Consider the following 53,559-nt stretch of genomic DNA (forward strand, 5'->3'; position numbering starts at 1 on the left):
GGCCCGCGCATTCTGCCTGCCTTCCCCGAGGCGGTCTCGGCGGCGGCGGTCAAGCAGCTTGAAGCGATTGGCGTGAGCGTGCGTGCAGGCGCGATGGTCAGTGGTGCGGATGAAAACGGCTTCCTGCTCAAGGATGGCACGCGCGTGCCCGCCACGCTGCGGGTGTGGGCCGCAGGTGTCAAGGCGCCGGATGTAACCAGCAAATTCGGCGGCCTCAAGCTGTCGCGCTCGGGCCAGCTTGAGGTGCGGCCCTCATTGCAGGTGCTCGATGATGACAACATCTTCGCCATGGGCGACTGCGCCTTCATTGCTGAAAAGCCCGTTGCCCCTACCGCCCAGGCCGCCCGCCAGCAGGCCCATCACCTGGCCCGCCACCTGCCGGGGTGGATGATGAGTGGCCAGCCCATGCCTGCCTTCACCTTCCACAACAAGGGGGCGGTCGTGGCGCTGGGCGATTACAATGGCTGGGGTACCTTCCCCGGTGGCACGGTGTTCGGTGGCGGCTGGCTGCATGGCCTGTCGGCGCGGATGGTGCATCTCATGCTCTACCGCCAGCATCAGTTCGAACTGTATGGGCCGGTGCGCGGCACGATCTCGTGCCTTGTCGACTGGCTTGACGTGTTCGTGCGCCCCTCCGTCCGGCTGGACTGAGGGCCACGGGGCGCAGGCTCCCTCTCAGTCGTGGCGCAGGTGGTTCGACAGGGCGTTGCCCGCCGCCTGGATGATGGCCACGAACACGATCAGCACCACCACGACAAGCGACATGACCTGTGTGTTGAAGCGCTGGTAGCCGTAACGGATGGCAAGGTCGCCCAGGCCCCCGGCACCTACGGCGCCCGCCATGGCCGAGGCCCCGGTCAGGGTAATGAGGGTGACCGTGAACCCCGCCACTAGGCCGGGCAGGGCCTCGGGTATGAGCACATGGCGCACGATCATCCACCGCGTGCCGCCCATGGTGCGCACGGCATCGACCAGATTGGGGTCGACCGCGCGGAGCGAGACCTCGGCAATACGGGCGAAATAGGGAATGGCCGCCAGCGAAAGTGGTACGATCGCTGCCGCCGTGCCCAGTGAGGTGCCCACGATCATCCGGGTTACGGGAATGAGAATGACCAGCAGGATGATGAAGGGGATGGCGCGCAGGATGTCCACCACCAGCCCCAGCAGGCGGGCGGCGGGCGGGCAGGGCATCAGCCCGCCGCGCCGCATCGCTACCATGAGCAGCGCCAGCGGCAGGCCGCCAAGCACGGCAAGCAGCCCCGAACAGGCGACCATGATGGTCGTCTCCCACGTTGCGCGTGCGATCAGGTCAATGATCAGCCGGGACATGGCCAAGAACCTTCAGTGAGGGGTCGAACTGCGTCAGGAAATCATGGATCTCGGCACAATAACCGGTCACCGACACGATCTGGTCGGCAAAGGGCTGGCCCGCGATCTCGGTGGTGCCACCCTGCAGCACGGTGGCCTCCACGCCATATTGCTGGCCGAGCAGCGACAGCAGGGGCTGCCATGCGGCCTCGCCCGCAAGCTGGATGCGGATGATCGCCCACCCATCAGGCGCAGGCTCGGCCACCAGCCGCGCGCGCAGGGCGGGGGGCACCTGCGGCTGTGTTTCCGACAGCAGGGCCTGGGTAACGGCGGATTGCGTAGCGGCCCCCATAATGGCCAGCGTGGGGGCATTTTCAACAATGCGGCCCTGGTCCAGCACCACCAGATGCGTGGCAATGCGGCGGATCACATCCATCTCATGCGTGATGAGGATGATGGTCAGCCCCAGTTCGCGGTTGATTTCGGCCAGCAGGTCGAGAATGGCGGTCGTGGTTTCGGGGTCGAGGGCGGAGGTGGCTTCATCGCACAGCAGCAGCGCCGGGTCATTGGCCAGCGCGCGCGCAATGCCCACGCGCTGCTTCTGCCCGCCAGAAAGCTGGCTGGGCCATTTATCACCATGCGCCGAGAGGCCCACCAGCGCCAGCAGTTCCGCAATGCGCTGCGGGCGGTCCGCGCGTGGCACGCCCGCGATTTCAAGCGGCAGGCTGATATTGCCCGCCACCGTGCGCGAACTGAGCAGGTTGAAATGCTGGAACACGAAGCCGATACGCCGCCGCAACGCCACCAGCCCCGCCTGCGGCAGGGTGGTGATGTCCTGGCCTTCGATCAGGATCTGCCCCGCATCAGGCCGGTCAAGCGCGCCAAGGCAGCGCAGCAGCGAACTCTTGCCCGCCCCCGATCGCCCGATCACGCCAAGGATTTCACCCCTTGCTACCGAGAAGGACACATCATCAAGCGCTACATGCCCGCCAAAGCGGCGGCTGACATGGCGTACGTCAACGACATTCACGTCCATGCCGGTTCAACCGCGCCGTGGAAGATGCTGGCAATCGCCTCGCGCGTGGCGGGCTGGTGCACGGCGCGGACCAGCGCCTCAACCCACGGGGCATGCGCATCAGCGGCATTGACCGCCACGAAGTTGACGTAAGGGTTGTTTTGCAGCGATTCCACCCCGATCCGCTGCTTCTGTATGTCCACGCCCGCCTTCAGCGCCCAGTTGGTGTTGATTACGGCGGCATCCACGTCAGGCAGGGTGCGGCCGACAATGCCCGCATCAAGCTCGCGGAAGGAGAAGTGATGGGGGTTTTCGGTCACGTCGAGCGGGGTGGGTAGCAGGCCGGCTGCGGAATCAAGTCTGATCAGCCCCAGCGCTTCGAGCAGGCGCAGGGCGCGGCCTTCATTGCTCGGGTCGTTCGGCACGCCGATCACCGCCTTGTCCGGCAGGTCGGAAAGCGCCTTCCACCGCGCCGAATACAGCCCGATGGGTGAGAAATAGGTCGGGCAGACGCTGACGATGTCGTAACCACGGGCCGCTTTCTGGGCATCGAGGAACGGGGCGTGCTGAAAGGCGTTGGCATCAATCTCGTGCTCGGCCAGCGCCTCGTTGGGCGTGTTGTAATCGGAGAATGTCACGATGCCGAGATTGAGCCCTTCTTTTGCGGCATTGGCCGTAATGACCCGCCACAGATCCTCGTCCTCGCCTGCCATGATGCCGATGCGGACCAGCTTGCCATCCGCGGCCCGCGCCCGTGTTGCCAGGGGCAGGCAGGCGAGGCCGCCAGCAAGGCTGAGCAGGGCGCGACGGGTGAGGGGGGCAATCTGTTTCATGGCATTCCTGATCGGTACATCGCAAGAAGAGCAACGATGCAGCACCACTATGGCGTGATGGTCTTTTTGACAACGCCCCTGATGGGCTGCATGGCATGCAGGCAGCGGAAAGGCATAAAGAGACAAGAGGCTGCGTGCGTCAACATTAAATACGATATATAATGTTCATTAATGCCCTGCGGCACGGGCATGCGGCGCTGGCAGTCTGCGCGGGAGGGGATGCGGTGGGCAGGAATGCGTTCTTTTTTCAAGGTTGTTCCTGCATCATACGATCGGTTTCGTGCAATGGTGTTGTACCTGTTTTTTACGGTTTAACAAAGATTCTTCAATGGGGTGGTTGCATTGTGGCTTTCTATTGCCCGACTGTTTCATACGGCCCCGAGGGGGAGGGGATTATAAAATACGATATTGACCGGATTATTTCATCATAATACGATAATTGACAGTATTTAACCCGCTGCCGCCGCTTCCCGGCATGCCATGTGGTGCATGAACATGATGTCCACCCTCCATTCAGCCACACGACTGGGGTACCGGTATATGCGTGGGGGTGCCCTGTGCGTATCCATGCTGGGGGTGTATGCAGCCCAGGCGGCGCCTGATCCGGTCGTGTCCGGCAGCAACGCGCCGGGGCAGCCGGAACAGATGGTGGTGCACATGACCCAGCGCCCCCCCATTCTCACCTTTCCGCATGCCAACCCGGTGGGGCAGCCCATCCGCATAGGCGGGCAGGAAAACCGCCGCAGCGGCCATCAGTATGACTGGGGCGTGTTCAACCGTGGCAATGGCGAGGCCGCGGGCTTCGGGCCGGTGGGGCGCTATGGCGTCAGCCCCTGGGCCGAGGACTGGAGCAACCTGCGCGACCCCAAAAAGCATGACGACCTGTTCGATGCGCTGAAATACATTCCGCTCACCCGCAGCGGGACTGTGTGGATCAGCTTTTCAGGCGAGACGCGGCTGCGCAACTGGTTTGAAACCCGTCCTGCCCTGGGCACGCAGAAACCCAATGATTCCGGCCGCTTTGGCGTGCGTAACCTGTATGGCGCGGACCTGCATATTGGCGAGCACCTGCGGTTTTTTGGCCAACTGGTCAATGCCGATGCAGGGGGGTGGGGCGGTTATGGCTATGGCTCGACCTACCGCAAGCGGCTCGACGCACAGCAGGCCTTTGTCGAGGTGAAGTGGAACATGCTGGGCGCCAAAAGCGGCTTCATGTTTGGCCGCCAGCAGTTTCTCGATGCGCCATCCTACATGCTCTATGCACGCGAGACGCCCAACGTGCCGCTGTCATGGGATGGGTTCCGGGCCTATATGGTGTGGCAGCGCATCCGCATCGATGCATGGGATTTCGTGCAGACCGATGATAGTGACCGGCGCATGTTCCACGATGTCGAGAACTATGCCAGCCGCCTGTATGGCTTCAATGCCACCTGGGCGCCGCCGGATTTCACCTTCATGGGGCAGAAGGGATATTCCTTCGTCGATGCGTTCTATATCGGCTACAAGCTTAATGGCGCGGCTGGTGCCATTGTGGGGCCGAAGGGCGCGGTCAACGGGTCGGACACGCGCAACAATTTCGGCATGCGCTGGCATGGTATTGCAGGCCCGATCGAATTCTCGGTGGGCGGCATATGGCAGGGTGGCGTATTCCGTAACGCCAGCAACAACGCCCCGCGCGGGGTCAGCGCCTATGCCATCAACAGTACGGTAGGCTATCGCCTGCCCGATGAGGCGCTACACACCTTCGCCGGTATCCAGACGGATGTGTATTCCGGCGGTAATGCCTCGAAAAGCCAGGGGACGGTGGGCACCTATCTCTCGCCCTTCAACCCGCAGACCAACTATCTCGACACCACAACCTACATGACCGGCTCGAACCTGATCAGTTTTGCGCCGCTCGTGCGCATAACGCCGTTCAAGTCCGTTAGCATCCAGTTCAAATACCCGCTGTTCTGGCGTGATAGCGTGAATGACCCGGTTTACAAATCATCGGGTTATTACAAATTCGCGGGCAATTTCCGGGGGCGGTTCGTGGGTATGGCGCCACAGGTGTCGGTTGCGTGGCAGATCAATACCCATCTGTCATGGACGCAGTATGTCTCGCGCTTCATGACATCGCGCGCGCTCAATGAGGCGGGTGGCGCGAGCGGCACCTACTACCAGTCTAATTTCGTCTTCCGTTTCTGAACACGGGCCGCCCCGCCGGGCAGCCCGTGCCCACGGGGTTCATTCAGCCGATTTGCGGCCAAAGATGAAGCTGGCCAGCGAGGCCGCAAGCAGGAACATCATCCCGTAAACCTTGCACGAGGTCGGGATCTTGTTCTCATGCAGCGTGACCTCGCCCTTCAGGCTGGCCAGGTGTTCGGCAATCTGCTTGTGCAGGTCGGCCTTGTGCTGGTGCAGCGTGCCCTCAAGGTGCTTGGCAATTTCCTGCACATCTTCGGGGCTGAGTTTGCGGAGGGTTTCAGCAGCGCTCATGGTCTGTTCCAGTCCTGTTTTTATTAAAAACATCGCTCCGATCATCTTCGTCGGGCGTAACGGTTTACATGTCGGTCCGGGTATGGGGGTTTTCAAGGCCGATGCCTGGCAGGGCAGGGCTGCGTGGGCACGGAATTATGACCACGCGGTCCTGGCGCGCAGGTTATGCTTGCAGTCCTGATGCATGGATGAGGGAGCGGACCAGCGTGCTGCTTGATGTGATTGAACGTGGACCGGAGGATGGCACGAACACCCTGCCGCCCGTGGTCTTCCTGCATGGGCTGTTCGGGCGGGCGCGCAATTTCGGGTTTTTCCAGCGCCGCCTTGCGGCCACCCGCCGCATCCTTGCCCTTGACCTGCGCAACCACGGCAGCAGCCCACATGGGCCAATGGATTACCCCACCATGGCAGCCGACGTGTACGAAACGCTGGCCGCGCATGACGCGCTGCCCGCAACGGTTATCGGGCATTCCATGGGGGGCAAGGTGGCGATGATGCTGGCGTTGCAATCTCCTGCCTGCGTGCATGCCCTGCTCGTGGCCGATATTGCGCCGGGGCCGGGTGGTCATGCGCATTCCGGCGCAATCGCTTCAGGGCTGGCCGGGCTGCATTTTCCGCCCACGCTCACCTTGGGCGAGGCCGATAGCTGGCTTGCCCCCGTCATTGCCGAAAAGCCGGTGCGCGACATGATGAAGCAGAATATCGTGCCCGGCGCCAACCCGCACTGGCAGATCGGGATCGAGCAGATCGTGACGGGCATGGCGCAGGTGGTGGGCTGGCCCGCCCTGCCACCGGGCACGCAGTATGGCGGCCCGGTGCTGTTTGTGGCGGGCGGGGCTTCACCCTATGTCCAGCCCCGTGATTACCCGCTCATGCGCCAGCTTTTTCCCCATTACCGGCTGGTGCGGCTGAAAGGGGCCGGGCACTGGCTGCATGCCGAGCAGCCTTGGGAATTCCTGCGCGTGGTCGAGGAATTCCTGCGCGTGACAGGGTAGGGAGAACCTTACTGCGGCACCGGCGTGCATTGCGGCGTAACCGGCTGGCCTGCCATGACCGCCTGCGTAAAGGCTGCGGAATCCGGTAGCGAGGCGTTGACGGTCTGTGAATGGTCCAGCCCCTTGTACAGATGCGCCTGAACCGTGCTGCCCGCCGCACAGGCCGCCTTTACCAGCGAGAGTTGCAGCATGGGCGGCACGTCATGGTCATCGGTGCCCGTGCCCACAAACAGGGGCTGGGCCAGCTTCAGGGTGGGATAGGCCATCGCTGCAAAAGCCGGGGCCAGCGCCTTGGGGAAGTCGGGTTGCAGGGCGTTGGGCAGGGTCAGCCCTTCATCCTTTATCTTCTGCTCCATGTCGCCCACGCAGGTGGTCGATGCGGCGTGGTAGGCGGCCATGGCGCGGGGCGTGAAGGCTTCCTCAGGGTGGAAAGCCGGGTCACGCCCGGCAAGCGAGGCACCGAGATAGAGCATGTAGACAACAAGCGGGTCATATTTTGCAGGCCCTGCCGCGTGGGCGGCGGCGGTCAGTTGCGCGCCGAGTTCGGGCGTGAAATAGGGCACGCCGGTGGCCACCGTGCCGCGGATATTCACATCCGGCGCATAGGTGGCGGCAAATGCCGCTGCCGCAAACGCGGCCCCGCCGCCCTGCGACTGGCCCACGATCATGACCGTGTTGCGCAGCCCCGGCACGGCGGCGACAGCGGCACGCACGCCATCAAGCACGTTATACGCCTCGGCGCGCGCATTGAGGTAAGGATGCACCCCCGGCGTGCCCAGCCCCTGATAATCGGTGGCGACAATGGCGAAGCCCCGCTTCATCCAGGCGGCCAGATATGTGCTGTTGCGCACGGTATAGGGGTGGAGCGAGGGCGTGCAGCCCTGCCCGATGCCCACGGTGCCATGCGCCCAGGCCACGATGGGCCACCCGCCCGCAGGGGCCTTGCCCGGCGGCACGATCACTTCCGCCGTGACGGGCACCGTGCCCTTGCCGGTTACCCCATCGGTTGAAAGATAGGTCATGCGCAGGGCACGACCCGCATCGGGCAGGCTCAGGGCCGGGGCCAGCGGAGCCGTGCCGACAGGCGTGCCGGGACTTGCGGGAGTTTTTGCAGGGGTTTCAGCCGCGCGGGCGTGCAGGGCGGGGCTGGCCAGGCACAGGCTGGCCATGAGCGTGCCAAGGATTCGGGCAGGCAGGGTCATGTCGGGATCAGTCCTTCATTGGGGGCTGCTGTTGCGGCATTTGCCCTATCGGGTTCATATTTCCAGCCCATCACGGCGCTGTAAAGCGGCAGGCGGCAATAAAGCCGGCCTGCCCGGCGCAGGGCATGGCTGCCCCTGCGGTAAAAGCATGCAGTTGCCTGAAAGAATGCCGGTAAAAACATGGCACTGATGCAAAAAGGGTGGCGACCAGCCGTAGGAGAAGAAAACAGTGCTGTTCAATCAGAATAAATTTCATTCCGATGGCACGCCCCGATACTTTCCCGGCAATACGGTCATCTGCCACCTGCCCCGCGACGGCGCGTTTTTCCATGCCATGCTTGATCTGCACGACCAGATGAGCCAGTTCGATTTTGCCGCCAAAATCGCGTTTCTGCCGCCTTCAAGCTATCACATGACGGTTTTTGACGGGCTGAACAATACCCGCCGGAGCAAGCGCACATGGCCGTGCGACCTGGCCCGTGATACCCCCATGCCGCAATGCGATGCGTGGGCGGGCGAAAGGCTCCGCGCCTTTCCCGGCAAGCTGCCCGATCCCCTGCGCATGCGCCCCGCGCGGCCGGACCCGCTGCGTGACAGGCAGGGCTGCCGCATCCGGCTTGAAGCGGTGGACCGTGAGGGTGCGACCGCGCTGCGCCACTTTCGCGCCAGCCTTGCCGCCCATCTGGGCATGCATGATGCCTGGCTGGACCGGTATGTTTTTCACACCACGATCGGCTACAAAATCCAAGGCTTTACCGCGCGCGAAGCGCGTGACTATACGGATGTCATGGTGCGGTTTCAGGGGCGGATGGCCGCGCGCCTGCCCGAAATTGATCTTGGCCCGCCGGAATTCTGCCTGTTTGATGACATGCATGCCTATCATCGCCAGTTCCTTGTGGCGTAACCGCAAACCGTTTTGCCCTTCCTCGCATCTTGAATATGCGTAATACCCTGCGGCATGATGGGAATGCCCACAAGGAGATTGCATGAAGCCCGACGCCCCTGACGATCAGCCAAAGCCCGGCCTGCGCGAACGCAAGCAGGCGCGTGCGCGCAATACGCTGATTGCCGAGGCAATGCGGCTGTTCTCCGCCAAGGGATATGACGAGACGACGGTGGATGAGATTGCCGATGCGGCGGAAGTCTCGCGCCGCACCCTGTTCCGCATGTTCGAAACCAAGGGCGACATCGTGCTGGCCTGGACGCGCGGCATGACCCAGACCCTGACCGAGGCCCTCGCGGCCTGCCCGGCCGACATGCCGCCTGCCGATGCGATGATGCATGCCTTCACCTCGCTCGTGCCACGCATCGCGGCCAACCGGCAGGATACCTATGCCTTTGTGTTCCTGATTGAAAAAACCCCCTCGCTCCAGACCGTAAGCCTGCAGAAATACGGCAAGTGGGAAGACTGCCTGGCAGACGGGCTGGCCAAACGCATTGCCGAGCGCAAGAACCGCAAGACCGCCGCCCGCCTCATGGCGCGCTGTGGCATTGCCATTTTTCGCACGGCACTTGATGAGTGGATCAGGCTGAAAGGCCGCCCGGCGCTGGTGCCGCTGCTACAGAACACCTACGCGCTGCAATCCTCGCTCTGGGTCGCACCGGCTCCGGCCGCCCCATAAATAAAAGGGCGGGACCCAATGGCGCCCGCCCTGCTGGCATAGCAATCATAAAAAAGCTTCAGGAAAGGCCGCCTTTGAGAAAAGGACGGCCCCCCGAAACCTGTATGCTTCAGTCAAGCCGCACGGAAGGCCGCACGAACACGTCCAGCCAGTCCACAAGGCACGACATGGTGCCGCGGAACACGCCATAGAGTTCAAACTGGTGCTGGCGATACAGCATGAGGTGAACCATGCGCGCGGTAATGCCACGCAGCCAGCCGCCGCCAAACACGCGCCCGCCGGGGAAGGTGCCCCAGCCGTTATAATCGCCAAGCGCAACAACCGCGCCCTTGTTGTGGAAGGCGAAAGGCGGCAGCGCCTTGCCGCCAATCCAGGCAGGCATGTAGCGGGCCAGGTGATGGGCCTGCTGGCGGGCGGCCTGCGCGGTGGGGGCGACGGGTTTTTCAGCAATGAAGGCGCAGTCACCCATGGCGAAGATGCTGTCATCTTCCACAAGTTGCAGCGTGGGCCGCACTTCAAGCTGGCCCGAGCGCGACAGCTTGAGTTCACCAAACTTGCGTGTCACGTCAGGCGCCTTCACGCCAGCCGCCCACACGCGCAGGGTGGCGGGAATGCGGGTGCCGTCCTTGAGCATGAAGCCCTTTTCATCAGCGCCGCTGACCATGGCCGAGGTCTGGACCTTGACGCCGATCGCCTCAAGCTCCTTCTGCGCTGCAGCCGATACCGCCTCAGGGAAGGCGGGCAGGATGCGCGGGCCTGCCTCAAGCAGGGTAATGTTCAGCTTGGGCGGCTTCTTGCCAAAGCTGTAGAGCGAGGCGAGATCAAGCGCCTTGTGCAGTTCGGCGGCAAGCTGCGTGCCGGTGGCGCCCCCGCCCACAATGGCGATGTCAAGCTGCTCGTTATTGCCGAACGCCTTGAGCAGTTCCATGCGGAAGCGGTCGTTGAAGCCGTTGGCATCGACGAGGTTGTCAATGAACAGGCAGTGCTCGGCCACGCCGGGCGTGCCGAAATCATTGGCGCGGCTGCCAATCGACAGCACCAGCGCGTCATATTCCAGCTTGCGTTCATCAAGGATCACCTCGCCCGTAGGCTCGACAACCGGGGCAAGCGTAATGGTCTTGGCCTTGCGGTCCATGCCCGAAATCTCACCGGGCCAGAATTCAAAATGATGGCGGCTTGCCTGCGACAGGAAGCTGATGCGGTCATTCTCGTTGGCAGCGGTGCCTGCGGCAAAGCAGTGCAGCATGGGCTTCCACACATGTGCGAAGCTTTTATCAACCAGCGTGATTTCAGCCTGGCCAGATTTGCCAATCTTGTCACCCAGCCGGGTTGCCAGCGCCAGGCCAGCCACGCCACCACCTACGATTACGACCCGAAACTTTTGTGCCATCCTATGCCTCTTTTTTACTTCTGCCGCACAGTGTCCCGGTCCCGTGGGAAAAACCCTGTCGCATATCCTGAAATATCGAAAACTGTCCTGCCGCGGGCCCGACGCGAATGGCCCGGACAATGGAACACGGCGGCCGACCCGGTAAACCAGCCCGACCGCCGCGCCCTGCCTTGGGGGCTATTGGGTTTTCACCCCCTCAGCGGATCAAAAGAAGCCGCGCTTCTTTTCGCTGTAGCTGACCAGCATGTTCTTGGTCTGCTGGTAGTGTTCGAGCACCATCTTGTGGGTCTCGCGCCCGATGCCGGACTTCTTGTAGCCACCAAAGGCCGCATGCGCCGGATAGACGTGGTAGCAGTTGACCCACACGCGACCGGCCTCAAGGCCACGGCCCATGCGGTAGCAGGTGTTGGCATCACGGCTCCACACGCCCGAGCCGAGGCCGAAGGGGGTGTCGTTGGCGATGGCCAGCGCTTCTTCTTCCGTCTTGAAGGTGGTCACGGCCAGAACCGGGCCAAAGATCTCTTCCTGGAAGATGCGCATCTTGTTGTTGCCCTTGAACACGGTCGGCTGCACGTAGCACCCGTTGTTCAGGTCGCCACCAAGGTCGGGGCGGCCGCCACCGGTCAGCAACTCGGCGCCTTCGCCCTTGCCGATGTCGATGTAGGACAGGATCTTTTCCTGGTGGCCGTGCGAGTTCTGCGCGCCCATCATGGTGTTGGGGTCAAGCGGGTTGCCCTGGCGGATCGCCTTGATGCGGGGCAGGGCAAGTGCCATGAACTTCTCATAGATCGATTCATGCACCAGCGCGCGGCTGGGGCAGGAGCAGATCTGGCCCTGGTTGAGGGCGAACATGGTGAAGCCTTCGACCGCCTTGTCGAGGTAGTCGTCGTCCTTGTCCATGATGTCGGCGAAGAAGATGTTCGGCGACTTGCCGCCCAGCTCCAGCGTTGCCGGGATCAGGTGCTCGGCAGCAGCATGCGCGATCATCTTGCCGGTGGGAGTCGAACCGGTGAAGGCGATCTTGGCAATGCGGTCGCTGTTGGACAGGGCAGCGCCCACATCCTTGCCCAGGCCGTTGACAATGTTCAGCGTGCCGGGCGGGAACAGGTCACCGATCAGTTCCATCAGCACCAGCATGGAAGCAGGCGTGCTCTCGGCAGGCTTCATGACCACGCAGTTACCGGCGACCAGCGCAGGCGCCAGCTTCCACGAACCCATGAGCAGCGGGAAGTTCCACGGAATGATCTGTGCCACGACGCCAAGCGGCTCATGGAAGTGGTAGGCGATGGTGGTCGCGTCGATCTCGCTCAGCGTGCCTTCCTGGGCGCGGATGCAGCCGGCGAAGTAGCGGAAATGATCGATCGCCAGCGGGATGTCGGCGGTCAGGGTCTCGCGGATGGGCTTGCCGTTGTCCCATGTCTCGGCCCGGGCGAGCAGGTCGAGGTTCTTTTCCATGATGTCGGCTGCCTTGAGCAGGATCAGCGCGCGGTCGGCAGGCGCCATCTCGCCCCAGGCTTTCTTTGCCTTGTGGGCTGCATCAAGTGCCAGCTCCACGTCGGCTGCGGTGGAAGCGGGCACTTCGCACAGCACGCGGCCATCAACGGGGGAGGTGTTGGTCAGGTAATGACCATCGACGGGGGCAACCCATTTGCCACCAATATAGTTACCATAACGGGACTTGAACGGCGGGGCTGCCGTGATGCTGTCTGCTGACACGGTGATTTTCCTTCAGGGTAATGGTCTATTTATCGAACCGGGGGCGCAAAAGCGCATTACGCACAGTGCAGCAAGCCCGGCGTGAAGAAAATAAAGTAAAAATATTTCGTTTTTTTTTGGTTTTTACTTTTTATGATGTTCCAGAATGCCAGATATTCGGAAATTCATTCTCATGGTCATGTAAAGCATAAGTCTATGCCTTTCCTGCAAACCGGACAGTTCTGGATATGCCCCGGTGGAAAGCCGGAGAATCATCTGTATTCATTGATATATAGACGCCCCCCCTCACGCAAGGGAGAGGCCGGTAACGTAACCGTGATATATGCATCAAGTGCCATTAGAACCGGAGTGTAATTGTATATAAATCAATAGGTTATACAATTATCAAAAAGAAAATATTTTATGGTTTCAGGCTGTCTTCCCGTATCGGGGGCGTAAGGCTGCATACGCGAACAGCCACGGCGGGCGTGGCTGTCGGTGGCAGGCGGGCATGCAGGAAAGCGCGTGGGCGGACCTTTGTGTTTACTTGTCCGCCATTGTGGAGGGCGCGAGATCGATCAGCCCATTGAGGGCGACTTCACCTCCCACGCCTGACAGGTGCTGGGAGTCTACATAAAGCGAGGCGGCCCCGCGGCTGAACCGGCACCCCTGGGGCGTGCAGAAACGCTCATGTAACGAGGCATAGGTGAGGCCGCCAACCGCGGTTGCGGCCGCATGCACGGCATTTTCAATGGAAGGCGCGGGCGTTACGACCAGGGGCGGGGGCGCGATCCCCCCGGCGAGTGCCAGGGCAGGGTCAAGCTGGTGTTCAATCCATGAGCGCACGGGCATGAACGTCGTAACAGCCTCACGCGCGGGGTCGAGGCGGAAATGCGGCACATCACCCAGCACGATCACTTTCTTGCCTGCGTGCGTCAGGATGGTTTCGGTGCGGATCAGGGCGGCGCGCATGCGCGCGATGCCAGCCACCACGCCATCATTCACCGGATGTTGCGGGTCAACATAGGCATCATCGCCCGCATCGGCCTCAAAGGGGGCGGACCAGTAGCCGGTCAGGACCACGAGTTGCACTTCCGGGTTGTTGGCCACCAGTGTTATGGCGCGTTCGTTATAGAGCGCGCAGGCGGCCGCGTGTCCCGGATGCTGCGGCATGAGGCGCGTGGCGCCCATCAGCGGCGGACAGGATGACTTGGTGAACTGCACGAAATCATACCCGCCTTCGCGCGCAATGCGGGCAAGGGCAGGTGCAAGCGCGGCGGCGTGGCTGTCACCGAGCAGGGCGATCTGCAGGCGTCCGGTGTCGTGCATGCAGGCGAAACTGGTATTGGGCCGGGCATCGCCATAATTGGCCAGGCATGACCCGCCGCGCCCTTCTGCCAGGCTGGCTTCCGTCACCATAAGGGCGGGATTGAAACGGGTGGGAAAGCCGTGGCTCATGTAAATGGCTGACAGCACGACCCCGCATAATGCAGCCGCACTGCCATAACGCAGCAGGACCACGCGGCTGGGCAGGCGGGCATGGCGGAAGGGTTGTTCGATATAACGCCATGACAGCACGGCCAGCCCGAGTGACACGAAGGCCACCACGACGAGCTGCGCGGGCCGGGGGGCTTGCGCCATGCACAGCCATGTCAACGCCATGAGCGGCCAGTGCCACAGATACCATGAATAGGAAACAAGCCCCACCCCCACGAATGGGCGCGCGGACAGGACAAGGCGGTTGAAAACACTGCCTTCCGCCAGCACGAGCGCCAGCGTGCCCCCCACCGGCAGCAGCGCGGCAAGGCCGGGGAAGGGGGTATGTTCGTTAAAAAGACAGACTGACAGCACCACAAGCCCGATACCGGTAAAGCCCAGTATGTTGGCGGGCAGGGCAGGCAGGGGTCTTGTCGCCCCTGAGCGGGCGATGGCCAGGAAGGTTCCGGCCCCGAGTTCCCATGCCCGCGTGGGCAGGAGGTAGAAGACCGCCGTGGGCCAGCGGCTCATGCCAATGACGGCAAGTGTAAGGGCACCCAGGCAGAGCACGCCAATGACCCCAAGAACGAAAGGGCGCGTCATGCGGCGCAGCGCAAGCAGCAGGAAGGGAAACAGCAGGTAGAACTGTTCTTCCACGCCGAGCGACCATGTCATGAGAAACGGATCAAGATGGGCATCGGGCGAGAAATAGTTGACCTGCCGCCAGAACAGGATGTTGGACCACCCGCTCAGGGCCGCCATCGCCCCGATTGCAATCTGCCTGTAGTCCTGCGGGCTGGCCAGCACGACGCCAAGGATCGTGACAAAGGCGATGACGGCCATGAGCGCGGGCAGGATGCGGGCGGCGCGTCGGGCATAGAAGGCATCGAAGCGAAAGCGCCCCGCCCCGACATCACGGTACACAATGCCGCCTATGAGAAAGCCGGAAATGACAAAAAAAATGTCCACGCCGGTGAAACCCGATTTCAGCGGCGAAAGGCCAGCATGGAACAGGACTACGGCGGTAACCGCAATGGCGCGCAGGCCATCAATATCGCGGCGGTAGCGGCGGGAGGGATCAGGGGCCATTGGTCGGCTCTTTTCGTGCGGCAGTGAACGGTGCGCAGGCACGGTTCAGGGGAGGGGAATAGCTGCACGCAAACGCCAGTATTGTTTCAGAGTTTTTCTTCCCTGTTGCTTCACGTAAATTTTATTTTATTATTTTTTATTGATTAATAAACGCACGCCTCGCATGCCTGTAAAAAGACTGGCTACCGCCGGCCTGGATGCTGCGCGGCAATGCATGCGGTGAGATAGAAAACCAAAGCCGCTTTTGAAAAATTCACATGTATGGATTTGTATAATCAGATGATGTGTTTTGATATGAAATAAAGTAATTATTTGTCATTTAATAATAAATATATTTAATTTAATGTATTTATTGAAAATAGGTGGGGCCTATTTAGAACGACTGGCTGTATAAGTGCATGATAATTAGGGAAAATTTTTTAAAGTATTCATTTTTAAATCATTGATTTGAGTATATTTTTATTTTCTTACAAAACGAGAAACATCATCCTGAATATCCGGGATGCCATTGCCATATCCCCGCAGGTCTGCTCAGGATTGTTTTTGGCAGCGCTTCCGTCACGCGTGGTGGGGGCGTGCGTAGGATAAGGCCGTTTCATTCCATGCTTTCGACCATTATTGCCGCGATGCTGCCCCTCATCGTGGTGTTTGTGTTGGGCTACCGTGCCGGGTGGCACCATGATTTTGATGGCACGCATGTGACTGTGCTGAACCGGCTGGTCATGCTCTATGCGTTTCCGCTCAACCTGTTCGTAGGCATCGCCCACATGCCGCGTAACATCCTTGCAGGCCAGATGCCGCTGGCGGCTTCGGTCTTCGGGCTTATGTGCATAAGTTTTGCGGTGGCGTATGGGGTGTCGCGGTATGTGGCGCGTCGTGGCGGGGCGGCGGCGGCGTTGCAGGGACTGGCCATTGGCGCGCCCTCGGTGCCCTTTATCGGTTCCGCCATGCTGCCGGTCCTGATCGGGCATGACAGCACGGCGGTTGCCATATCGGCCGCGGTCTTCGCCATGGTGCTGGTCCAGACGCCGGTCTGCATGATGATGCTGGGCCACGATGCAACGGTTACGGATGGCGGATCGGTCAGTTTCGTGGGGCAGGTGGGGGCCGCGCTGAAAGAGCCGATCGTGTGGGCGCCGCTTCTGGCAACAGGGCTGGTGGTGCTGAACGTCCGTCTGCCCCCTGCGCTGCTTGGCGCCATGGGGCTGCTGGGCAATACCGCCACGGGTGTGGCGCTGTTTGCGTCTGGTGTGGTGCTGTTCCTGCAGCGCGTGCATATTACGCTGCCGGTGGTCATGACGGTGCTCGCGCGCAACATTGTCGTGCCTGCGGTGGCATGGCTGGTGCTGGCCGTGCTGGGCCTGCCGCATGATGTCATTCGCGCCACCGTGCTGACGCTGTCCATCCCCGTGGGCACGGTCGTGGTCATTCTCGCGGTCCGCTTCAGAACGGATGAACAGGAGGCAGCTTCAACCCTGTTTCTCAGCGCGGTGGCCTCCGTGCTGACCATGGTGCTGTTCATTCTGCTCACCACGCAGCATTAGGCCGCCCGTATGGGGCGGGTCGCCTTCAGCCCCGATCGGGTTCATAGGTCTCGGCCCGCCGCCGGGCCGCGCGGCGTTCCTTCAGCACCAGTTCGCCGTAAAGGATATGCTGGCGGATCCAGTTGATCATGCCCGATAGCGTGACCACGATAATGCCCGCGAACGTCCAGCCATCAAGCGGCTGATGAAACAGGAAGTAGCTGAACGCCACTGCCCACAGCATCTGGCTGTACTGGGGCAGGGCCACGCGGTTGGCGGGCGCGCGGGCGGTGGCCATCATCATGAACAGTTGGCCAAGGGCGGCAAGAAAGCCGTAGCCAAACAGGAACATCCATGTTTTCAGCCCGTGCGGCCAGTGCGCGTGGGCCAGCATCAGCGCGCCATCGCCAATTAACGGGCCGAACAGGCTTGAGCCGAACAGCGAGAGCCGGGGCGTGTCATTGCCTGCCAGCCGGTAGGCAATCACGCCCACGGCATTGGCGATGGCGGCAACCAGCGCGCACAGATGCCCCAGATGCAGCGCCCGCACGCCTGGCCGCAGCACGATCAGCACGCCCACAAAACCCAGTATGACTGAAAGCCACGCCCAGCCCGATACTTTCTCATGCAGCAGCGTCACGGACAGGATGGTGACGAAAAGCGGCATGAGGAACATGAGCGAGAGTGCCTCAGGCATTGGCAGCAGCATGAAGGCCTCCACGCTGGCAGCCGTTGCGACAAAGGTGGCCACGGCGCGCACCACCCACATCAGCGGGTGGGTGGGCGCAAAAATATCCCTGTAGGATTCGTTCTTGCCACGGATGAACGGAATGATGAGAAAACCGAACACGCCACCGGAAAAGGCGACCTCGAACGGGTCAAGCTGGCCTGCAAGCAGCTTGGAATAGGCATCACTGATCGAGAACGAGGAAAATGCGGCAAAGGCCAGCATCATGCCCGAGGTAAGAAAGGCCATGTTCATCTGTTTCCCCCCGTTTTGCGGCGTGCATTTGCGCATCACAGGCGGGCGGGCGCAAGGGGTGGTTGCCTGCATGTGCCTGAAAAAACAGACATGCCCGACCCGCCAGCCGCCCCGTCTGGCCGTGTGCCGCCATATGCTGTTACACTAGGGCCACCTGTTTGATTTTTCTACCTGGACACCTTGCATGACTGACACGCCCGCCTCGCCCGCAGCCCGTCTTCAGGCCGCCCTGACCGCCATCCGCGCAGGCGGGCTGGGCGGGCAGGTCAGCACCTCGCCCTCGGTGCTCGAGGCCCACAGCCATGGCGAGGCCATGGAAGCCGCCTGCCTGCCCGGCGCCGTGGTCTTTGCCCGCAAGACCGAGGATGTGGCTACCGTGCTGCGCGCCTGCCATGCCAATGCGGTACCGCTGGTGGCGTTTGGGGCGGGCACGTCGGTTGAAGGGCACGTAACACCTGCCGAACACGCCATCAGCCTTGACCTGTCCGAAATGACCGCCATTGTCGAGATGAATGCCGAGGACCTGGACTGCCGCGTGCAGGCTGGGCTGACCCGGCAGGCGCTCAATGCCCAGATTCGTGACACGGGGCTGTTCTTTCCGGTTGATCCGGGTGGCGAGGCCACATTGGGCGGCATGTGCGCAACGCGCGCCTCGGGCACGGCCGCCGTGCGCTATGGCACCATGAAGGAGAACGTGCTGGGCCTGACCGTGGTGCTGGCCACGGGCGAGGTAATTCGCACGGGCGGGCGCGTGCGCAAGTCATCCACGGGTTATGACCTGACATCGCTGTTCATCGGCTCGGAAGGGACGCTGGGCATCATTACCGAGGTGCAGTTGCGCCTGCATGGCCGCCCAGAGACGCTTTCCGCCGCCGTGTGCCAGTTTGCCGACCTCAATGACGCGGTGCAGACCGCCATCGAGATCATCCAGTGCGGCATTCCCATCAGCCGGGTGGAACTGCTTGATGACGTGCAGATGGCGGCCTCGATCCGGTATTCGAAGCTCGATGGCTATCAGGATCTCACCACGCTGTTCTTCGAGTTTGGCGGTGCGCCTGCCAGCGTGCAGGAGCAGGTGGCGGCGGTCGAGGCCATTGCGCTTTCCAATAACGGGCTGGCCTTTGCCTGGGTCGATACGGCAGAGGAACGCACCCGGCTATGGAAGGCCCGGCACGATGCCTTCTGGGCCGCCAAGGCCATCGAGCCGACAGCGCGCGTCATTTCAACCGACTGCATCGTGCCGATCTCGAAACTGGGCGAACTGATCGCGGGCGTGCGGGAAGATATTGCGGCCTCCGGCCTCCGCGTGCCGCTTTTGGGGCATGTGGGTGATGGTAATTTTCACTCCCTCATCATCACCGAGGATACGCCCGCAGGCCATGCCCGCGCATTGGATCTTGACCGCAGGATCGTGCACCGGGCGCTTGCTTTGGGTGGTTCATGCAGTGGCGAGCATGGCGTGGGCATGGGCAAGCTGGAATTTCTCGAGACCGAGCACGGCGCGGGCACGCTTGCGGTCATGCGCGCGCTCAAGCACACCATGGACCCGCTCAACATCCTCAACCCCGGCAAGCTGCTGCCGCCGGGGCCGGTCTATCAGGGCTAGGCGCTTTTCAGATGGCTGGCAGCAGGCGTGATGGCGGCAGGTCGCGCTTGGCCAGCATGCTGCACAGGCGGCGCACCACATCATCCCACTGCCCGGCGCGGATCTGGCGGATGATGCGTAGGGTGGGGTACCACGGGCTGTCGGTGCGGCCCGAGAGCCAGCGCCAGCAATTGTCAAACCGGTCGAGCAGCAGCACCGGGCAGCCCAGTGCGCCAGCGAGGTGGGCGACCGACGTATCGACCGACACCACCACATCGAGGCCCGCGATGAGGGCTGCCGTGTCATCCATGTCGCGCACGCTTTCCATGGGGTCATGCAGGCGCATGCCGGCTGGCATATCCATCATCTGCCGGGCGTAGGTGCCCATCTGCAGGCTGACCATCGAAATGCCGGGCACGCCCGCCAGCGGGGCCAGGCTGCGTAGCGGAATGGAGCGCCTGCGGTCCATGGCGTGGGCTGCTGGCACGTCGGGCCTGCTGGCCCCGCCCCATACCAGCCCTACCCGGAGTGTCGGGCGCTGCGGCAGGAAGGGCGCCCAGGCCTGCACGCGCCCTGCATCGGCATGTAGGTAGGGCACGGCAACACCTGCATGGCCCGGCATGCGGTGCAGTACATGCGGCAGGCTGAGGAAAGGGCAGTGCCAGTCATAAAACGGCACGGGCTGGCGGTCATTGAACACGCGGCGCACGCCATCCATGCGGCGGATCAGGCCGTGCAGCGTGTCGGGAGCCTGCACGATCACGCGCGCGCCCAGGGCTGCCAGCACCGGCACGAAGCGCAGCATCATCAGCATGTCGCCCAGCCCCCCTTCGCGCGTGATGAGGATGGTCTTGCCCCGCAGGTCGGCATCTGGCGCCAGCACGGGCAGGGTTCGTGCTTCAGGCAGGCGGGCGCGACCGGGGAGTTTGCGCCGCCATTCATATTCGGCCCAGCCCCGGGCCATCTGCCCGTTCTTGAGCAGGGTCAGGGCATGGTTCAGGCGCAGGTTGGCATCATCGGGGCGGAGTGCTAGGGCGCGGGCATGGATTGTGAGCGATTCATCGGTGCGGTTCCAGCCCGCGAGCAGGTGCGCAAGGTTGGCATGCGTCATGGCGCTGCGGGGGTGATGCTCGAGGATATAAAGCAGCAGGTCGCGCCCGGCGGCGTATTCGCCCTGTTCCATCAGGCATACGGCCATGAGGTTGCCGGTGGTGAGCTGGGCGGGTGACAGGCTCAGCCCGTCGGTCAGCACGGCATGCGCCTCCGCCGTGCGGCCGCGTTGCAGCAGCAGTTCGCCAAGCATGTCATGCGTGCGGATATCCTGCCCCGCGCGCTGGCGCACGGCGCGGAGCACGGCTTCGGCCTCATCCACGCGCTCATGGGGCAGCAGCAGGTCGAGCATGTCGCGCGCCGGGTGGCGGGCGCCGGGATTGGCCACGGCCTGCCGGCACAGCAGGCGGGCCGCCTCCTGCACCCGGTTGCATCCTGCATGGGCATGCGCGAGCAGAATCTCGACCTCAGGCGAGGACGTACAGCTTTCAAGCACGGCACGAGCCTGGGCAAACTGGCCCTGGCGCAGCAGGCCGAGCGCATCGGCAAGCATGGCGTTGGTGGCGGTGACCGTGCGGGGGGCTTTTTTGTTCATGTCACGCCATGACCACGGCATGCGACGTGACAGGCGCAGCCCCCGGGCTGGCCAAGCTGTGCGGCACGGAAAAAAAAGAGGAGCATGGCGGCGGATTTCTTTGGATTCAGGAGCGTGGGGCGTCCAGTCTAGCGCCCTTGCCGCCTGCGTCTAGGGCGTGGCCAGGCCCAGATGTGCTTCAAGGAGCGCCACGTTGCGCAGGTCGGCCTTGAAGGCGGTATCAAAAATATCGCCCAGCACGGGCACGAGGTCTGCCGCCGCCTCGATCAGCACATTGGCCAGCATGCGGGCCAGCACCTTCTGGCTGGCACCGAGCGTCGCGCTTTTCCAGATAATGTAGAGGGAAGGGATGAGCATGATCGCCGTGCCGCCCACCGGCAGCAGGCCGATCACCGTATCAAGCCCCCAGCGCGCCTTCGTGCCGGGAATACGGAAGGCGGCATCGAGCAGGGTCGCCAGTTTCCGCAGCCGTGCAACTTCAGCACGGATATCGGCAGGCCGCGCGCCGGCGACCGAAGAAGCAAAAGCGTTCATGCTGTTATTATGGGGTGTGCCCTGAGGCGTTACAATGCGGCAGGCTTCATGGCGCGCGCTTTAAAAGCGGCTAAAAGATTTCATCGAGGCCCGATATCGCCCTTAGCCGGACGCGCCCCCATCGCGATCAATATGACCCATGTCACGCCCCGGCGCGATCACGTCGCGCACGCGCTGCTTGAGGTCCTTGGGGCCGGGAAAGCCGCCATCGCGCTTGCGCTCCCACACAAGCTGGCTGTTGACCGTGATCTCGAACCGTCCGCCGCTTGCCGGGATGAGGCTGACGCTGCCCAGTTCCTCGCCAAAGGTGGAGAGCAGTTCCTGCGCCATCCATGCCGCGCGCAGCAGCCAGTTGCAGCGCGTGCAGTAAAGGATGGAGATATCGGGGCGGCCTGTGATGGGGATCGGGGCAGTCATGGGCGTTCCTCCTGTCTCATCCAGCCGGACGGGGCCGCCCGGCTGCCCTGATGGGTATCATGCACCATGAATGGATATAGCGCCTTTCAGGCCATGAAGCACCGGAAACCTTGCGGGCCATGTGCCCCCACATATCAATGCAGTGACGGAGATATGGAAATGAAAACAGGGATTCAGTCGAGACGATAAAGAAGATATTCCGAGGAAAGTGTTGTCACAGACGATCTTCGGCAAATCAGGAAGGAAGACGTCCATGCATGATAGACAGTTCACTCCATTATGCCGGAGATTTGGGGCCGGACCATCTGCAGCTTCCCTGTCGTCACGGGAATTCCGCAGGGCAGTTCACAACGTGTGGGAGCGGGTTACAAATATTGTGGAATCAGCGACCCGGGTGGAAACTTTCAGGTTCCGGCAAGGGCATCCTGCCTATCGCGTTTTCTGGGATTTTACCCTTGTTTTTTACAGGCAATACATTTGTTACGAGCCTGATCGGGTCGAGTTTGGACTGACCCGCCCCCGGAGACTGTCTGAAAATTTTACCCGGAAAACCTCCACAAATCATAAGGACGTTTCTGGTGAAGCTTTTTTCAAAAAGCTTCGAAGAATGCCGCCTTTTTGAAAAAAGGCGGCACCCCGAAACCTTCATCATTTTTTATCGATAGTTTTTTCAACCCGTTTCTCAGGCAGCCGGAAGGGCGGGTGCCGCGTGGTCAGACCGCGTGGACCTGGCTTTCACGCGACCACAGGCGCAGCGCCGCACAGGCCTGGATGAAAGCCGTGGCGTCATCCGCGCGTTCGAGCGCAATCACGCCCGCATCGCGCGCACGCGGGTGCAGGCCCGCTGCCGCGAGCAGGATCTCGGCGGCATCATTATGCGCGATGAACTTGGCGTGGGCGAAGGCATCGGCAATGAAGTCGCGCATGGTGGCCTCATGGCGCAGCAGGTTCGCCCCTTCCACCGTGGGCAGCAGGGCCACGGCATCATACAGCACGGACGGGCCGCCATTGATCTTCTGTTGCGCTACAACCTCGTTGCCCGCGCTGTCCGTAATGCCCGCCACGGTGGGGGCGATCAGTTCAACCGTGCCATCCACCGCCTCGGTCGCGGCAATCAGGGCGGAGAGCAGGTCCGCATTGACGCCATTGCTCACCACAATGCCCAGCTTGCGGCCTGCAAAGCTGTCCGGCCCGTTTTTGAGGATGCTCAGCGCGGGCGACGGCTCCAGCCCTTCCACCACCGGGCGGGCGGCAGGCGCAGGTGTGGGCAGGGGCGAGAGGCCAAGCCCGCTGGCAACGCCCTGGGCCAGTTCGGCATCGACATGCAGTAGGTGGCTGACCATGCGTGCGCGGATGGCGGGGGTTTCAACCTTGCTCAGCTCGAACACGAAGGCATCGCGCATGTGGGTCTGTTCCACCGGCGTCTGGCTGATATAGAACTGCCGCGCCTGGCTGTAATGGTCGGCAAAGGTTTCCGAACGCTGGCGCAGCTTGGGGCCGGATTCTTCCTCGGGGTAGGAGGTGTAGCCTGCGGGGGTCTCACGCGGGCCACCGGCGGGCTGCGACCACGAATTGGGCTCGTAATTGGCCCGTCCCTTCGGGTTGTGCATGGCCATATGCCCATCTTGCTGGAAGTTGGCGAACGGGCATTTGGGCGCGTTTATGGGGATGTGCGTGAAGTTGGGGCCGCCAAGGCGCTTGGTCTGGGTATCGAGATAGGAGAAATTGCGCCCCTGCAGCAGCGGGTCGTTGGTGAAGTCGATGCCGGGGATGACGTTCTGGGTGCAGAACGCCACCTGCTCGGTTTCGGCAAAGAAATTGTCCGGCATGCGGTCGAGCACGAGGCGGCCCACGCGGCGCACGGGCACCAGCTCCTCGGGGATCAGCTTGGTGGGGTCGAGGATGTCGAAGTCGAAGCTGTCGGCAAATGCATCATCAAACAGTTGCACGCCCAGTTCCCATTCGGGGAAGTTGCCTGTCTTGATGGCCTGCCACAGGTCGCGGCGGTGGAAATCGGGGTCGGCGCCGTTGATCTTGAGCGCCTCGTTCCACACCACCGATTGCAGGCCCAGCTTTGGCTTCCAGTGGAATTTGACGTAGGTGGACTTTCCCTCCGCATTGATGAGGCGGAAGGTATGCACCCCGAACCCCTCCATGAAGCGGAAGGAGCGGGGAATGGCGCGGTCCGACATGGCCCAGCACACCATATGCGTGGCCTCGGGCGAGAGCGAGACGAAATCCCAGAAATTGTCGTGTGCTGTCTGCGCCTGCGGAAAGTCGCGGTCCGGCTCCTGCTTGGCGGCATGCACGAAATCGGGGAATTTGATGGCGTCCTGAATGAAGAAGACGGGGATGTTGTTGCCCACCAGGTCCCAGTTGCCCTGGCTGGTATAGAGCTTGACGGCAAAGCCGCGCACGTCGCGTACCACATCGGCCGAGCCCTTGTTGCCCGCCACGGTGGAAAACCGCACGAAGGCGGGCGTGCGCACGCCTACCTCGCCAAAGAGATCGGCCTTGCACACATCGGCAAGGCTGTCGGTCAGTTCAAAATAACCATGCGCGCCGTAGCCACGGGCATGGACCACGCGCTCGGGGATGCGCTCATGGTCGAAATGGAAGATCTTTTCACGGAAATGGAAGTCCTCCATCAGGGCCGGACCACGTGCCCCCGCACGCAGGGTATTCTGGTCATCTGATACCGCAAGGCCCTGCTGGGTGGTCATGACGGGCGTATCATTGCCGGCGGTCTGGTGGGTTTCGCCACCAGCGCCGACGTGGGTCGCCACGGCTTTCGGGGCTTTGGGTGTTTTTGTCATGATGGGGGTGTGTCCAGGCTGGAGATGAAGGGATGTGCTTTCCCAACGGGGCGGAATGGGGTGAGTTGCATGGTGATGTCGGGGCCGTTGCTGATGGCGGTTGCCAATTGCGCGGCGACAGGGCACACGGGCGCATGAACCGCCAGCAGCCAGAGAGCCCTGCCATCCATGCGTAACCGTTCAGCCCTTCTGGCCGCAGGCAGCCTGCTTGCCGCCCTTTGGTGCGCCCCGGCCGTGGCCAGCCCCAGCCCCAGCCCCAGCCCCAGCCCCGGCACGGTCGATTTCACGGACCTGACCTGGACCGAAATCCGCAACGCGGTGCAGGGGGGCGATACCACCATCATCGTGCCGGTGGGCGGCACGGAACAGAGCGGGCCTTACATTGCGGTGGGCAAGCATGACGTGCGCGCCCTGCTGCTTGCCCGCCGCATTGCGCGCGCGGCGGGCCATGCGCTCGTGGCCCCGGTGGTGGCCTACGTGCCTGAAGGTGGCACGTCGCCGCGCACGTCGCACATGCGCTTTCCCGGCACCATCAGCATAACCCCGGCCACCTTCCGCGCATTGCTCAGCGATGCCGCCGAGAGCTTTCGCGTGCAGGGGTTTACGCGCGTGGTGCTGATTGGCGATCATGGCGGCTACCAGAAGGATCTGCGCACCGTGGCCGATACGCTCAACCACCGCTGGCAGGGCACGGGGGCGCATGTGCTGTACGTGCCCGCCTATTACGACGTGGTGCCGGGCGCCTATGCCACCTGGCTGCGCCAGCATGGCCATGCGGCGGAGGTCGGCATGCATGCCGACCTGTCTGACACTTCACTGATGCTGGCCCTTGACCCCGCCCTTGTGCGCACGCAGGCGCTGCAGGCCGCCCCCCTGCCTGGCGCAGCGCAGGGCGTCTATGGCGGCGACCCGCGCCGCGCCGATGCAGCCCTTGGGCAGGTGGGGGCGGACATGCAGGTCAACGCCACGGTTGCGGCCATGCAACACGACCTAACAGGACGGAATTCGCCCTGATTGCGCTGCTGCCATGGCGTGCTATAGGGGCCGCGACGAACAGGATCACACTATGACACACAAGAAAAAACTACCGGTTCTGGGGCTGGGCATGCTGCTGCTGCAAGGTGGGGTGGCCCTCGCACAGGCTGTTGACACCATTCCCGGCATGCCGCCCGTGCTCGACCCCCACAATATTTACAGCGAGACCCAGGCCAACAACCTCAACCCCGAGGTTGCCAAGGATCCGCCACGCATTTACGTGCCCAACCTGCGCTCGAACAATGTGTATGTGATCGATCCGCAGACCTATACGGTCATCTCGCGCTTCAAGGTGGGCCAGAGCCCGCAGCACGTCGTGCCCTCGTGGGATCTGCGCACCCTGTGGGTGACCAACAATGCCGAAGGCACGACCAACGGCACGCTCACCCCCATCGACCCGCGCACCACCCAGCCACTGGCCGAGGTGGCGGTGGATGATCCGTACAACATGTATTTCACCCCCGATGGCAAATCCGCCATCACGGTGGCCGAGGCACGCCAGAGGCTCGATTTCCGCGATCCGCATACCATGGCATTGCAGGGCTCGGTCTCGGTGCCGCAGTGCAAGGGCGTCAACCACGCCGATTTCTCCATCGACGGGCGTTACGCCATCTTTACCTGTGAGTTCGGCGGCTATCTGGCCAAGATCGATACGGTCAACCGCACGGTCATCGGCTACCTCAAGCTCTCGGCCGGGGGCATGCCGCAGGATATCCTGACCGCGCCCGATGGCCACAAATTCTACGTGGCCGACATGCATGCCGATGGCGTGTTCGTGATTGATGGCGACAGCTTCCGCGAGACGGGCTTCATCCCCACCGGCATTGGCACCCATGGCCTGTATCCCAGCCGTGACGGCACGAAGATGTACGTGGCCAACCGTGGCTCGCACAAGATTCATGGGCCGCCACATGGCAAGGCGGGTGGCGTGAGCGTGATCGATTTCGCGACTGACAAGGTCGTGGCCAACTGGCCCATTCCCGGTGGCGGCAGCCCTGACATGGGCAATGTCAGCAATGACGGCAGGACGCTCTGGCTTTCGGGCCGGTTTGATGATGTCGTCTATGCCATCGACACCACCACGGGCACCATGCGCAAGATCCCCGTGGGGCTGGAGCCTCATGGCCTGACCGTATGGCCGCAGCCGGGCCGCTATTCGATCGGGCATACCGGAATTCTGCGTTAAGGAACTGTTTTAAAAAATAAAAACTTTTTGGGCGCTGTCTTTTTCAAAAAGGCGGCGTCTTTTTTTGTGCCTCCAACAAAAACTTTTGCATGATTCCCCGCTCTTTGCTGCAATATCCGCTACGCACAAAGGGGCTGGCCGGTCATGACACTATCAAAACAGGATGCCGACATCCGTTTCATCACCGGGCCTTCAGGTCTTGGCATGGTCATGGTGGCACTTGGGCCGGAAGGGATTGCGGCCATTATGCTCGATGCGGATGAGCGCGCGCTGCGACGGGCCGCCGTGGCGTCTTTTCCCACGGCACGGGCCGGGGGCGCGGATGATGTGGCGCTGGCCCATTGGCTGGAGGTCGTGACTGCCGGCATCGAGGCCCCGTGGACCATGCCCGACCTGCCACTTGCGCTGCAAGGCACGCCTTTCCAGCATCAGGTCTGGCAGGCCCTGCGCGCAGTACCCTGTGGCCACACCGTGACATATACCGAACTGGCCGCCCGCATTGGCCGCCCGACTGCCGTGCGGGCGGTGGCCGGAGCCTGTGCCGCCAACCGGCTGGCCGTGGTGGTGCCCTGCCATCGCGTCATCCGCCACGATGGCAGCCTCTCGGGCTATCGCTGGGGTGTGGCCCGCAAGCAGGCCCTTCTGGCGCGGGAGCGGGCCTGGCACCTGGGGGGAAAATGATAACGGGTTTTTGGTAAGGTCTTTTTTTCCAACCAGTGTTCTCTGAATCTTTTTGAAAAAAGCTTCACCAAAAACTTTCAGGCTGTTGAAAATTTAAAAAACCGCAGGTTACGGCCCAAGGCTGTTCCCTGCGGTTCCAGTTTACGGATTACGGCCTGATTCAGGCGTGGGGTAATCCGCCGTAATAGGTATCGACCTGCTGGCCATAGGTGCTGTTGCTCCAGTCAGGCGACATGTCCTGCGCATAGGCCGGTGCGCCTTCAAGCTGCTCGCGCGTGAGCGACACGATATAGCCGCCCTGGCGGGGGTCGTAATGCAGGGCTTTCCAGGGCAGGGGGTGGTAGCTGTTCCCCATGCCCATGAAGCCGCCAAAGCTCATGACAACATAGGCGACATCGCCTGAAATCTTGTCGACCATGAAATACTTGACCGTGCCCAGTTTTTCGCCCGCCGGTGAATACACGGCCGTGCCTTCAACCTGGTCGGACGAAATGAGGTCATGCTTGTTGGTCATTGTGTTGCTTGCCGTAGCAGACATGTAACTTCTCCTTGCCGGTTCTTCGTGCCGCGCCACGCAGGGGCATGCCTGCCTTCTCGTGTGGCTGTGGCGCGGGGCCTGTTGCAAAGGGAGAGGAGCCACGGCACCGCCATGGCCTCCTCCTGCCCTGAGCCGGTGGGTTCAGGTTTTGGTGTGACTGTGCTGGCCGCCCTTGCGCCCGGCCTGCGCCGCCCGCTCGGGGTCATCGGCAAAATTGCCGGACCGGTGTTCCGTGCCCTTGTGACTGGCCTGGTTGGTTTTTTCCGCCTCATGGCCCGTGCCGCCGTGGCTGTGCTGGCCACCCTTGCGGCCCGCCTCGGCGGCGCGTTCGGGGTCGCGGGCAAAGTTGCCAGAACTGTTTTGGCCCCCCTTGTGCCCGGCCTCGGCCGCCTTTGCGCGGTCATTGGCAAAGTTGCCGGGGTTGTGCGCGGCACCGCCGCCGCCGCGACTATCGGCAGGGGACAGGACAATACGGTTATGCAGGGAGATATGAGAATTCATGATCTTCACCTTTCGCTGGCAGCGGCTACAGGGGATCCTTGTTTTTCCTCGCTCCATCATAGGGTTTTACTGAGGAAGCAATCCCGGGGACATCCGCTGTGAGGAGATCAACGATGCATTCCTTTCCCGGTTGCAGCCGGGCCGTATAAAATAAAAAAGTAGCCATTACAATAAGAGTCGATATCGGAATGAGTCCGGTCATAATAAAATTAAGACCATGGACCTTATAATTCAGACTAGAACGGGACGGGGAGGGGCAGTAGGAGAAAAAGTATTGCGCAAGGCGCGGGTTCAGGGCGTCAATATACCCGGCTCCCTGTGCTGCCGATCTGTCGCGACGGGCATCGGCCCTGCCGTGACCCGGTTCATGTTGGTGCGGATTTTGCCCGGATCGGGGCGACAAACCGGGAATGTGGGTGGCAAGCGCAGCTTTATCCGCGTCTGTGCGGCCTATTCGGCTGCCATCTGGGCCAGCGTGTCGCCATACTGCGCCAGCATGGCCACGACTTCCATCAGCACGGCTTGCAGCCGCGTGAAGCCTTCATGGGGTTGCAGGCTGTCCTGATCCATATACAGCGCCCGGCTCATTTCCAGTTGCAGGGCCTGCACGCCGCGCCGTGGCCGCCCGTAATGGCGGGTTACATACCCCCCTGCAAAAGGCACGTTACGCGCAACGCTGTAGCCGTGGGCCGTCAGCACATGCTCGACGAGCGCCGTCATCTGCTGGGTGCAGGCCGTGCCCCAGGCATTACCCAGAACAAAATCCGGCTGGTCCCCGCGTCCCTTCACCACGGGCATGGAATGGGCATCAAGCAGCAGGCAGAAGCCATGTCGCGCCACGCTGTCCTGCACCAGATGGGCAAGGGCATCATGATAGGGTTGCCAGCAGGTGCGGACCCGTTTCTCGGCCTCCGCGAAGGGGAGCGGGCGGGCATAGATCGGCCCATCACGCGACACGATGCGGGCAATGGTGCCAAACCCGGCCCTGACCTTGCGGCTGGTGGTATTGCACCACGCAGGCAGGGCCTCGCGGAACATGGTGGGATCGAGTTCCCATGCCTCACGGTTCACATCGCAATAGGCCCGTGGAAAGGTGGCGTGCAGCAAGGTAGCGCCCTGCTTTGGTGCGCCTTCAAACAACTGCTCCACGTAACAGTCCTCGCTGCGCCGCAGCGCAAGTGCGCCCAGCCGGGACAGGCGCAGGAATTCGGACATGTAGTTACGCCCCGAATGGGGAGACGCCACGATAACCGGCCGATGGATGCCTTGGGGTTCAATGATATGAAAGGGCGGCACGGCGCGTTCCGTCATGCGGGTTTTCCTATAGGGAACAGCCACATGGGAACAGGTAGCGGGAAGGAAAAGGCAGGCCAGCGCATGGCCGCCATAGGGGCAGGCGGCACGCCGGGGGTCAATGCGTTTTTTTTAAAAAAGGGGGGTTGCATCCGCCTGAAAGGGCCAGTAAAAGCCTCTTCATCGACGGACGATGGGCGCATAGCTCAGCGGTAGAGCACTATCTTGACATGGTAGGGGTCACAGGTTCAATCCCTGTTGCGCCCACCATCGGTTCCGGAGAAAACCTTAGAAAACCGCCATTTATTGGCGGTTTTTCTATTTTCATCCCTTTTTCATAAAGTCCGCTATAGTCCGTATCAGTTCACCTGAAATCGCCCCTATCCGTGCAAAATCCGTGCAGTCATTTTCTGCGAGATGGCAGGTCTGGCCCGTGGTCCCACCATCGGATTATCTCCTCACGGTAGGCATCCGGCATGAGCTTTGTGTATCCGGCAACCGTATTCGTATTGCTCCAATCACCATCCGCCTTGAGCCTCAATAGGTCTCGGTAAACGCAATAGTGCCATGTCGCCCACGTATGCCTCAGAGTGTGAGGGGTGAAATCAGGCACATAGACCTGTTTTGGTATCTTGCTGCCCTTGGGAACCCATTCCCTAATGCGACCCGGCAGACCGGCCCGATTGCACGCCCCAGCCCATCCGGTTTTGATCTGGCCGCCATACTGGCGCTCAGAATTGTGATACCGATCCCCAAACTCCTGACCGTATCGGGTTTTGATGATGGGGCGAAACACAAATCCGTCCCGATACGGGATGCCCTTTAATCGCTCCAGAGCGGCTGGCGGCAGATCAACGTGGCGCTCGCGCCCCTGCTTTTGCCAAACCACCGCCCGCCTGCCGTGTAGATCAACATCCTTCCATTCCAGATCCAGCGCTTCCGAAAGTCGGCACCCTGTTGATGCCAAAAACACAATCAGGGGTCGCAGGTGAGGGGCAGCACAGACAACAAGTTGCGAAACCTGATCGGGCCGCATGAATTTTTTTGGCCTGCTCTGAACAGAGATGGGAGCAAATGATGGCCGGTCACACCAGCCATTTATCGCGCCAAACTCAAGAACCGCCTGCAATGGCGTGCGAATTGATCGCTTTTTGGTGGATGCTGCCGCCTGTTCGCCATCACGCAGTATGGCGCGGTAAGCAGGACGCAGGGATGATTGGTTGATGTCTCCCAGTTTTGTTGTTCCGAAATGTTCCAGCAGGCGCAGAAGATAGCGTTGCGTGGCCTGCGACCTGGGACTGTCATCCAGATATGCCGTTACGGCCTCTGCGAATGTGATGACGGCCCGCTTGCCATAGATCGTCTCATTCCAGAGTTCGGCCTCGCGTTTGCGCCGGATTTCTTCTGCAAGCCGTTTGTCAGCCGTGCCCGTGCTTTCATATATGCTTTGTCCGGAGACAGTGCCGCGAATGTAGAAGTTTTTGGATCTCGGCTTGGTGACGAGCTTGAGGGGCATTCGATGCTTTCAATAAGTCTTATGTAATCATCCGGGGAAAAGAGATATTTTTTTCCCCACCGGCGACAGATAGGGGCGCCGTTATGCTCCGGATATGAGCGCAGATGAGACAGCAGTCGCGTTCGGCCGATACGGCCCTTTAGCCGATCTAGAACATCGCGCAGGGTCATGAGGTCTGCTTCACCCATTCCCCACCTCCACCACACGCCCGCTATCAACGAGCCGCTGCCAGACGACAGCCTCCATCGCCACGATTTCCTTCCGATGGCGCACCAGAACGCGATGCGGGCCCTGCATGATCAGTTCCAGCGGCTCGGGATCGCCACCAGGGTTGTTCAAGGTATGGGTCATGCCAATTTCTCCCCGGCAATCACGCGCTCCACGTCCCGCTCAATGGCCGTGCGAGAGATAGCCCGAGACTGTCCGACCAGCTTGTCGCGCAGAAAAATCCGCGCGACGTTGCTTGTGCATTCCACTCGGTAGCCTTTGCAGAAAAAGCCAAAATGGCTATCGACGCGGAGCCTCATGCCGCCTCCCGATTGCTGGAAGGCCGGTCATCCTTCCCAACGCCGCGCAGCGTGTAAGCCACCATCGCCATCGCATTCCACAGCACGCAAACTAGATGGAGGCTACCGCTTTCCTTATCACGATCTTCTCCCTGAGCCCAGGCAAACAGGTGTCGCAACAGCGATGCGTAACACGTCATGAGCGGCATGCCTTTCTCCCAGTTACGCTCAGGATATTTCTTTCCCGGCCCCATGCTTTTTGTCATGTGCTCAGCAAGGGCGGTCATCACGTCAGGGGGCAGGTAATCCAGTCGTGCTTTCCCATGGTTGTGGCGTTCCGCCCGATCTTCAGTGGGTGGATTGGCTGGAACGCTATCCCAGCCGCGATACCAGTCATCTTCTCCGGTCTCGGCCTTGTGGATGTCATCAGGCACCACTCGCGGCGCTCCACGCTCAGCAGCCCGGCGGCCGCGCTGGTATGGGGTGTGGGTTTGTTCGGTCACAGGCTTTTCTCCATCAGGGATCGGTTCTGGACCCAGCCCCGGAAATTGCGTTGGTCGGTTTCATCGTGGAAGCTGGGCACGTAGGGCGTGGACTGGTGCTCGAACGGGCTGGCGTGGAATGGCCTTGATTTGGTCAGACGTTCACCAAGCGCCACATCCTCAGCCAGCGATGACTGGCGGCCATCATGTGTCAGGTAGGACGTGCGGGCACAACGGGCCGACGACACGGCACGAAGGTTGCGTGTCGGGTCCATGAGGCCCTGGTATTCGCGGATTTCCTCTGGCGTCACGAACGGCAGGTGCCATTGCCCTGTATAGAGGTGCTGCGTATCCGCCGTTGAAATAGCCGATTTCATTGTCTGTGCCAGCGCACGGATTTCCGGCTGTGCATCCTCATGGTCACGCAAGTCCATGAAATTGTCCCATTCTGTGGCAGTCACCACCACGTTGATGTGGGCAAACGGTTCAAGGATGCGGTTGACGATCTGTTTATGAGCGCCGTGTCCAGCCATAAGGCGTGCAGTTTCGACGGCATATTTAGCACTGTCATGCCAAAGCATTTCTGTGGCCGACCTATCGTCGATTGACATTTCCTCACGCGCCTGCATCCCTGTCTGGTTCATCCCCCAGAACACAGGCACGGCTTGATCGCGATCAACGTCCACAATCAATCGCTCGACCGGTATAGCCCTGCTGCTGCTGGCGTTCCGGCTGAACTGCCGGTGCGTCATGAATTCGGCATGGATGAAGCGAGGATACCGCAAGAGAAGCGTGTCGATACGTTTTCCAGCATTGCTAATGCTGGCGAGGATTGAGGTGGCTGTGATGGTCACTGGCAGTTCTCCGCGTTCATGGCGGCGTCAATGGCATCACGCGCCGTATCCATGCCGCTTGATCGACAAACCTGATCCGTGGCTACGAGAAAGCCATCATCGAAAGCGCGTAGTTCGGGGAAACGCTGCTTTTCCAGCCAATCCAACCGCTCTGTATCCCGCTTCGTGCAGTTGCAGGGGCCATTCGGAAACGCCGGTTCGTTATGTGTAGCGCAGTCGCTATCGTGGCCGTCACCAACGCCACCAAGGGCACGACGAACGATTTCGGTCAGTTCCTCTGCTGTGACCAGCATCATATCCGGATTTCCATCCGGCGATGTCCGGTCCGGAAGTTCCGCAACATCCCGGGCAACGCGGACCGCCACATCGAACATCTCCGCACGCTCCAGTTCACGCCCGCGCTGGATGGCAGCATCAATCGTCTCTTGAGCGAATGCATAGGAGGCTTCTTTTTTGCCTCCTTCATCCATCATTACCACGGCAAGGTCGTTGATCTGTTCTTCCCGACTTCTCACGACTGCAATCCCTCAAAATACGGGCAATCCTCTCGATCACCGTCTATCCAATCCAAAATCTGTCCCAAGGCGTCTTCGGTTTCTTCTGTCTGTTCTTCGACAGGCAATTCCATCAACCGACGATATTCGGCATATTCTCGGCTGGTCACGACTTCTTCCCTTTATCGTCGGTTAGGGCGCGGATGGCGACGGCACATTCATCTGCGGCAAACATACGTTCCTCAAATGCCACGACATCCACATCATTTTCCGCCGCGTCACCCAGTGCGTAATAATGAACGCTGATTTCCTGAGCGACTTTGGCAGCCCGCTCCCGCTCATCCTTCCGCATCTGCGCGAGTTCGGATGGGTCTGGGCATGGGCAGATGTATTGCCACTCCTCATAAATAACTGTTTCAAGAACTTTGGGTCCAGCAGCAGTAATGTATGCCTTTACATTAGCCTTCCAAAGGACTGGCAACTCATAACCGTCCCAATTCACCCAATGCCACCCACTCCGCTCCGGCTGGTCTGGCAGGCCGTTCCAGTCGCTCATTCCACTGGCCTTCCGTTGATGGCTGCATCTGACCAGCGCAAAACCTTCAGGGCAGAGGAGACCAAATTATCCGTAGGGGCTTCGCTCTCTGTGGCTTGCAGAAGCGTGCACCAAATGTCTGACAGGGCCATTTTCAGTCGCTTAATATCCGCATCCTTCTCAGCCGCTACACGGGCCTGCTGATTGCATGCGTCACGTTTCCCCGCAGCCCATCCCTTTTCGTATGCGAGGGCAACCTGCGCCTCCATGTCGGTGCGGCGGACGAGGGGCACGCCACCTTCAAATTCATTGTGGATTGAAACTGCGCAGCACCCGGGGTTCTTGAGGGCGGCGAAAACGTAATCCCGTGCCCATCCAACCGTCTCCACATCCGCGCACGGCGGGATGGGGGCGGCAACGTTACGAATACCAGCTTCTGCCACCTTACGGTCATCGCGAGAAACCACCATCTCCCTTTCCGCACCATCACAGAATTTATCGACCTGCTCGTCCGACAGCGGAAACCGCACCACCACAAACTGTTCTTCGTTTTTCATAATCACATCTTCCAAATCAACCTGCCGAGCATCAGCTATCAGTTCGTTTTCAGAACCACACATTGTCAGCCCCCACGATCTGGTCGAATGCGGCCCACGGCTCGACCCCGTTGGCGCGGGCAATCTGGAGCCTCTCGTGCTGCTGGGCGGTTAGGGGCGCAGAATTATGCGCCCGCATGTGGAGTTTGACCTGCTCCAGCCACGATGTGGTTCGGGTCAGGTGTTCGGGTTCGGCGGCGTCGGAGATCTGGCTCATGCGAACTCTGCCTCGCTGATACGCTGAGCATTATCGGTTGCGCATTTGGTCAGAGCAGAAAACGTTGCCTTGTCGTGCTTTTCGACAAATTCGATCAACTCCTTGTAGCGATTAGACATGTTGATTCTTTCAAGGGCCTTCATGTCGGAAGCAGCATTCATGGCATTAATTGCCCTTTCTGCCGCTTCTTGAGCAGAGCGTACCTGTTCCGCCAAGCCATCTACCACTTGCTTGGTTTCATTTTCTGCCGGTGCTGCCTTAGATTGAGACTTTTCCGTCTGGGTAGCTTGCAACGGTTTGACCGTATAAAGCTTTTTGCTTCCGCGTGTGACCTGCAGAGCTATGGGCATATCTTTTTGCAAGCCACTCATATGGCTTATGCGTATGCCGCCCACCATGATGCCACCAAACTTCACGTTGGGCTCGCGGAACAAGGTCATAGCCTTCCCGGCGTAGCTGTGACCATCCGATCCCCAGACATGAACCATAACCCTGCGCATAGATTTGCACGGATAGTATGGCTTCCCATTACAACCCTTGTAGAGCACTGCCACAGGCTGATCCGCATTGCCTTCGGTTACGCGCTCAATCTCAACTGTGCGCGGGCCACCAAGTAGATCATCAGCATTAAGCTGATCAGACTTGGCGATAATCGTCTTGCTCATGTCCATCAGATTACGATGTCCTCTTCCATCGCCCTTCGCTCAACGTAAATAAAACTGAGCGCAGGGTCAGCCAATGCTTCAGAATATTCGGTATGCTTCTCGGCCAGACGGGCTTCAAACTGTGTGGCTGCGTCTATCAGAAGCGCCTGGTATTGCGGATCAGGCAGAACTCGCTTTATCATCATCTTTCCGCCGCCTCGGGCAGGAAAACTGATGAAGTCAAGCCATTCTCGGCCTGAGATCATAAGGCCAGTCTGTATCTGAGCCATATATTCAGTTGGCACTGACCTGCTACAGATCACTTCAAGCTGCAAACCATGGGCTCGGGACTTGCATTCGAGCAGCCCCTTGCTGCCAACCAGTCCATCTGGGGAATAGCCGATCTTAAAACCCCATTTGTCCTCGACCATGAAGCCAACATCACTGACTGGTGCGACGTGACCAGCATAGTAAATCTTGGCTTCAATCTCGTCCTCATGACCACGCTGCATGGCGTAGGTTTGGGGCGTTTCCTCAACAATCCCGGTGATGCGCTGGGACAGAAGATCGGCGACCAGACGGCGCACGGTCTCGTTATTGGCGATCTTTCCGGTAGGCGTGACCAATTTACCGATTACGCTGGCCGTCAGCACACCACAGCGCGCCTGAAGCCACTCATCCGTTCCTTGCTCAAGATCATCATAAACCGTGAGGGCCATCACATGCACCCCTCAACAAACGCCGCCCGCTGACCACCAGGAAGCCACAGTGCGCTATAATCAGGGAACGGACATGCCGGGATGGTCAGATCATCTGATGGCCGCCGGATCTTGCTATCCCATTCGCCGCCATACTGCTCTTGCATGCCCCGGATAAAGGATTGCCTCTGTGCGTTCGTCACAGCCCCTTCCTCCCTACATGGTTCTGCATCACGCGCCGGTTGATCCGCACGCGCTGGTGTTCGGTCAGGGGGAAGGTCATGGCAGCATCTCCGCAAGAAATGAGTGGCTTTTACGGGCCTCGCACAGGCGCGCCAGAACATCCTCAAGATCGGCTTTGATCTCGGGCCGCGTTTCCTTCTCTACGTCGCGGCGCAGAACGATTTCAGCGCGCGATAGACCCTCGTAAATGTTGTCGAGGGGCTGTTCATACTGGCTGGTCATGCCGCGAACTCCATACGCTCGGCCCGGCGAATATCGGCGCGGTCAAAAGCGAGGCTCTCCCGCTCGCCTGCCTCAATGCGCTCAACCGTTTCCGGGAAGTCCTTGATGGACTTGTTCACCATGACGATTTCATCATCCAGCGCGCCACCATGCACACCGCCCGTCATGTCGCTCACGTCATGAAAGCGGGCATCAACACCCTTCGCCTGTTCGCGCAGAGCGATCAAAGATGACTGATACTCACGCAGCCGCTGATATTCGTCCTCGGCCCATGCGGGCCAGTAGCCGCCCAGAGCGTTATCAATATCACCCTGCGAACAACCGTCAGGAAGATTACTGCACATAATCAATTCCTCTCATTACTTGGAAAATAATCGGCCAACTCGGCCATTTCACCGGCTCCCGTAAGAGCCGATGCGTATGGGCGTGTCAGTAGGACAGGATGACGTTCGGGACTTTCCCCTGCACGATTGCTGTGATTACGGCCTTCCCCTGATCATCAGATAATCCCAGAGTGATCAGGGCGCGCAGAGCATCACCATTGACCTTAGCTTTGTGGGCGCGGTCGTTTGCCCTGCGCTCGGCTTCCTGTTGTTCGCGCCGCTTTTCGTCTTCAGCGCGCTTTCTCTCGGCGGCAATAGCCGCCTGCTTGTCTTCTTCTGCCTTCTTTTCCGCAGCCTTGCGCTGCTCTTCCGCCTGCTTAGCCGCCTCAATTTTCTGCTGCACGGCACGCCGTGCCTGCTCAATCGCTGCCTGCCGTTCGCGCTCAACCCGATCCTGCTCAATCTTCGCCCGGCGCTCGGCTTCTATACGGGCGGTTTCCGCGGCCTGCCGTGCGATCTCTTCCTCACGGGCCTTACGTTCTTCTTCCTGTCTGACGCGCTGCTTCTCAGCCTCTATCGCTGCAATGCGATCGGCATCTTCCTTCGCCTCACGTCGCTCCTTGGCAGCAATGGAATGCGCGTTCAGGTTTCTTTCTGCGTCTTCATAGGCTTGTGCGCCGCGCGCCGCGAATTCCTGCCAGTCCCGACCACTGAACGATGCCAAAGCATCCAGACGCTGACGGACAAGTTCCTCATTTGGTTCGGCATCAAAGCGCGCCAGGTATTCAATCTCACGAATGGCAGACTGATGCGCTTCAACGCGGTCCTTTTCCCGTGCCTCATATTCATCGACGGGTGCGCGCACTTCATCGCGCAAGGCATCCAAACGATCACGGATAACCCGGCGATCTTCGTTTACGCGATCAACAATGGCCTTCGCCTCGGCCTGAACCTCTTTACCCATGCCATCTAAAGCCGTCTTTGACCGCGCGACTTTATGGGCAATAGACTTGATCTCTTTCCGGCCCTTTTCAGTCGTCGGATCAACTCGCATTGCACGAACATCGCGCTCTAACTTACTAATTACATCTTCAACGCCGCCCTTCTGGAAAACAACCTGAGGGGTTAAGGTCTGGATTACTTCAATAGCATTTATAGTTTCGCTCATCATGGTCTCCATATCGTGCCAACTCGGCCAGACTGCCGGGACCGCAATCCCGGTGGCCTGGGCGTGTCAGGGCATTGCAACAGTGGCGAATGCGTAGAACAGCGTTCCCAGAAGCATGGCGCCGAGCAGCGCCATGCCTATGAAGCGGGTTAGGTGGTTGTCGGGTATGGGAGGCATTACTGCCTCACCATTTTGCCATTCTTGATGGCATAGAGAACGCCAGCCTCAATGCCATCTTCGCCTTCGTAGATGTTGATGAAGCGATTGCGGATGCCGTCATGCCAGACCAAAGAGGCGGCGCCGCCTTTGCCCAGTCTTACCGATCCGCGACGACCTGCAAATGCTATGGTGGCATTCTCCCCAGAGCATACAATCCGCGTGCCGTCGCCCGAGGAACCGATCTGCGCGCCGTTGCCAGAGGAACCGATCCGCGTGCCGTCGCCCGAGGAACCGATCCGCGCGCCGTTGCCCGAGGAACCGATCCGCGCGCCGTAGCCCGAGGAACCGATCTGCGCGCCGTTGCCAGAGGAACCGATCCGCGCGCCGTAGCCCGAGGAACCGATCCGCGCGCCGTAGCCCGAGGAACCGATCTGCGCGCCGTTGCCAGAGGAACCGATCTGCGCGTCGTAGCCCGAGGAACCGATCCGCGCGCCGTAGCCCGAGGAACCGATCCGCGCGTCGTTGCCCGAGGAACCGATCCGCGTGCCGTCGCCCGAGGAACCGATCCGCGCGTCGTTGCCCGAGGAACCGATCCGCGTGCCGTCGCCCGAGGAACCGATCCGCGCGCCGTCGTTCTCGTCAATATCAACACCTTCGGTTACGGCAATGATCGAACGAACGTCGCTTTTGATGAAATCAGCACTGATGTTCTTTACATCGAACGCCATATTGGCCAGCCAATGCGCATCATCGTAACGCTTGTCAGCATAAAGGCCATTCATGACCTCGCCATACGAGCCGCCCTGGGGGAACTTCTCGCGGAACCAGTAGCGACCGTCGGAGCACGCGCCCCATTTTCGGATCTTGAGGAGGGTAATCTGTGCGGGGTTGTTTTCGGGAGCAGTCTGCTGCTCGGGCTGTGTGTGGGTCATCAGTGCGCCTCCCCGATACGGCCCGTCTCAAGCTGCGGGACCATGCCATCTGTCGGCACATAGACCACGGTCTTGTTGGTCTGATTGTCGAGCTTGCTGATCCAGAGCCAGCGCAGGTAGTCTGCGTTCTCTTTCAGGCTATCGCCGATGATCTTGTTGGCCTGCGCAGTTCCTTCGGCACGAAGAACCTCCGCATCCCGCTCCGCCTGTGCAGTCTGAACCAGCACCTGCCGGTTCTGCGTCGCCTGCGCCAGTTCGGCCTCTCCGCTCATTTTGGCCGAATAGACAGAATACTGAGGGCAACCATACAGCCCTGCGCCAGCGCACAGCGCCACGACCATTCCCAAGCCGAATACGGCACCAAAGCCAATATCGTCTGACACTTCCCATCTCCGTGTTGGTGATGGGGTAATCATGCGGCCAAATGACCGCGACAGTCAACGGTCAAATGACCGCTCAGTGAATTTTTTTGGTCAATTGTCCGGGCGTGCAAAAACCGCCTTCGCGAATCATGCGGAACACAATAAGAACATAGAGGAAAGGATTCGCCATGCCCGCACCCGAGACCGAAGCCTACGTGTTCCAATCCTACAGGCTGAAAGGGGAGCCAGGCGCGCAATATCCATGGCCAACAGGTCTCGTGCACTGTCAGTCGCGCCAAGAGGCCATGATGCGGTTCTATCAGGTCAGATCAGGGCTGACCGATGATGTGGGAGCCAGCGTGTTTCGGTTCTCTGTGGGGGATGATGGCGCACCACTGACCGAGACGCTGGAGGAAGTGGGGCAGGTGGCTGTCGTCCAGGCATGAAAAACCCCGCCGGAGCGGGGTGCATATTAGTGATTGGGCATTGTCATTAAAATTCGAAGAGCTATCCCTCCAACTGCTACAGTGGCCGTCACTCCTAATCCCAGTAGCCACTTAACGGCAGAAAGACCATCTTTCCTAAGATCTTTTATATCTGACCGAAGGTCGCGCAAATCTGTCCGCAGATCCTTGAGCGAATCCTTGGTGTTTTCTGCAATCGCTTCTAATTTTGCAACACGTGCATCCATGTCTGGATCATATGGCCCATTTCCGAGTGAATGCAAGGAATCTTGGTCGGCGGCGCCAGGGAAGTTTTTTGCCGAATAAACCTTAAATTTCTCCTGAAGTTCAGCCAGATTATTTTTCATCATTAATTACCGCCTCAGGGTATTCCTTACGAATTAATGCTATCAAATTCCTTTGCTCCGAAGACTGCTCCCGCAGAGATTCAAGAGATTCGCTTATCCCTTTCATAAGATCATCTGTTGATAAAATATCATGGCTGACTTCAATTCCGTTCTTTTTTAAAGAAACTATTATTTCTACTACTTTCATTGATAGTTCTACTAGTTTCTTTTGAATATCATCGGCCCTGGAATGAAGTTCCAAGATATACAGTAATATTTTTACATCGCTTTTGTTCATGTAAAATTTCCGATACTATAATGAATAGACCATATCCAAATTACGTATATAAACCACCCGACATGTTCTGCTATCGTTCCATGAGAACGAAAGGGAAACAATGAACGGAAACGCGGCGAAAGACCTACGGGTGCTTGAAGATGGGTCAGGCCGCATTGGTGTCGATTCTGGCCTTGAGAAGCGCCATCAGACCGAAACGCTCTTCCTCGCTCATAGCGCGCCAGATCTTGAGGAGAAGAACCTCGAATCTATCATGAGCCACATCACCACCCGACTGATCCGGCGCAGGACTGAAGAGCATGTTAGGGGTCAGCCCCAGCGGCTTCAGGAACTCAAATGGCAGCACGTTCAAGGTGTGAGCTATTTTTACCACTGCGAGAAGATCAGGCGCAGTGGTGCGGCGCCGAGCGTTTCGCATGGTGTCGATCCCCACACCAGCCGCACGCATGACTGACGACTCCGACGGTGAACCGGCGGCTTTCAGGGCTGCGTCATAGACGCTGAAGAACTCCTCTACGCTCATGCGGTCTTTTTGCCGTTTTTTGAGGAAAATTGCATGCGGTAATACGACCGCACTTTCTTGTTGACGAAGCGGTCAAATGACCGCATTGTTCCGTCATGGAACTCACAGAGAAACTCTCGAAACTGACTGATGCCTACTGCGAGGCGCGTGGTGTATCGGTCGCGACAGTTTCGGGGATTATTTTCAAAAATAGTCGAACCCTTCCACGAGTGAAATCCGGTGGGGATCTTAAGACGCGGAGTTATCAGCGCGCCGTCGCATGGCTAAGCGATAATTGGCCCCATGACGCTGCGTGGCCCGATGGCATTGCTCGCCCCGACCTGTTCCGAGGCGTGACGGTCGTGCGGCCTGAAGGGGAGGGGGTGCGGTGATGAGAAAGATCCAGAACCTGACAGGAAAAAAATTCGGCAGCCTGACAGTTATTGATTTGGCCGAACCATCCAAACACCGCGTCCAACGCTGGCTGTGCAAATGCGACTGTGGTGCCGATCACATTTCACCCGCAGGCAATTTGATCAAAGGAACATCATTGCGATGCCGTGGATGCGCAAATGTTCTCCGCATCAAGACGATGCGTGCATTTCCGCCGGATCAGCATAAAAAAAATGCTCCGCGCGCACGGACGGTGAGGCCAGCCCCCATCCCCGCATCTAAGAAGCCAACATCTATTGAGCGCCAATACCGAACAATGCTGGCGAATGGTGACAAAATCCATCCCGACAACTGCATCCGTTTCTCCAATTTCACCGAAGTCCGGCTTTATGACCGGCTGATACAGCGCGACGTGGACAAAATGACGCAGGGAGCGATGGGATAATGGCTGGTCATTTCTCACAGACAATCATCCTCGGAAACGTGGGTAAAGATCCGGAAATCCGGACCAATCAGGGCGGCCAGAAGGTTGCCAGCTTCACAGTGGCTACGTCCGAAACATGGAAGGACAAGCAGTCTGGCGAGCGGCGCGAAAAGACCGAATGGCATCGCGTTGTGTGCTGGAATGAGGGCCTGACCAGCGTGATTGAGCGGTTCGTCCGCAAGGGGGCAAAGGTGCAGGTTGTGGGCCAGAACCAAACCCGCAAGTGGACCGACCAGAGTGGGCAGGATCGCTACACGACCGAGGTTGTGATCCAGAAGTTTGGCGGCAATTTGGTGCTGTGTGGCGAACGTGGTGGGGATGGCAATTCACCCCCTGAGCAGTCCCAGCCACGCCAGCAGGGCGGTCAGCAGCGTTCGGGCGGATGGGATGCGCCGTCCGGTGACAATCTGGATGATGAAATTCCTTTCTGATGCCTCACCCGCGCCCTGCCAATTCAGTGGCCACCATGCCTGCCAGGTGCTGCCGGACCTCAATGGTCGCGAAGGGATGGGTGACCGCCCATACCCGCGCCATGAGGACCAGCGTCTGTGGAATTGACAGGGTGCGGTCGGCTTCTTTCATGCCGTCCGCTGTTTCTATGGGCGGTTTTTCCAACAAGGGTTTCTCCAGTTCCGTCCGTCGCTGTTCGGAAGATGGAGAAACAGTTGTCCAAGCAGAGAGAAATTTTTTCCGTGAGAGCAGAAAGGGTGGAAATGAGCACGCCTGAAGCAATCGCGAGCAACGTTCAGGCGAACCTTCACGTGATCGCCGGAACCTTCGGCGCCCGCGCTGGCCTGAAAGAAGTTTTCAGCCGCCTGTCCCTGCATACCGGCCTGACCGCCGGGCAGGTCAAGCGGCTCTGGTACGGGGAATGGAGCGTCATCCCGGCGCATGTGTTCCTGGCTGTCCAGAAATCATACCGCAAACACATGGAGCGCGCAGAGCGGCAGGCCGAGCACCAGGCCGCCATCTACCGCGCCCTGAGCACTGAATGGGACGAACAGTGGAGCGATACATCCTCCTACGACGCGCAGCCATCACCCGATGGCGCGCCAGCCGCGCACTCCGCCGCGCCATCTCCCTGCGGCGATGGGCTGAATACCTGAGCGAACGGGCTGACCGGCTTGAGCGCCGGGCCAATGAACTGAAGAGGGAGGCTGGAGAGTGACGCACCAAATAACCGGCCGCCCGATTGCAGAAATGAAATCAGTTCTGGCCGACGCGGTGGAACTGGCAGGCGGCCAGCACGCGTGGAGCCGGAAAACCGGCATTCCGCAGTCGGTCGTGTCGCTCACGCTGAGCGGACGCCGCGACGTGTCGGAGAACATCGTCAATGCGCTGGGATACGTGACCCGGACCGTTTGCCTGCCGATGAAAGGGCAGAACGCATGAAGGTGCTTGTTGGCTGTGAATACAGCGGCATCGTGCGCGATGCGTTCATTTCCCGCGGTCATGATGCCATGTCGTGTGACCTGCTGCCTTCTGAGCGTCCTGGCCCTCATTACGCGGGAGATGTGAGGGACGTGCTGGATTATCCGTGGGATCTGGCCATCTTCCATCCGCCGTGCACGGACCTGTCCGTCAGTGGCGCGCGCCATTTCAAGGAGAAGCGCCTGGACGGCCGGCAGCAGGCATCCGTCGCGTTTTTCATGAGCCTGACGAAAACCGGCATACCGCGGGTCGCGATCGAAAACCCGGTCTGCATCATGTCCTCGCTATGGCGTCGGCCGGACCAGATCGTCCAGCCCTGGCAGTTCGGGCATGGAGAGACCAAGGCAACGTGCCTGTGGCTGAACAACCTGCCGCTTCTTGAGCCGACCCGGATTGTCGATGGGCGCGAGGCGCGCATCCACCGGATGCCGCCTTCGGCTGACCGCGGAAAACTGAGAAGCGCAACCTATCAGGGGATTGCCGATGCAATGGCAGACCAGTGGGGGCGCTCAGATGCCTGACCGCACATGGACCCGCGTGTCCGGCGTTGACCGGGACGGCACGTATTTCGTGGGGATCTACAACGTGCGCACGAATATCGAGGCGCGCGCGTGGCTCCTTTTTGAGAACGTGGAATTCATTCGGGGTCGCGTAACCGGGCTGCGCTATGAGGCGCTAGGGCCGGGCGACCGCGCCTGTCCGTTTCCGCCAAGGGAGATGGCGGCATGAGCACCATTTCCTTTCCCCTCGCACGATCGACGCCCGTATCTAGCGCAAAATCTAGGAAGGGGGTGCCCAGAGGGACATCGTTCTTTGACGGTAGAGAAGGCGAACTTAGAGACTTATCCGCGACGATGACACTTGCGCAGTTGTCTTCTTATTTCGGATGTTCCGAAATTTGTGTCTCAAGGGCGAAAAGGCGGCTTGGAATCAAGATTTCCCCCCCCGCGTCAAAAATTTTCCAAAATTATCGGCATGGAAGCTGAATTCCTCTCAATCCATAACTCGTTGCCCGATAAGGATCTAGCCAAGCATTTTTCGGTTTACGTAAGCACAATTGAAAAATGGCGCGTTCGTTTAGGCGTAAAAAAAACTGCGAACCGGTGGGATATAAATCCCCATCCACGAGGCGCCTTAGGCATGAGGCATTCCGACAAGGCAAGACATGCAATATCGAAAAGTGCGTCTGCATGGTGGGAAGCGTTGTCCGATGAGGATAAGAACATTGCAGTATTGAAGCGAATGAAAACTCGAGAAAAAAACGGGACGCTCTACCCCAGCCGAAGGGCTTCCTCTTGGAAGGCTGGGTGGCGAGAGATAGGTGGAAAAAGGATATATTTCCGGTCTGCGTGGGAAGCAAATTTTGCGCGATATCTTAATTGGCTGCAGGAGAAAGGGGAGATTTCAGAATGGGAACATGAACCGGAAACATTTTGGTTTGACCAGCCCAAGAAAACGATCGATGGGAAACGACTCGGCGGCATTAGGCGCGGTGTCGTCAGTTATCTTCCTGACTTTGTAGTAACAGAACTACCAGGTTCTCTAACATATTACGAAGTTAAGGGATGGATGGACGCGAAAAGTAAAACAAAGATAGCGCGGATGAGGCTTTATTATCCCGAGATCTCTTTAAGAGTTATCGACGGTAAATCTTATGCCGATCTGAAGAAAAAAATGAGCATGATTATTCCGGGATGGGAGGATGGGACAAAGAAAAATATCTTGCCAGAAAAGTGCCCTAACAAATCCGTCCAATCTGTGAAGAGCAAGCTGTGTGAACAGCGGACGGTCGTGACCATCACTGAGCATAAATAAAAATGACCCGGCACGCAGTAATGCGGCCGGGCCAATAGGATCAAAAATGAACACGAATTCTATTGCACAGATTGGTGACAATTCCAAGCATTTCGCGGCCGATCCGGTTCTATCGAGCATGATCGTGCAGGGCGGACACAAGGCTGACGTGGCCCGAATGATCATGCTGCGCCAGGAGTTCAGTGCAGCCTTTCAGGCAGCCATCAAGAGCGCTTCAGACCTTTCGGAGATGCAGGAGCACGCCGACGATACCGGCCGAATGCTGTCCTACCTGATGCAGATCGAGGGGTGGGATCGATGAGCAAACCCACCTACAAAAAGCGCTACGGTTGGTCCAAGTTCTGGTGGAAGGACTGGCAAAATGACCTTGCCCTGAAGTCCTGCTCCTACGCTGCGCGTGGCCTCTGGATGGAGATGTTGGCCATCATGCATGCTGCAGAACGCATCGGTTTTTTTGAGATTTCTGGCAAGAAAGTTGGAATAAAACAGCTTGCCGGACTGACAAATGGAAGCGATCGGGAAGTCAGAAAACTACTCTCCGAACTGCAGGAAAACAACGTGTTCAGCGTCGATGAAGACGGGTTTATCTTCTCGCGCCGCATGGTCAGAGACAAGGAAAACTCTGACATTTCGGCAGAATATGGTCGTTCGGGGGGTAATCCCTCACTGACAAAAAACGATGACAAAAATAGCAAGGGAGGGGTTAACCCCCCCGATAAGGGGGCGGATAAGCCGAGGGATAAACTCAAGAAGCTAGAAGCTAGAAATAACCCTATAGTCCCTTTGATTTCGGATGCCGATGAGCAGACCCTGGGCTTCGAAGATTTCTGGTCAGCCTACCCGAAGAAGGTTGGCAAGGGTGCTGCGCTGAAGGCGTTCGAAAAGGCCCGGCAGCGCGTCGACGTCCAGACCCTCCTCGACGCCATTGCGGGGACGAGCTGGTCCGAGGATCACAAGTTCATACCCCACGCCTCGACCTGGCTCAACGGCGAGCGTTGGGCGGATGAGGGTGTTCTGCTGCAGCAGTCGGCAGCCAAGGCGCAGTTCGACCTACCAGCCTACGAGGAGGCTGCGCGGAAATGGGCCAAGAGCGGCTTCGAGGGTAGCATGCCGCTTCCTGAGCATTTCCCGCTGAAGGAGGCTGTCGATGCCTGAGGCGTTGCATTTCGAGCCCGCGGCGCAGGAAGCGCCCGCCAACGCCTTGGCCGAAGCCTGCGTGATCGGGTCGATCCTGCTCAACAACGCGGCCTACGACAGCGTGGCGGACGTGGTGAAGCCGGAGCATTTCTACCACACCGACATGGCCGAGATGTTCCGGCTAGTGCAGGGCGAAATCACGGCAGGCCGGAAGGTCTCACCCGTCACCATCGCGCCTCAGATCCGCGCCAGCGAATACCTCGGCGCCGAGTGGCAGGCGAAAAACCTGCCTCGCATCATTTCGGCTGGCGATGTGCGCATGGCCCGCGAGGCTGCGCGGTCAGTGGCCGCGTGTTGGGTCAAGCGTTCAATCCAGTCCTACGCCGACGAGATGCGCGCGCGGGCAGCCAATTCGGAAGCCACGGCAGACGATATCCTGACCGAAGCGTTGGAACATCTGGAGGCGCTGGCGAAAGGGGCCGATGCGAGCCGTCCGGCAGTTTCGGCCTACGCGGCCGGACAGGCGCTGATGGAGGAGACCAACGCGAATTGGCAGGAAGGGCGCTACCTGTCTGGCCTCGACACGGGCTTCGCGGAACTGAACAACAAGATCCGCGGCTTTCGGCCGGGCGCGATGTATGTCGTTGCTGCTCGCCCAGGCATGGGCAAGTCGGCGTTTGCGCTGTCCTTGGCCGTGCGCATGGCGCAGCGGAATGGCCGCGGGCTGTTCTGGTCGGGCGAGATGTCGGCCGAGGAGCTGATGGGGCGCGCGATCGCTGCCAAGGTCCGCATGCCGCTGGACATGGTGCTGACCGGGATGGATGACCGAGAGGGGCAGCCCGAGCGCGTCCTGCAGCGGGACATGGCTCGGATGGTCAATGCTTCGATCGCGCTGAAAGAAATCCCGCTTTCGATCGATGACCGCGAGGGGATCACGGTTCCGCAGCTACTCTCCCGCGCTCGCCAGATGAAGCGCTCGAAGCAGGGCCTGCAGTTCGTCGTGGTGGATTACATGGCGCTTCTCCGGCCATCGGCCATCGCACGCAAGTCGGGCAATCGCACGACCGAGATGACCGAGATCAGCGCCGACCTTGCCCGGATGGCGCGCGAACTGAAGGTCCCGGTCATTGCCCTGTCCCAGCTCAACCGGCAGTCCGAAAACCGCGAGGATAGGCGGCCAATGCTTTCCGACCTGCGGGACTCTGGAGCGATCGAGCAGGACGCCCGATGCGTGATCGGCCTTTACCGCGAGGAGGAAACGCTGCGGACGCGTCTGAGCAGCGAGGGGCAGCTTGCCCGGAACGCCAACGAGGCTGAGGCGGCCTACGAGAAGCGCCGCAATGAGTTTCATGCCGCGCTGGAGCGCTCGAAGGGGAAGGCTGAGGCGATCGTTCTGAAGAACCGCGGCGGCCGGACTGGCATCGTGGACATGCTGTTTGACGGCCCCTGCACCTGGTTCCGGGATGTGAATGATGGCGAAAGATCAGAAGCTTGGTGATGCAAAAAATGGCTGAAAACCAACACGAAAACAGTACCAATCCGCGCGCCGGGGTGGTACTATCCAGCATGGATAACGCCGACGAAATATGGCCGCACCGCTGCGGCGCCGACTACGTGGCCAACCTCGCGCCGCCAATCGACTGGAACGCGGCGGCTGCGAGATGTCGGGCGCGGTGTGAGCGTGACATGGCTGTTTCCGCTTCTAGGATTGGCGCTGAGGGCGGTTCAGCGTCTGATATGGGAGATTAACCGTGCGAGACGATAAGGGCGCTGTGCGGACGAATATGGAGGGTATGGCAATGTGCCTTGATTGCGACATATCCCGCTCTGACGGGTCAAAAATACGTGCTAGAGACTGCGGCGAGCTGGCTGCGGCGCTCCGTATGGAGTTTCGCGACTTACCCCTGAACTGCCCTGACCCGCGCGGTCCTATTGAGGCTGCCGAGTGCCTGTGTTGGGTTGATGTGCCCGCGCTGGCTGAGCGGCACGGCATGATTTTCGAGGAACCGGATTATTCTCCGGGCAGTGACCGTTGGGATGCCTATGCGCTTCGAGAGCGTGTGGGTGAATTGGGAGGCGAAGAACGATGATTGCGGAAATATGCCTCGCTCTTGGCGTCGGTTGGTTTCTCGGGTGCTACATGGCGTTCAGTTCGCTTTCCAAGAAAGCCAAGGCAGGGAAATTAATCTCGCTGGATGGTGTCGTTTACCGAGTGACTGAGGTTCGGGGATGAGCAAATGGCAGGCCATCGCGGCGATCAGCGAAAACGCATCCATGGCTGTTGGGGTAATAGGCTGCGTTTGGGCGGTCGCGTGGTTTCTGGTGAAAACCAGATGATCCGCTTCCTGAAACGCCACGTATGGCCGTGGTCGGAGATTGAGCAAGGTCGGCGCATCGCTAGCAGTCGGCTTGAAGACTGGTGCAGTGCGGAAGGGCGTATAATTGATCTCCGCGCCCAGATCGTTGATCTGCAAATGCGCCTCGACAAATACGAGCGCCCACGCGGGAAGGACGGGAGGTTCGTTCGGGATGAGTGACGCGCTGAAAATCGCCCTGATCTGGGTTCTGTTCCTCGTCTTGATCGTGCCTGTGTCGGCTGTGTGCTGGGTGGTTATTCAGTGGCGTAAGTGGAACGGAGCATGAGGGCATCTGGATACGAACGAAATACCAGCGATTGGTACGTAGAGCCCGCTTGGTCCGTGGACGCGCTGCTCCAGGTTGAGCGCCGTTTTATTGGCCCCGTTATGGACCCGTGTTGTGGAGGCGGAAATATCCCCAGACAGTTGGCGCGAGATGGTGTTTATACCGTCAGTGCGGATGTGCATGATCGTGGGGTGTGGCCGGTTGATATGGTTGGTGATTTCCGTAGTGCCATACCGGCAGTTGGCCCTAATAGTATCATCAGCAATCCGCCCTATGGTGAAGCGCGGGAGTTCATTGACTGCGCACTCGCACATACAGCGGATCGCGTTTGCGTGCTGTTGCGTCTGGCGTTTCTGGAGGGGATCGCGCGCCGGGAGTGGTTCAAATCGGTGCCTTTGGCGCGCGTGTGGGTGTCGTCGCGTCGAATGTCCATGCCGCCCGGCGGCTCGGATATCCCCGCCAAGGGAGGCGCGATCGCTTACGCGTGGTTCGTGTTTGAGCATGGATGGAAGGGCGCGCCTATTATTGGCTTTCTTCCAGATGTTTCTGAACGGGTGACAGCATGATCCCCAGACGCCAACGCCACTTCCAGCAGGAAATGCAGGCGCGAGGGGGGTCAGCCACCATCTCACGCGGCGGACACCTGAAATGGACCCACAGCAACGGCGCAATCTATTTCTCGGCAGGAACGCCGGGTGACCGCAGGGCAGTGAAGAACGCTCGGGCGGATATGAGGAGGTTGGAGAAGTGAGCGTGCAGGCATTGGTGATGGCTGGCCCTGCCGAATACTGGCTGTGGCAATCAGGATGGCTTATCCCTCTGGAATTGTTTGTCGGGTCAGTTTTTGTTTGCTGGTTTTTGTTTGTCACAGTTTCGATCATGAACGTCCGTCATCGGGCTATGAAAGGTTAGGGAGTGCACGTCAAAAACCCTTTCTTACGCCGCAAGAAAACAGTCTCTGAACTGGAAGGCCTTGTCTGTGAGGCATGGAATGAAGGCATCCGCGACGCCAAGGCGCGCCGATGCTTCATGGTTCATAAATGGGGAATGTGGGAACCTTTATCCGGTCATGAATATCAATGGCAGACACGCCGATGTTTGCAATGTGGGAAATTTCAGGATAAGCGCCGATGACTCAGACCATCTCCAAAGAAACCCAGAGGACCCTTAACGCAGTCGTCACGCCCGAACGCCAGCGCCGGTCGGAATGGACATTACAGCACGGCGCTCCGCGTGTGCGCTCAGCGGTCAAGACACTGTTGAACAGCGAGTATATCGAACAGGATGCGGCGGACGCTGCCGAACGATGGTTGCGGGCTTACAATCTTGGCAAGAACGATTACGTGGAATATGACGAAAACCACGTGATGAATACGACCGTGAAGCACGATGAGGTGTCATGGCAGATGCTACGCGCGGTTTCGTGGCGCGAGGTGGCGTTTGTCAGGTCACATCTTGGGCGGCAGGCACATCAGTTGTTCGAATTGATGCTAGTTGATGAAAAGCCGTTCGGGCAGATCGCGGAGATTGTTTTTCCGTCGCTCGGCCTCACCACCGGCATCACGCGGTCATCGGCGGCATGTGCGATGGTCCTGTCCCAGCTTCCCGGCGCGTTCAAGGCATATGACCGGTGGGTAAAAAACCAGTCACACAGGCAGGATCGGGGCGACTGCTGGCTGTCCAAAGAGATGTCGGAAAAATAGCACTTGCCCTTTTCGAAGAAATATGGTGCTTTGTCGTTACATTAGATTAATTGCGTTCAATGGCCGCCGGTTGGTGGCCTTTTTTTGTTCGAGGGTGATGTGGACGAGAAGATGAAGGCGGGCAGGCCGTCTGGTTTCTCAACTGCTGTTGCGGACGAAATTTGCGCGAGAATCATGGATGGGGAAAGCCTTCGCGCGATATGTCTAGACGATCATATGCCGGGCCGAAGAACGGTATTTGAATGGCTTGACAACGACGCGCATAAGGATTTCCGCGCCAGGTACGCGCACGCACGCGCGCGAGCCGCTGAGGCGTTTGAGGATGAAATTGTTGACGTCGCGCGTGCAGCAAATGCCGAGGATGCCGCCGCCAAGCGCCTTCATGTCGATACCCTGAAATGGGTGATGTCAAAGCGCGCCCCCAAGGTATACGGCGACAAGGTTACGCAGGAGCATACAGGACCGGACGGCGGCCCCATGCAGGTCAGTGAAATTCGTCGCGTAATAGTGGATGCCCCTAAAGACTGACGATGAAACCTCTGGATATTCCTACAGCGCGCGTGTTCGAGCCATTGCTTGCGCCGCGTAGGTATAAAGGGGCATACGGCGGTCGCGGATCTGGTAAATCGCACTTCTTTGGTGAATGCATTGTCGAGGAGCATTTGCGCATCCCAGGGCACCGAACGGTGTGTATCCGTGAGGTGCAAAAATCCATCGAACGATCATCAAAGCAGTTGATCGTGGACAAGATCAGCAAGTTCAATTTGAACGGCCTGTTTGACGTTCAGGATCAGTTGATAAAAACGCCCGGTGGCGGCCTGATTATCTTTCAGGGCATGCAAAACCATACTGCGGATAGCATCAAGTCCCTTGAGGGGTTTGACCGGGCATGGATTGAGGAAGCGCAGTCGATCAGTGCCTATTCGTGGCGCATGCTGCGTCCGACTATGCGAAAGGCGGGGTCGGAAATATGGGCCAGTTGGAACCCGGCCAGCCCCGATGACCCTATAGATGACTTCTTTCGTGGTCCGGGGTCTGATCGCCCTGACCTGATCTCAGTTCGGGCGAACTGGTCCGATAACCCGTGGTTTCGCTCTGGCACCCTCCCCACGGAACGCATCGAGGACCAGAGGGCGCGACCGGACGAATATGGGCACATCTGGGAAGGCGATTACGTCAGCATCACGGATGCGATCATATTCAGGAACCGGGTATCGGTCGAGGAATTCAAAACCCCGGATGACATGCGGTTTTACTACGGCGTTGACTGGGGTTTTGCGAAAGACCCGACGGCGGCGGTGCGTTGCTTTGTGTCGGATGGGTGCCTTTACGTGGATCATGAGGCGGGCGGCGTCGGGATAGAACTGGACGATACTCCAGCCATCCTGAGTCAGATACCTGGCGCGCTCGATTGGCCGTGGAAGGCGGACGGTGCGAGGCCGGAAACGATCAGTTTTCTTGCCAACAGGTTTGGGTTTCGCATCAGTGCGGCGAAGAAATGGCCCGGAAGTGTCGAGGACGGGGTGGCGCGCCTGAAATCGTTCAAGCGCATTATTGTTCATCCTCGCTGCAAGCGGGTGGCAGAAGAGTTCAGGAAGTATTCATACAAGGTGGACAAGAGGACTGAGGAAGTCCTTCCTGTCATTGCGGATGCGTGGAATCACTGGATAGACGCCCTGCGCTATGCGCTTGATGGGGTAATCCAGAACAGGCGCACCGTTCCGGTTTTCAGTTCAGCAGACAACGACCAGATTTAGGCGACAAATGTTCTTCAGGCGCAAGAAAGAAGCAGCTCCCGTGCCTGTGCGGGTTGAGCCTGTGCTTACGCGCGCCCATCGCAATCCTATGGTCATGCGGGACACGGACTGGCGTGAGGTAGACCGCAAGCCCGTCGCGTCTAGAGAGATCGCAAAGCCATACCAGCCAATACCCGGCGTCATCCCTGACGGTCAGGTTCTGGCGATGGACAGCGCGTATGGTCCCGGAGTTGCCCAGTCGATCAACAACGCCATTGCCGACGGCGTGGTGTTTCTTGGCTATCCGCGACTGGCGGAAATGTGGTCCCAGCGCGTTGAATACCGGCATATCGTCGGCACCCTGTCTGAGGAGGCCACTCGCGAATGGATCGAGTTTCACGGCCCGAGTGACGAAGCAAAGAAGGAGCGCATCGAGCAGCTTGAGGCCGAATTTGTCCGGCTCAAGGTGCGCGAGCACTTCAAGATGCTGTCGGATCTGGATGGTGCTTTCGGCATCGGTCAACTGTTCCTCAACACAGGATTGCCGCACCTGTCCGACGATCTGGCGACGCCACTCCTTCTCACGCCGGAGACATTCCCCAAGGGCAGCCTAAAGGAAATTGTTCCTATAGAGCCGATCTGGACCAGCCCGAACGAATACAATTCAGAAAACCCGCTGCGCCTGGACTTCTATCGACCCACGAAATGGTGGGTTATGGGGGCGACCGTCCATCATACGCGACTGTTGCGGTTCGTGTCGCGTGAGCCGAGCCAGATCCTCGCGCCAACCTACAATTTCGGCGGCGTGCCCCTGATCCAGCTTGCCAAGCCCTACGT

Annotated in this window: 65 protein-coding genes and 1 tRNA gene (2 of these 66 only partly in view); 27 read left to right on the plus strand and 39 right to left on the minus strand. The window is 59.7% G+C overall.

Annotated elements, in window-relative coordinates:
* A protein-coding gene (locus QEG70_RS01015; protein WP_308718928.1) for an NAD(P)/FAD-dependent oxidoreductase crosses the window boundary here: on the plus strand, positions 1-651 show its 3' portion. The gene continues 636 nt to the left of window position 1, outside the view; 651 of the gene's 1,287 nt are visible here — the last part of the coding sequence; its start codon lies off the left edge, out of view; it ends in the stop codon at positions 649-651.
* Between the two features lie 24 nt (positions 652-675).
* Here QEG70_RS01015 and QEG70_RS01020 read toward each other — a convergent pair whose 3' ends face one another.
* Genes QEG70_RS01020 through QEG70_RS01030 form a run of 3 tightly spaced genes read right to left on the minus strand, consistent with a single transcriptional unit; the run spans position 676 to position 3,156 of the window.
* Positions 676-1,329: a methionine ABC transporter permease gene (locus QEG70_RS01020; RefSeq protein ID WP_308718929.1), complete on the minus strand. Its 654-nt coding sequence runs from the start codon at positions 1,327-1,329 to the stop codon at positions 676-678.
* Positions 1,310-2,344: a methionine ABC transporter ATP-binding protein gene (locus QEG70_RS01025; protein ID WP_308718930.1), complete on the minus strand. Its 1,035-nt coding sequence runs from the start codon at positions 2,342-2,344 to the stop codon at positions 1,310-1,312. The genes QEG70_RS01020 and QEG70_RS01025 overlap by 20 nt, the downstream gene beginning before the upstream one ends.
* Complete coding sequence (locus QEG70_RS01030) at positions 2,335-3,156, minus strand: MetQ/NlpA family ABC transporter substrate-binding protein (RefSeq protein WP_308718931.1); 822 nt, start codon at positions 3,154-3,156, stop codon at positions 2,335-2,337. The genes QEG70_RS01025 and QEG70_RS01030 overlap by 10 nt, the downstream gene beginning before the upstream one ends.
* A gap of 540 nt (positions 3,157-3,696) precedes the next feature.
* Between QEG70_RS01030 and QEG70_RS01035 the strand changes: the two genes are divergently transcribed.
* Positions 3,697-5,343, plus strand: a complete 1,647-nt coding sequence (locus QEG70_RS01035; protein WP_374762522.1) for an alginate export family protein — start codon at positions 3,697-3,699, stop codon at positions 5,341-5,343.
* A 39-nt stretch (positions 5,344-5,382) separates the two neighbouring features.
* On the opposite strand, the gene QEG70_RS01040 is transcribed toward QEG70_RS01035, so the two are convergent.
* On the minus strand, positions 5,383-5,634 hold the full coding sequence (locus tag QEG70_RS01040) for a hypothetical protein (RefSeq protein ID WP_130732888.1): 252 nt from the start codon (positions 5,632-5,634) through the stop codon (positions 5,383-5,385).
* Positions 5,635-5,840: 206 nt separating this feature from the next.
* Here QEG70_RS01040 and QEG70_RS01045 point away from each other — a divergent pair, with 206 nt between their 5' ends.
* Entirely contained in the window at positions 5,841-6,629 is a 789-nt protein-coding gene (locus tag QEG70_RS01045; RefSeq protein WP_308719422.1) for an alpha/beta fold hydrolase, read from the plus strand.
* An 8-nt stretch (positions 6,630-6,637) separates the two neighbouring features.
* On the opposite strand, the gene QEG70_RS01050 is transcribed toward QEG70_RS01045, so the two are convergent.
* Entirely contained in the window at positions 6,638-7,831 is a 1,194-nt protein-coding gene (locus QEG70_RS01050) for a lipase family protein (RefSeq protein WP_308718933.1), read from the minus strand.
* 70 nt (positions 7,832-7,901) lie between these two features.
* Entirely contained in the window at positions 7,902-8,180 is a 279-nt protein-coding gene (locus tag QEG70_RS01055; RefSeq protein ID WP_308719453.1) for a hypothetical protein, read from the minus strand.
* On the opposite strand from QEG70_RS01055, the gene QEG70_RS01060 reads away from it, so the two are divergent.
* Entirely contained in the window at positions 8,061-8,735 is a 675-nt protein-coding gene (locus tag QEG70_RS01060) for a DUF1868 domain-containing protein (protein ID WP_308718934.1), read from the plus strand. The genes QEG70_RS01055 and QEG70_RS01060 overlap by 120 nt on opposite strands.
* An 82-nt stretch (positions 8,736-8,817) precedes the next feature.
* Positions 8,818-9,453: a TetR/AcrR family transcriptional regulator gene (locus QEG70_RS01065; protein WP_308718935.1), complete on the plus strand. Its 636-nt coding sequence runs from the start codon at positions 8,818-8,820 to the stop codon at positions 9,451-9,453.
* A 109-nt stretch (positions 9,454-9,562) separates the two neighbouring features.
* On the opposite strand, the gene QEG70_RS01070 is transcribed toward QEG70_RS01065, so the two are convergent.
* The 3 genes from QEG70_RS01070 to QEG70_RS01080 all read right to left on the minus strand — a co-directional run bounded on the left by QEG70_RS01070 (position 9,563) and on the right by QEG70_RS01080 (position 15,103).
* Positions 9,563-10,843, minus strand: coding sequence for an NAD(P)/FAD-dependent oxidoreductase (locus QEG70_RS01070; RefSeq protein ID WP_308718936.1), 1,281 nt, complete (start codon positions 10,841-10,843; stop codon positions 9,563-9,565).
* 204 nt (positions 10,844-11,047) lie between these two features.
* Complete coding sequence (locus tag QEG70_RS01075) at positions 11,048-12,559, minus strand: aldehyde dehydrogenase family protein (protein WP_308718937.1); 1,512 nt, start codon at positions 12,557-12,559, stop codon at positions 11,048-11,050.
* Between the two features lie 522 nt (positions 12,560-13,081).
* Positions 13,082-15,103 (minus strand): acyltransferase family protein, encoded by a 2,022-nt coding sequence (locus tag QEG70_RS01080; RefSeq protein ID WP_308718938.1) that lies wholly within the window; start codon positions 15,101-15,103, stop codon positions 13,082-13,084.
* Positions 15,104-15,705: 602 nt separating this feature from the next.
* Between QEG70_RS01080 and QEG70_RS01085 the strand changes: the two genes are divergently transcribed.
* Positions 15,706-16,647: an AEC family transporter gene (locus QEG70_RS01085; protein ID WP_308718939.1), complete on the plus strand. Its 942-nt coding sequence runs from the start codon at positions 15,706-15,708 to the stop codon at positions 16,645-16,647.
* Positions 16,648-16,672: 25 nt separating this feature from the next.
* Here QEG70_RS01085 and QEG70_RS01090 read toward each other — a convergent pair whose 3' ends face one another.
* The gene (locus QEG70_RS01090; protein ID WP_308718940.1) at positions 16,673-17,608 is read right to left on the minus strand and encodes a DMT family transporter; all 936 of its coding nucleotides are present in this window, start codon (positions 17,606-17,608) and stop codon (positions 16,673-16,675) included.
* Positions 17,609-17,792: 184 nt separating this feature from the next.
* Here QEG70_RS01090 and QEG70_RS01095 point away from each other — a divergent pair, with 184 nt between their 5' ends.
* On the plus strand, positions 17,793-19,214 hold the full coding sequence (locus QEG70_RS01095) for an FAD-binding oxidoreductase (protein WP_308718941.1): 1,422 nt from the start codon (positions 17,793-17,795) through the stop codon (positions 19,212-19,214).
* A 7-nt stretch (positions 19,215-19,221) separates the two neighbouring features.
* On the opposite strand, the gene QEG70_RS01100 is transcribed toward QEG70_RS01095, so the two are convergent.
* From QEG70_RS01100 to QEG70_RS01115, 4 genes are all read right to left on the minus strand, one after another.
* Positions 19,222-20,838 (minus strand): glycosyltransferase family 9 protein, encoded by a 1,617-nt coding sequence (locus QEG70_RS01100; RefSeq protein ID WP_374762523.1) that lies wholly within the window; start codon positions 20,836-20,838, stop codon positions 19,222-19,224.
* 150 nt (positions 20,839-20,988) lie between these two features.
* Positions 20,989-21,372: a DUF4112 domain-containing protein gene (locus QEG70_RS01105; protein ID WP_308718942.1), complete on the minus strand. Its 384-nt coding sequence runs from the start codon at positions 21,370-21,372 to the stop codon at positions 20,989-20,991.
* A gap of 102 nt (positions 21,373-21,474) precedes the next feature.
* Positions 21,475-21,789 carry an Rdx family protein gene (locus QEG70_RS01110; RefSeq protein WP_308718943.1) on the minus strand — a complete coding sequence of 105 codons (315 nt, stop codon included), beginning with the start codon at positions 21,787-21,789 and terminating at the stop codon, positions 21,475-21,477.
* Between the two features lie 713 nt (positions 21,790-22,502).
* Positions 22,503-24,605 (minus strand): catalase, encoded by a 2,103-nt coding sequence (locus tag QEG70_RS01115; RefSeq protein WP_308718944.1) that lies wholly within the window; start codon positions 24,603-24,605, stop codon positions 22,503-22,505.
* 168 nt (positions 24,606-24,773) lie between these two features.
* Between QEG70_RS01115 and QEG70_RS01120 the strand changes: the two genes are divergently transcribed.
* The 3 genes from QEG70_RS01120 (at position 24,774) to QEG70_RS01130 (ending at position 27,507) form a co-directional block, all read left to right on the plus strand.
* Positions 24,774-25,619, plus strand: a complete 846-nt coding sequence (locus tag QEG70_RS01120) for a creatininase family protein (protein ID WP_308718945.1) — start codon at positions 24,774-24,776, stop codon at positions 25,617-25,619.
* A gap of 52 nt (positions 25,620-25,671) precedes the next feature.
* The gene (locus tag QEG70_RS01125) at positions 25,672-26,826 is read left to right on the plus strand and encodes a YncE family protein (protein ID WP_374762524.1); all 1,155 of its coding nucleotides are present in this window, start codon (positions 25,672-25,674) and stop codon (positions 26,824-26,826) included.
* Positions 26,827-26,970: 144 nt separating this feature from the next.
* Positions 26,971-27,507 carry a methylated-DNA--[protein]-cysteine S-methyltransferase gene (locus tag QEG70_RS01130; protein WP_308718946.1) on the plus strand — a complete coding sequence of 179 codons (537 nt, stop codon included), beginning with the start codon at positions 26,971-26,973 and terminating at the stop codon, positions 27,505-27,507.
* 160 nt (positions 27,508-27,667) lie between these two features.
* Here the strand turns inward: QEG70_RS01130 and QEG70_RS01135 are convergent, their stop codons facing one another.
* The 3 genes from QEG70_RS01135 to QEG70_RS01145 all read right to left on the minus strand — a co-directional run bounded on the left by QEG70_RS01135 (position 27,668) and on the right by QEG70_RS01145 (position 29,857).
* A complete protein-coding gene (locus QEG70_RS01135; protein WP_308718947.1) occupies positions 27,668-28,045 on the minus strand; it encodes a PRC-barrel domain-containing protein in 378 nt (125 codons plus the stop codon).
* Positions 28,046-28,186: 141 nt separating this feature from the next.
* Positions 28,187-28,546: a con-10 family general stress protein gene (locus QEG70_RS01140; RefSeq protein WP_308718948.1), complete on the minus strand. Its 360-nt coding sequence runs from the start codon at positions 28,544-28,546 to the stop codon at positions 28,187-28,189.
* A 450-nt stretch (positions 28,547-28,996) separates the two neighbouring features.
* A complete protein-coding gene (locus tag QEG70_RS01145) occupies positions 28,997-29,857 on the minus strand; it encodes an N-formylglutamate amidohydrolase (protein ID WP_308718949.1) in 861 nt (286 codons plus the stop codon).
* Positions 29,858-30,034: 177 nt separating this feature from the next.
* Here QEG70_RS01145 and QEG70_RS01150 point away from each other — a divergent pair.
* Positions 30,035-30,109: transfer RNA gene (locus QEG70_RS01150), tRNA-Val, on the plus strand.
* 133 nt (positions 30,110-30,242) lie between these two features.
* Here QEG70_RS01150 and QEG70_RS01155 read toward each other — a convergent pair.
* The 17 genes from QEG70_RS01155 to QEG70_RS01235 all read right to left on the minus strand — a co-directional run bounded on the left by QEG70_RS01155 (position 30,243) and on the right by QEG70_RS01235 (position 39,811).
* Complete coding sequence (locus QEG70_RS01155; RefSeq protein WP_308718950.1) at positions 30,243-31,355, minus strand: tyrosine-type recombinase/integrase; 1,113 nt, start codon at positions 31,353-31,355, stop codon at positions 30,243-30,245.
* Positions 31,356-31,535: 180 nt separating this feature from the next.
* A complete protein-coding gene (locus QEG70_RS01160; RefSeq protein ID WP_308718951.1) occupies positions 31,536-31,706 on the minus strand; it encodes a hypothetical protein in 171 nt (56 codons plus the stop codon).
* Positions 31,703-31,882, minus strand: a complete 180-nt coding sequence (locus tag QEG70_RS01165; RefSeq protein ID WP_308718952.1) for a hypothetical protein — start codon at positions 31,880-31,882, stop codon at positions 31,703-31,705. Before QEG70_RS01165 ends, QEG70_RS01160 begins: the two co-directional genes overlap by 4 nt.
* On the minus strand, positions 31,879-32,364 hold the full coding sequence (locus QEG70_RS01170) for a dATP/dGTP diphosphohydrolase domain-containing protein (RefSeq protein WP_308718953.1): 486 nt from the start codon (positions 32,362-32,364) through the stop codon (positions 31,879-31,881). The genes QEG70_RS01165 and QEG70_RS01170 overlap by 4 nt, the downstream gene beginning before the upstream one ends.
* A complete protein-coding gene (locus QEG70_RS01175) occupies positions 32,361-33,197 on the minus strand; it encodes an FAD-dependent thymidylate synthase (RefSeq protein ID WP_308718954.1) in 837 nt (278 codons plus the stop codon). Before QEG70_RS01175 ends, QEG70_RS01170 begins: the two co-directional genes overlap by 4 nt.
* Positions 33,194-33,712, minus strand: coding sequence for a hypothetical protein (locus tag QEG70_RS01180; RefSeq protein ID WP_308718955.1), 519 nt, complete (start codon positions 33,710-33,712; stop codon positions 33,194-33,196). The genes QEG70_RS01175 and QEG70_RS01180 overlap by 4 nt, the downstream gene beginning before the upstream one ends.
* Positions 33,709-33,861 (minus strand): hypothetical protein, encoded by a 153-nt coding sequence (locus QEG70_RS01185; RefSeq protein ID WP_308718956.1) that lies wholly within the window; start codon positions 33,859-33,861, stop codon positions 33,709-33,711. The genes QEG70_RS01180 and QEG70_RS01185 overlap by 4 nt, the downstream gene beginning before the upstream one ends.
* Positions 33,858-34,247 (minus strand): hypothetical protein, encoded by a 390-nt coding sequence (locus QEG70_RS01190; protein WP_308718957.1) that lies wholly within the window; start codon positions 34,245-34,247, stop codon positions 33,858-33,860. Before QEG70_RS01190 ends, QEG70_RS01185 begins: the two co-directional genes overlap by 4 nt.
* A complete protein-coding gene (locus QEG70_RS01195; protein WP_308718958.1) occupies positions 34,244-34,846 on the minus strand; it encodes a hypothetical protein in 603 nt (200 codons plus the stop codon). The genes QEG70_RS01190 and QEG70_RS01195 overlap by 4 nt, the downstream gene beginning before the upstream one ends.
* Positions 34,833-35,039, minus strand: a complete 207-nt coding sequence (locus QEG70_RS01200) for a hypothetical protein (RefSeq protein ID WP_308718959.1) — start codon at positions 35,037-35,039, stop codon at positions 34,833-34,835. Before QEG70_RS01200 ends, QEG70_RS01195 begins: the two co-directional genes overlap by 14 nt.
* A complete protein-coding gene (locus QEG70_RS01205) occupies positions 35,036-35,704 on the minus strand; it encodes a hypothetical protein (RefSeq protein ID WP_308718960.1) in 669 nt (222 codons plus the stop codon). The genes QEG70_RS01200 and QEG70_RS01205 overlap by 4 nt, the downstream gene beginning before the upstream one ends.
* 5 nt (positions 35,705-35,709) lie before the next feature.
* On the minus strand, positions 35,710-36,402 hold the full coding sequence (locus tag QEG70_RS01210; RefSeq protein WP_308718961.1) for a lambda exonuclease family protein: 693 nt from the start codon (positions 36,400-36,402) through the stop codon (positions 35,710-35,712).
* Between the two features lie 258 nt (positions 36,403-36,660).
* Positions 36,661-36,846 carry a hypothetical protein gene (locus tag QEG70_RS01215; RefSeq protein ID WP_308718962.1) on the minus strand — a complete coding sequence of 62 codons (186 nt, stop codon included), beginning with the start codon at positions 36,844-36,846 and terminating at the stop codon, positions 36,661-36,663.
* The gene (locus QEG70_RS01220) at positions 36,843-37,190 is read right to left on the minus strand and encodes a hypothetical protein (RefSeq protein ID WP_308718963.1); all 348 of its coding nucleotides are present in this window, start codon (positions 37,188-37,190) and stop codon (positions 36,843-36,845) included. Before QEG70_RS01220 ends, QEG70_RS01215 begins: the two co-directional genes overlap by 4 nt.
* An 85-nt stretch (positions 37,191-37,275) precedes the next feature.
* Positions 37,276-38,340 (minus strand): coiled-coil domain-containing protein, encoded by a 1,065-nt coding sequence (locus QEG70_RS01225; RefSeq protein WP_308718964.1) that lies wholly within the window; start codon positions 38,338-38,340, stop codon positions 37,276-37,278.
* 173 nt (positions 38,341-38,513) lie between these two features.
* Positions 38,514-39,428: a YdhT family protein gene (locus QEG70_RS01230; protein WP_308718965.1), complete on the minus strand. Its 915-nt coding sequence runs from the start codon at positions 39,426-39,428 to the stop codon at positions 38,514-38,516.
* On the minus strand, positions 39,428-39,811 hold the full coding sequence (locus tag QEG70_RS01235; RefSeq protein ID WP_308718966.1) for an SPFH domain-containing protein: 384 nt from the start codon (positions 39,809-39,811) through the stop codon (positions 39,428-39,430). The genes QEG70_RS01230 and QEG70_RS01235 overlap by 1 nt, the downstream gene beginning before the upstream one ends.
* Before the next feature lie 167 nt (positions 39,812-39,978).
* Between QEG70_RS01235 and QEG70_RS01240 the strand changes: the two genes are divergently transcribed.
* Positions 39,979-40,236: a hypothetical protein gene (locus tag QEG70_RS01240; protein ID WP_308718967.1), complete on the plus strand. Its 258-nt coding sequence runs from the start codon at positions 39,979-39,981 to the stop codon at positions 40,234-40,236.
* A 26-nt stretch (positions 40,237-40,262) separates the two neighbouring features.
* On the opposite strand, the gene QEG70_RS01245 is transcribed toward QEG70_RS01240, so the two are convergent.
* The 3 genes from QEG70_RS01245 to QEG70_RS01255 form a co-directional block, all read right to left on the minus strand.
* A complete protein-coding gene (locus tag QEG70_RS01245; RefSeq protein WP_308718968.1) occupies positions 40,263-40,604 on the minus strand; it encodes a hypothetical protein in 342 nt (113 codons plus the stop codon).
* Positions 40,591-40,878: a hypothetical protein gene (locus tag QEG70_RS01250; protein ID WP_308718969.1), complete on the minus strand. Its 288-nt coding sequence runs from the start codon at positions 40,876-40,878 to the stop codon at positions 40,591-40,593. The genes QEG70_RS01245 and QEG70_RS01250 overlap by 14 nt, the downstream gene beginning before the upstream one ends.
* A gap of 145 nt (positions 40,879-41,023) precedes the next feature.
* Positions 41,024-41,401: a hypothetical protein gene (locus QEG70_RS01255; protein WP_308718970.1), complete on the minus strand. Its 378-nt coding sequence runs from the start codon at positions 41,399-41,401 to the stop codon at positions 41,024-41,026.
* A gap of 370 nt (positions 41,402-41,771) precedes the next feature.
* On the opposite strand from QEG70_RS01255, the gene QEG70_RS01260 reads away from it, so the two are divergent.
* Together QEG70_RS01260 and ssb are read left to right on the plus strand one after the other, a co-directional pair.
* Complete coding sequence (locus QEG70_RS01260; protein ID WP_308718971.1) at positions 41,772-42,218, plus strand: hypothetical protein; 447 nt, start codon at positions 41,772-41,774, stop codon at positions 42,216-42,218.
* The gene (ssb, locus tag QEG70_RS01265) at positions 42,218-42,688 is read left to right on the plus strand and encodes a single-stranded DNA-binding protein (protein ID WP_308718972.1); all 471 of its coding nucleotides are present in this window, start codon (positions 42,218-42,220) and stop codon (positions 42,686-42,688) included. The genes QEG70_RS01260 and ssb overlap by 1 nt, the downstream gene beginning before the upstream one ends.
* 4 nt (positions 42,689-42,692) lie before the next feature.
* On the opposite strand, the gene QEG70_RS01270 is transcribed toward ssb, so the two are convergent.
* Positions 42,693-42,839 (minus strand): hypothetical protein, encoded by a 147-nt coding sequence (locus QEG70_RS01270; protein ID WP_308718973.1) that lies wholly within the window; start codon positions 42,837-42,839, stop codon positions 42,693-42,695.
* A gap of 131 nt (positions 42,840-42,970) precedes the next feature.
* Between QEG70_RS01270 and QEG70_RS01275 the strand changes: the two genes are divergently transcribed.
* From QEG70_RS01275 to QEG70_RS01310, 8 genes are all read left to right on the plus strand, one after another.
* Positions 42,971-43,363 (plus strand): hypothetical protein, encoded by a 393-nt coding sequence (locus tag QEG70_RS01275; protein ID WP_308718974.1) that lies wholly within the window; start codon positions 42,971-42,973, stop codon positions 43,361-43,363.
* A gap of 58 nt (positions 43,364-43,421) precedes the next feature.
* Complete coding sequence (locus QEG70_RS01280; RefSeq protein WP_308718975.1) at positions 43,422-43,649, plus strand: hypothetical protein; 228 nt, start codon at positions 43,422-43,424, stop codon at positions 43,647-43,649.
* Positions 43,646-44,209, plus strand: coding sequence for a hypothetical protein (locus tag QEG70_RS01285; RefSeq protein WP_308718976.1), 564 nt, complete (start codon positions 43,646-43,648; stop codon positions 44,207-44,209). Before QEG70_RS01280 ends, QEG70_RS01285 begins: the two co-directional genes overlap by 4 nt.
* Positions 44,202-44,417: a hypothetical protein gene (locus QEG70_RS01290; protein WP_308718977.1), complete on the plus strand. Its 216-nt coding sequence runs from the start codon at positions 44,202-44,204 to the stop codon at positions 44,415-44,417. Before QEG70_RS01285 ends, QEG70_RS01290 begins: the two co-directional genes overlap by 8 nt.
* A gap of 246 nt (positions 44,418-44,663) precedes the next feature.
* Positions 44,664-45,503 (plus strand): PDDEXK family nuclease, encoded by an 840-nt coding sequence (locus QEG70_RS01295; protein ID WP_308718978.1) that lies wholly within the window; start codon positions 44,664-44,666, stop codon positions 45,501-45,503.
* A 46-nt stretch (positions 45,504-45,549) separates the two neighbouring features.
* Complete coding sequence (locus tag QEG70_RS01300; protein WP_308718979.1) at positions 45,550-45,804, plus strand: hypothetical protein; 255 nt, start codon at positions 45,550-45,552, stop codon at positions 45,802-45,804.
* On the plus strand, positions 45,801-46,658 hold the full coding sequence (locus tag QEG70_RS01305) for a hypothetical protein (protein ID WP_308718980.1): 858 nt from the start codon (positions 45,801-45,803) through the stop codon (positions 46,656-46,658). The genes QEG70_RS01300 and QEG70_RS01305 overlap by 4 nt, the downstream gene beginning before the upstream one ends.
* Positions 46,651-48,138: a replicative DNA helicase gene (locus QEG70_RS01310; RefSeq protein ID WP_308718981.1), complete on the plus strand. Its 1,488-nt coding sequence runs from the start codon at positions 46,651-46,653 to the stop codon at positions 48,136-48,138. The genes QEG70_RS01305 and QEG70_RS01310 overlap by 8 nt, the downstream gene beginning before the upstream one ends.
* A gap of 649 nt (positions 48,139-48,787) precedes the next feature.
* Here QEG70_RS01310 and QEG70_RS01315 read toward each other — a convergent pair.
* Positions 48,788-49,114, minus strand: coding sequence for a hypothetical protein (locus tag QEG70_RS01315; RefSeq protein WP_308718982.1), 327 nt, complete (start codon positions 49,112-49,114; stop codon positions 48,788-48,790).
* A 225-nt stretch (positions 49,115-49,339) separates the two neighbouring features.
* On the opposite strand from QEG70_RS01315, the gene QEG70_RS01320 reads away from it, so the two are divergent.
* The 5 genes from QEG70_RS01320 to QEG70_RS01340 all read left to right on the plus strand — a co-directional run.
* Complete coding sequence (locus QEG70_RS01320) at positions 49,340-49,849, plus strand: hypothetical protein (RefSeq protein ID WP_308718983.1); 510 nt, start codon at positions 49,340-49,342, stop codon at positions 49,847-49,849.
* A 564-nt stretch (positions 49,850-50,413) separates the two neighbouring features.
* Entirely contained in the window at positions 50,414-50,986 is a 573-nt protein-coding gene (locus QEG70_RS01325; RefSeq protein WP_308718984.1) for a hypothetical protein, read from the plus strand.
* 99 nt (positions 50,987-51,085) lie between these two features.
* A complete protein-coding gene (locus QEG70_RS01330) occupies positions 51,086-51,514 on the plus strand; it encodes a terminase small subunit-like protein (RefSeq protein ID WP_308718985.1) in 429 nt (142 codons plus the stop codon).
* Between the two features lie 2 nt (positions 51,515-51,516).
* Entirely contained in the window at positions 51,517-52,743 is a 1,227-nt protein-coding gene (locus QEG70_RS01335; RefSeq protein ID WP_308718986.1) for a PBSX family phage terminase large subunit, read from the plus strand.
* 7 nt (positions 52,744-52,750) lie between these two features.
* A protein-coding gene (locus QEG70_RS01340; protein WP_308718987.1) for a DUF1073 domain-containing protein crosses the window boundary here: on the plus strand, positions 52,751-53,559 show its 5' portion. The gene runs 733 nt beyond the window's last position; only the first 809 of its 1,542 coding nucleotides appear in the window; its start codon is at positions 52,751-52,753; the stop codon falls past the right edge of the window.

Source organism: Komagataeibacter xylinus (assembly GCF_031081985.1).
Lineage (GTDB): Bacteria > Pseudomonadota > Alphaproteobacteria > Acetobacterales > Acetobacteraceae > Komagataeibacter > Komagataeibacter xylinus_E.

What these genes read in the sequence shown, in the direction of transcription:
- QEG70_RS01275 (WP_308718974.1), top strand. Translation starts at nt 42,971, where the DNA reads ATGAGCACGCCTGAAGCAATCGCGAGCAACGTTCAGGCGAACCTTCAC.
- QEG70_RS01220 (WP_308718963.1), bottom strand. Translation starts at nt 37,190, where the DNA reads ATGTGCAGTAATCTTCCTGACGGTTGTTCGCAGGGTGATATTGATAAC.
- QEG70_RS01205 (WP_308718960.1), bottom strand. Translation starts at nt 35,704, where the DNA reads ATGAGCAAGACGATTATCGCCAAGTCTGATCAGCTTAATGCTGATGAT.
- QEG70_RS01270 (WP_308718973.1), bottom strand. Translation starts at nt 42,839, where the DNA reads ATGAAAGAAGCCGACCGCACCCTGTCAATTCCACAGACGCTGGTCCTC.
- QEG70_RS01310 (WP_308718981.1), top strand. Translation starts at nt 46,651, where the DNA reads ATGCCTGAGGCGTTGCATTTCGAGCCCGCGGCGCAGGAAGCGCCCGCC.
- QEG70_RS01215 (WP_308718962.1), bottom strand. Translation starts at nt 36,846, where the DNA reads ATGACCAGCCAGTATGAACAGCCCCTCGACAACATTTACGAGGGTCTA.
- QEG70_RS01040 (WP_130732888.1), bottom strand. Translation starts at nt 5,634, where the DNA reads ATGAGCGCTGCTGAAACCCTCCGCAAACTCAGCCCCGAAGATGTGCAG.
- QEG70_RS01290 (WP_308718977.1), top strand. Translation starts at nt 44,202, where the DNA reads ATGCCTGACCGCACATGGACCCGCGTGTCCGGCGTTGACCGGGACGGC.
- QEG70_RS01140 (WP_308718948.1), bottom strand. Translation starts at nt 28,546, where the DNA reads ATGAATTCTCATATCTCCCTGCATAACCGTATTGTCCTGTCCCCTGCC.
- QEG70_RS01035 (WP_374762522.1), top strand. Translation starts at nt 3,697, where the DNA reads ATGCGTGGGGGTGCCCTGTGCGTATCCATGCTGGGGGTGTATGCAGCC.
- QEG70_RS01085 (WP_308718939.1), top strand. Translation starts at nt 15,706, where the DNA reads ATGCTTTCGACCATTATTGCCGCGATGCTGCCCCTCATCGTGGTGTTT.
- QEG70_RS01020 (WP_308718929.1), bottom strand. Translation starts at nt 1,329, where the DNA reads ATGTCCCGGCTGATCATTGACCTGATCGCACGCGCAACGTGGGAGACG.
- QEG70_RS01105 (WP_308718942.1), bottom strand. Translation starts at nt 21,372, where the DNA reads ATGAACGCTTTTGCTTCTTCGGTCGCCGGCGCGCGGCCTGCCGATATC.
- QEG70_RS01135 (WP_308718947.1), bottom strand. Translation starts at nt 28,045, where the DNA reads ATGTCTGCTACGGCAAGCAACACAATGACCAACAAGCATGACCTCATT.
- QEG70_RS01335 (WP_308718986.1), top strand. Translation starts at nt 51,517, where the DNA reads ATGAAACCTCTGGATATTCCTACAGCGCGCGTGTTCGAGCCATTGCTT.
- QEG70_RS01250 (WP_308718969.1), bottom strand. Translation starts at nt 40,878, where the DNA reads ATGAACAAAAGCGATGTAAAAATATTACTGTATATCTTGGAACTTCAT.
- QEG70_RS01200 (WP_308718959.1), bottom strand. Translation starts at nt 35,039, where the DNA reads ATGAGCCAGATCTCCGACGCCGCCGAACCCGAACACCTGACCCGAACC.
- QEG70_RS01100 (WP_374762523.1), bottom strand. Translation starts at nt 20,838, where the DNA reads ATGAACAAAAAAGCCCCCCGCACGGTCACCGCCACCAACGCCATGCTT.
- QEG70_RS01255 (WP_308718970.1), bottom strand. Translation starts at nt 41,401, where the DNA reads ATGAGCGTAGAGGAGTTCTTCAGCGTCTATGACGCAGCCCTGAAAGCC.
- QEG70_RS01195 (WP_308718958.1), bottom strand. Translation starts at nt 34,846, where the DNA reads ATGTGTGGTTCTGAAAACGAACTGATAGCTGATGCTCGGCAGGTTGAT.
- QEG70_RS01285 (WP_308718976.1), top strand. Translation starts at nt 43,646, where the DNA reads ATGAAGGTGCTTGTTGGCTGTGAATACAGCGGCATCGTGCGCGATGCG.
- QEG70_RS01050 (WP_308718933.1), bottom strand. Translation starts at nt 7,831, where the DNA reads ATGACCCTGCCTGCCCGAATCCTTGGCACGCTCATGGCCAGCCTGTGC.
- QEG70_RS01090 (WP_308718940.1), bottom strand. Translation starts at nt 17,608, where the DNA reads ATGAACATGGCCTTTCTTACCTCGGGCATGATGCTGGCCTTTGCCGCA.
- ssb (WP_308718972.1), top strand. Translation starts at nt 42,218, where the DNA reads ATGGCTGGTCATTTCTCACAGACAATCATCCTCGGAAACGTGGGTAAA.
- QEG70_RS01095 (WP_308718941.1), top strand. Translation starts at nt 17,793, where the DNA reads ATGACTGACACGCCCGCCTCGCCCGCAGCCCGTCTTCAGGCCGCCCTG.
- QEG70_RS01125 (WP_374762524.1), top strand. Translation starts at nt 25,672, where the DNA reads ATGACACACAAGAAAAAACTACCGGTTCTGGGGCTGGGCATGCTGCTG.
- QEG70_RS01165 (WP_308718952.1), bottom strand. Translation starts at nt 31,882, where the DNA reads ATGAGGCTCCGCGTCGATAGCCATTTTGGCTTTTTCTGCAAAGGCTAC.
- QEG70_RS01160 (WP_308718951.1), bottom strand. Translation starts at nt 31,706, where the DNA reads ATGACCCATACCTTGAACAACCCTGGTGGCGATCCCGAGCCGCTGGAA.
- QEG70_RS01260 (WP_308718971.1), top strand. Translation starts at nt 41,772, where the DNA reads ATGAGAAAGATCCAGAACCTGACAGGAAAAAAATTCGGCAGCCTGACA.
- QEG70_RS01110 (WP_308718943.1), bottom strand. Translation starts at nt 21,789, where the DNA reads ATGACTGCCCCGATCCCCATCACAGGCCGCCCCGATATCTCCATCCTT.
- QEG70_RS01230 (WP_308718965.1), bottom strand. Translation starts at nt 39,428, where the DNA reads ATGACCCACACACAGCCCGAGCAGCAGACTGCTCCCGAAAACAACCCC.
- QEG70_RS01225 (WP_308718964.1), bottom strand. Translation starts at nt 38,340, where the DNA reads ATGATGAGCGAAACTATAAATGCTATTGAAGTAATCCAGACCTTAACC.
- QEG70_RS01245 (WP_308718968.1), bottom strand. Translation starts at nt 40,604, where the DNA reads ATGATGAAAAATAATCTGGCTGAACTTCAGGAGAAATTTAAGGTTTAT.
- QEG70_RS01240 (WP_308718967.1), top strand. Translation starts at nt 39,979, where the DNA reads ATGCCCGCACCCGAGACCGAAGCCTACGTGTTCCAATCCTACAGGCTG.
- QEG70_RS01080 (WP_308718938.1), bottom strand. Translation starts at nt 15,103, where the DNA reads ATGGCCCCTGATCCCTCCCGCCGCTACCGCCGCGATATTGATGGCCTG.
- QEG70_RS01210 (WP_308718961.1), bottom strand. Translation starts at nt 36,402, where the DNA reads ATGGCCCTCACGGTTTATGATGATCTTGAGCAAGGAACGGATGAGTGG.
- QEG70_RS01300 (WP_308718979.1), top strand. Translation starts at nt 45,550, where the DNA reads ATGAACACGAATTCTATTGCACAGATTGGTGACAATTCCAAGCATTTC.
- QEG70_RS01025 (WP_308718930.1), bottom strand. Translation starts at nt 2,344, where the DNA reads ATGGACGTGAATGTCGTTGACGTACGCCATGTCAGCCGCCGCTTTGGC.
- QEG70_RS01115 (WP_308718944.1), bottom strand. Translation starts at nt 24,605, where the DNA reads ATGACAAAAACACCCAAAGCCCCGAAAGCCGTGGCGACCCACGTCGGC.
- QEG70_RS01130 (WP_308718946.1), top strand. Translation starts at nt 26,971, where the DNA reads ATGACACTATCAAAACAGGATGCCGACATCCGTTTCATCACCGGGCCT.
- QEG70_RS01325 (WP_308718984.1), top strand. Translation starts at nt 50,414, where the DNA reads ATGACTCAGACCATCTCCAAAGAAACCCAGAGGACCCTTAACGCAGTC.
- QEG70_RS01295 (WP_308718978.1), top strand. Translation starts at nt 44,664, where the DNA reads ATGGAAGCTGAATTCCTCTCAATCCATAACTCGTTGCCCGATAAGGAT.
- QEG70_RS01145 (WP_308718949.1), bottom strand. Translation starts at nt 29,857, where the DNA reads ATGACGGAACGCGCCGTGCCGCCCTTTCATATCATTGAACCCCAAGGC.
- QEG70_RS01305 (WP_308718980.1), top strand. Translation starts at nt 45,801, where the DNA reads ATGAGCAAACCCACCTACAAAAAGCGCTACGGTTGGTCCAAGTTCTGG.
- QEG70_RS01065 (WP_308718935.1), top strand. Translation starts at nt 8,818, where the DNA reads ATGAAGCCCGACGCCCCTGACGATCAGCCAAAGCCCGGCCTGCGCGAA.
- QEG70_RS01190 (WP_308718957.1), bottom strand. Translation starts at nt 34,247, where the DNA reads ATGAGCGACTGGAACGGCCTGCCAGACCAGCCGGAGCGGAGTGGGTGG.
- QEG70_RS01120 (WP_308718945.1), top strand. Translation starts at nt 24,774, where the DNA reads ATGCGTAACCGTTCAGCCCTTCTGGCCGCAGGCAGCCTGCTTGCCGCC.
- QEG70_RS01030 (WP_308718931.1), bottom strand. Translation starts at nt 3,156, where the DNA reads ATGAAACAGATTGCCCCCCTCACCCGTCGCGCCCTGCTCAGCCTTGCT.
- QEG70_RS01155 (WP_308718950.1), bottom strand. Translation starts at nt 31,355, where the DNA reads ATGCCCCTCAAGCTCGTCACCAAGCCGAGATCCAAAAACTTCTACATT.
- QEG70_RS01070 (WP_308718936.1), bottom strand. Translation starts at nt 10,843, where the DNA reads ATGGCACAAAAGTTTCGGGTCGTAATCGTAGGTGGTGGCGTGGCTGGC.